Source organism: Shewanella pneumatophori (genome assembly GCF_023283895.1).
Taxonomy (GTDB): Bacteria; Pseudomonadota; Gammaproteobacteria; order Enterobacterales; family Shewanellaceae; genus Shewanella; species Shewanella pneumatophori.
On the sequence record NZ_JAKILB010000003.1, the window covers coordinates 57,672 to 115,342 of the forward strand.

The 57,671-nt window shown below is 45.0% G+C and carries 56 protein-coding genes (2 of these 56 cut by a window edge); 40 read left to right on the top strand and 16 right to left on the bottom strand.

Annotation, left to right across the window (positions count from 1 at the left end; all coding sequences use genetic code 11):
- From L2740_RS05590 to L2740_RS05600, 3 genes are all read right to left on the bottom strand, one after another.
- Positions 1 to 50: the beginning of a LysR substrate-binding domain-containing protein gene (locus tag L2740_RS05590; protein ID WP_248949121.1), read on the bottom strand. It extends 856 nt beyond the left edge of the window; only the first 50 of its 906 coding nucleotides appear in the window; the start codon lies at positions 48 to 50; its stop codon lies off the left edge, out of view.
- A 106-nt stretch (positions 51 to 156) separates the two neighbouring features.
- Positions 157 to 1,338, bottom strand: a complete 1,182-nt coding sequence (locus L2740_RS05595) for a UxaA family hydrolase (protein WP_248949122.1) — start codon at positions 1,336 to 1,338, stop codon at positions 157 to 159.
- Positions 1,335 to 1,670 (bottom strand): UxaA family hydrolase, encoded by a 336-nt coding sequence (locus L2740_RS05600; RefSeq protein ID WP_248949123.1) that lies wholly within the window; start codon positions 1,668 to 1,670, stop codon positions 1,335 to 1,337. The genes L2740_RS05595 and L2740_RS05600 overlap by 4 nt, the downstream gene beginning before the upstream one ends.
- A 521-nt stretch (positions 1,671 to 2,191) precedes the next feature.
- On the opposite strand from L2740_RS05600, the gene L2740_RS05605 reads away from it, so the two are divergent.
- The 4 genes from L2740_RS05605 to L2740_RS05620 all read left to right on the top strand — a co-directional run bounded on the left by L2740_RS05605 (position 2,192) and on the right by L2740_RS05620 (position 6,107).
- The gene (locus tag L2740_RS05605) at positions 2,192 to 3,799 is read left to right on the top strand and encodes a BCCT family transporter (protein ID WP_248949124.1); all 1,608 of its coding nucleotides are present in this window, start codon (positions 2,192 to 2,194) and stop codon (positions 3,797 to 3,799) included.
- Between the two features lie 3 nt (positions 3,800 to 3,802).
- The gene (locus L2740_RS05610) at positions 3,803 to 4,924 is read left to right on the top strand and encodes a mandelate racemase/muconate lactonizing enzyme family protein (protein WP_248949125.1); all 1,122 of its coding nucleotides are present in this window, start codon (positions 3,803 to 3,805) and stop codon (positions 4,922 to 4,924) included.
- A gap of 209 nt (positions 4,925 to 5,133) precedes the next feature.
- On the top strand, positions 5,134 to 5,769 hold the full coding sequence (locus tag L2740_RS05615) for an ERCC4 domain-containing protein (RefSeq protein WP_248949126.1): 636 nt from the start codon (positions 5,134 to 5,136) through the stop codon (positions 5,767 to 5,769).
- A gap of 128 nt (positions 5,770 to 5,897) precedes the next feature.
- Positions 5,898 to 6,107 carry a hypothetical protein gene (locus L2740_RS05620; RefSeq protein ID WP_248949127.1) on the top strand — a complete coding sequence of 70 codons (210 nt, stop codon included), beginning with the start codon at positions 5,898 to 5,900 and terminating at the stop codon, positions 6,105 to 6,107.
- Between the two features lie 35 nt (positions 6,108 to 6,142).
- Here L2740_RS05620 and L2740_RS05625 read toward each other — a convergent pair whose 3' ends face one another.
- The 3 genes from L2740_RS05625 to L2740_RS05635 all read right to left on the bottom strand — a co-directional run bounded on the left by L2740_RS05625 (position 6,143) and on the right by L2740_RS05635 (position 9,564).
- Positions 6,143 to 7,210: a phosphotransferase enzyme family protein gene (locus L2740_RS05625; RefSeq protein ID WP_248949128.1), complete on the bottom strand. Its 1,068-nt coding sequence runs from the start codon at positions 7,208 to 7,210 to the stop codon at positions 6,143 to 6,145.
- 113 nt (positions 7,211 to 7,323) lie between these two features.
- Positions 7,324 to 8,229 (bottom strand): nucleotidyltransferase family protein, encoded by a 906-nt coding sequence (locus tag L2740_RS05630; RefSeq protein ID WP_248949129.1) that lies wholly within the window; start codon positions 8,227 to 8,229, stop codon positions 7,324 to 7,326.
- A 123-nt stretch (positions 8,230 to 8,352) separates the two neighbouring features.
- Positions 8,353 to 9,564 carry a DUF805 domain-containing protein gene (locus L2740_RS05635; protein ID WP_248949130.1) on the bottom strand — a complete coding sequence of 404 codons (1,212 nt, stop codon included), beginning with the start codon at positions 9,562 to 9,564 and terminating at the stop codon, positions 8,353 to 8,355.
- 349 nt (positions 9,565 to 9,913) lie between these two features.
- Here L2740_RS05635 and gmk point away from each other — a divergent pair, with 349 nt between their 5' ends.
- From gmk to L2740_RS05785, 30 genes are all read left to right on the top strand, one after another.
- Complete coding sequence (gene gmk, locus L2740_RS05640; RefSeq protein ID WP_248471839.1) at positions 9,914 to 10,537, top strand: guanylate kinase; 624 nt, start codon at positions 9,914 to 9,916, stop codon at positions 10,535 to 10,537.
- Positions 10,538 to 10,598: 61 nt separating this feature from the next.
- Positions 10,599 to 10,880 carry a DNA-directed RNA polymerase subunit omega gene (gene rpoZ / locus L2740_RS05645; RefSeq protein ID WP_012275521.1) on the top strand — a complete coding sequence of 94 codons (282 nt, stop codon included), beginning with the start codon at positions 10,599 to 10,601 and terminating at the stop codon, positions 10,878 to 10,880.
- A gap of 13 nt (positions 10,881 to 10,893) precedes the next feature.
- A complete protein-coding gene (spoT, locus tag L2740_RS05650; RefSeq protein ID WP_248949131.1) occupies positions 10,894 to 12,999 on the top strand; it encodes a bifunctional GTP diphosphokinase/guanosine-3',5'-bis pyrophosphate 3'-pyrophosphohydrolase in 2,106 nt (701 codons plus the stop codon).
- A 35-nt stretch (positions 13,000 to 13,034) separates the two neighbouring features.
- On the top strand, positions 13,035 to 13,418 hold the full coding sequence (locus L2740_RS05655; RefSeq protein WP_248949132.1) for a RidA family protein: 384 nt from the start codon (positions 13,035 to 13,037) through the stop codon (positions 13,416 to 13,418).
- Between the two features lie 89 nt (positions 13,419 to 13,507).
- Positions 13,508 to 14,203, top strand: coding sequence for a tRNA (guanosine(18)-2'-O)-methyltransferase TrmH (gene trmH / locus L2740_RS05660; RefSeq protein ID WP_248949133.1), 696 nt, complete (start codon positions 13,508 to 13,510; stop codon positions 14,201 to 14,203).
- Positions 14,204 to 14,461: 258 nt separating this feature from the next.
- On the top strand, positions 14,462 to 16,117 hold the full coding sequence (locus L2740_RS05665; RefSeq protein WP_248949134.1) for an AMP-binding protein: 1,656 nt from the start codon (positions 14,462 to 14,464) through the stop codon (positions 16,115 to 16,117).
- Positions 16,118 to 16,299: 182 nt separating this feature from the next.
- Positions 16,300 to 17,223, top strand: a complete 924-nt coding sequence (locus L2740_RS05670; RefSeq protein WP_248949135.1) for a calcium/sodium antiporter — start codon at positions 16,300 to 16,302, stop codon at positions 17,221 to 17,223.
- Between the two features lie 217 nt (positions 17,224 to 17,440).
- Positions 17,441 to 18,145: a tetratricopeptide repeat protein gene (locus L2740_RS05675; RefSeq protein WP_248949136.1), complete on the top strand. Its 705-nt coding sequence runs from the start codon at positions 17,441 to 17,443 to the stop codon at positions 18,143 to 18,145.
- An 82-nt stretch (positions 18,146 to 18,227) separates the two neighbouring features.
- Positions 18,228 to 19,310 (top strand): sensor histidine kinase, encoded by a 1,083-nt coding sequence (locus L2740_RS05680; protein WP_248949137.1) that lies wholly within the window; start codon positions 18,228 to 18,230, stop codon positions 19,308 to 19,310.
- Positions 19,311 to 19,318: 8 nt separating this feature from the next.
- Complete coding sequence (locus L2740_RS05685) at positions 19,319 to 19,915, top strand: response regulator transcription factor (RefSeq protein ID WP_248949138.1); 597 nt, start codon at positions 19,319 to 19,321, stop codon at positions 19,913 to 19,915.
- Positions 19,916 to 19,993: 78 nt separating this feature from the next.
- Positions 19,994 to 22,069: an ATP-dependent DNA helicase RecG gene (gene recG / locus L2740_RS05690; protein WP_248949139.1), complete on the top strand. Its 2,076-nt coding sequence runs from the start codon at positions 19,994 to 19,996 to the stop codon at positions 22,067 to 22,069.
- Between the two features lie 142 nt (positions 22,070 to 22,211).
- Positions 22,212 to 23,081 (top strand): DUF3014 domain-containing protein, encoded by an 870-nt coding sequence (locus L2740_RS05695; protein WP_248471825.1) that lies wholly within the window; start codon positions 22,212 to 22,214, stop codon positions 23,079 to 23,081.
- A 254-nt stretch (positions 23,082 to 23,335) separates the two neighbouring features.
- Positions 23,336 to 24,067, top strand: coding sequence for a beta-ketoacyl synthase chain length factor (locus L2740_RS05700; protein ID WP_248949140.1), 732 nt, complete (start codon positions 23,336 to 23,338; stop codon positions 24,065 to 24,067).
- 58 nt (positions 24,068 to 24,125) lie between these two features.
- Positions 24,126 to 24,893, top strand: a complete 768-nt coding sequence (locus L2740_RS05705; protein WP_248949392.1) for a lysophospholipid acyltransferase family protein — start codon at positions 24,126 to 24,128, stop codon at positions 24,891 to 24,893.
- Complete coding sequence (locus L2740_RS05710; RefSeq protein ID WP_248949141.1) at positions 24,890 to 25,144, top strand: phosphopantetheine-binding protein; 255 nt, start codon at positions 24,890 to 24,892, stop codon at positions 25,142 to 25,144. Before L2740_RS05705 ends, L2740_RS05710 begins: the two co-directional genes overlap by 4 nt.
- Positions 25,145 to 25,152: 8 nt before the next feature.
- Positions 25,153 to 25,401 (top strand): acyl carrier protein, encoded by a 249-nt coding sequence (locus L2740_RS05715; RefSeq protein WP_248471821.1) that lies wholly within the window; start codon positions 25,153 to 25,155, stop codon positions 25,399 to 25,401.
- The gene (locus L2740_RS05720) at positions 25,401 to 25,949 is read left to right on the top strand and encodes a COG4648 family protein (RefSeq protein ID WP_248949142.1); all 549 of its coding nucleotides are present in this window, start codon (positions 25,401 to 25,403) and stop codon (positions 25,947 to 25,949) included. Before L2740_RS05715 ends, L2740_RS05720 begins: the two co-directional genes overlap by 1 nt.
- Positions 25,946 to 27,325 (top strand): AMP-binding protein, encoded by a 1,380-nt coding sequence (locus L2740_RS05725; RefSeq protein WP_248949143.1) that lies wholly within the window; start codon positions 25,946 to 25,948, stop codon positions 27,323 to 27,325. Before L2740_RS05720 ends, L2740_RS05725 begins: the two co-directional genes overlap by 4 nt.
- Positions 27,322 to 27,699, top strand: coding sequence for an ApeI family dehydratase (locus tag L2740_RS05730; RefSeq protein ID WP_248949144.1), 378 nt, complete (start codon positions 27,322 to 27,324; stop codon positions 27,697 to 27,699). The genes L2740_RS05725 and L2740_RS05730 overlap by 4 nt, the downstream gene beginning before the upstream one ends.
- Positions 27,699 to 29,453: a glycosyltransferase family 2 protein gene (locus L2740_RS05735; RefSeq protein WP_248949145.1), complete on the top strand. Its 1,755-nt coding sequence runs from the start codon at positions 27,699 to 27,701 to the stop codon at positions 29,451 to 29,453. The genes L2740_RS05730 and L2740_RS05735 overlap by 1 nt, the downstream gene beginning before the upstream one ends.
- The gene (locus L2740_RS05740) at positions 29,450 to 31,009 is read left to right on the top strand and encodes an HAL/PAL/TAL family ammonia-lyase (protein ID WP_248949146.1); all 1,560 of its coding nucleotides are present in this window, start codon (positions 29,450 to 29,452) and stop codon (positions 31,007 to 31,009) included. The genes L2740_RS05735 and L2740_RS05740 overlap by 4 nt, the downstream gene beginning before the upstream one ends.
- A 14-nt stretch (positions 31,010 to 31,023) precedes the next feature.
- The gene (locus L2740_RS05745; RefSeq protein ID WP_248949147.1) at positions 31,024 to 31,464 is read left to right on the top strand and encodes an acyl-CoA thioesterase; all 441 of its coding nucleotides are present in this window, start codon (positions 31,024 to 31,026) and stop codon (positions 31,462 to 31,464) included.
- A 5-nt stretch (positions 31,465 to 31,469) separates the two neighbouring features.
- Positions 31,470 to 32,237: an outer membrane lipoprotein carrier protein LolA gene (locus L2740_RS05750; RefSeq protein WP_248949148.1), complete on the top strand. Its 768-nt coding sequence runs from the start codon at positions 31,470 to 31,472 to the stop codon at positions 32,235 to 32,237.
- A gap of 5 nt (positions 32,238 to 32,242) precedes the next feature.
- A complete protein-coding gene (locus L2740_RS05755) occupies positions 32,243 to 34,756 on the top strand; it encodes an MMPL family transporter (RefSeq protein WP_248949149.1) in 2,514 nt (837 codons plus the stop codon).
- On the top strand, positions 34,746 to 36,017 hold the full coding sequence (locus L2740_RS05760; RefSeq protein ID WP_248949150.1) for an NAD(P)/FAD-dependent oxidoreductase: 1,272 nt from the start codon (positions 34,746 to 34,748) through the stop codon (positions 36,015 to 36,017). The genes L2740_RS05755 and L2740_RS05760 overlap by 11 nt, the downstream gene beginning before the upstream one ends.
- The gene (locus tag L2740_RS05765; protein ID WP_248949151.1) at positions 36,005 to 36,622 is read left to right on the top strand and encodes a DUF3261 domain-containing protein; all 618 of its coding nucleotides are present in this window, start codon (positions 36,005 to 36,007) and stop codon (positions 36,620 to 36,622) included. The genes L2740_RS05760 and L2740_RS05765 overlap by 13 nt, the downstream gene beginning before the upstream one ends.
- A 22-nt stretch (positions 36,623 to 36,644) precedes the next feature.
- Positions 36,645 to 37,892 carry a beta-ketoacyl-[acyl-carrier-protein] synthase family protein gene (locus L2740_RS05770; protein ID WP_248949152.1) on the top strand — a complete coding sequence of 416 codons (1,248 nt, stop codon included), beginning with the start codon at positions 36,645 to 36,647 and terminating at the stop codon, positions 37,890 to 37,892.
- 1 nt (position 37,893) lies between these two features.
- Positions 37,894 to 38,370 (top strand): hotdog family protein, encoded by a 477-nt coding sequence (locus tag L2740_RS05775; RefSeq protein WP_248949153.1) that lies wholly within the window; start codon positions 37,894 to 37,896, stop codon positions 38,368 to 38,370.
- Positions 38,371 to 38,444: 74 nt separating this feature from the next.
- On the top strand, positions 38,445 to 39,170 hold the full coding sequence (locus tag L2740_RS05780; protein WP_248949154.1) for a 3-ketoacyl-ACP reductase FabG2: 726 nt from the start codon (positions 38,445 to 38,447) through the stop codon (positions 39,168 to 39,170).
- On the top strand, positions 39,167 to 40,414 hold the full coding sequence (locus L2740_RS05785; protein WP_248949155.1) for a beta-ketoacyl-ACP synthase: 1,248 nt from the start codon (positions 39,167 to 39,169) through the stop codon (positions 40,412 to 40,414). The genes L2740_RS05780 and L2740_RS05785 overlap by 4 nt, the downstream gene beginning before the upstream one ends.
- Before the next feature lie 65 nt (positions 40,415 to 40,479).
- Here the strand turns inward: L2740_RS05785 and L2740_RS05790 are convergent, their stop codons facing one another.
- From L2740_RS05790 to L2740_RS05810, 5 genes are all read right to left on the bottom strand, one after another.
- A complete protein-coding gene (locus tag L2740_RS05790; RefSeq protein WP_248949156.1) occupies positions 40,480 to 40,932 on the bottom strand; it encodes a thioesterase domain-containing protein in 453 nt (150 codons plus the stop codon).
- A gap of 59 nt (positions 40,933 to 40,991) precedes the next feature.
- Positions 40,992 to 41,429 carry a D-aminoacyl-tRNA deacylase gene (gene dtd, locus L2740_RS05795; protein WP_220780483.1) on the bottom strand — a complete coding sequence of 146 codons (438 nt, stop codon included), beginning with the start codon at positions 41,427 to 41,429 and terminating at the stop codon, positions 40,992 to 40,994.
- Positions 41,430 to 41,522: 93 nt separating this feature from the next.
- Entirely contained in the window at positions 41,523 to 42,092 is a 570-nt protein-coding gene (locus L2740_RS05800; protein WP_248949157.1) for a hypothetical protein, read from the bottom strand.
- 19 nt (positions 42,093 to 42,111) lie between these two features.
- Entirely contained in the window at positions 42,112 to 43,047 is a 936-nt protein-coding gene (locus L2740_RS05805; RefSeq protein ID WP_248949158.1) for an alpha/beta fold hydrolase, read from the bottom strand.
- Positions 43,047 to 44,060: a virulence factor BrkB family protein gene (locus tag L2740_RS05810; RefSeq protein WP_275974069.1), complete on the bottom strand. Its 1,014-nt coding sequence runs from the start codon at positions 44,058 to 44,060 to the stop codon at positions 43,047 to 43,049. Before L2740_RS05810 ends, L2740_RS05805 begins: the two co-directional genes overlap by 1 nt.
- 109 nt (positions 44,061 to 44,169) lie before the next feature.
- Between L2740_RS05810 and L2740_RS05815 the strand changes: the two genes are divergently transcribed.
- The 3 genes from L2740_RS05815 to L2740_RS05825 all read left to right on the top strand — a co-directional run bounded on the left by L2740_RS05815 (position 44,170) and on the right by L2740_RS05825 (position 46,463).
- Positions 44,170 to 44,388, top strand: coding sequence for a hypothetical protein (locus L2740_RS05815; protein ID WP_248471800.1), 219 nt, complete (start codon positions 44,170 to 44,172; stop codon positions 44,386 to 44,388).
- A gap of 30 nt (positions 44,389 to 44,418) precedes the next feature.
- Positions 44,419 to 45,066 carry a DUF2959 domain-containing protein gene (locus L2740_RS05820; protein ID WP_248949160.1) on the top strand — a complete coding sequence of 216 codons (648 nt, stop codon included), beginning with the start codon at positions 44,419 to 44,421 and terminating at the stop codon, positions 45,064 to 45,066.
- Between the two features lie 182 nt (positions 45,067 to 45,248).
- Positions 45,249 to 46,463 carry a 4Fe-4S binding protein gene (locus L2740_RS05825; protein WP_248949161.1) on the top strand — a complete coding sequence of 405 codons (1,215 nt, stop codon included), beginning with the start codon at positions 45,249 to 45,251 and terminating at the stop codon, positions 46,461 to 46,463.
- Positions 46,464 to 46,557: 94 nt separating this feature from the next.
- On the opposite strand, the gene pdxY is transcribed toward L2740_RS05825, so the two are convergent.
- From pdxY to typA, 4 genes are all read right to left on the bottom strand, one after another.
- Complete coding sequence (pdxY, locus tag L2740_RS05830) at positions 46,558 to 47,427, bottom strand: pyridoxal kinase PdxY (protein ID WP_248949162.1); 870 nt, start codon at positions 47,425 to 47,427, stop codon at positions 46,558 to 46,560.
- A 289-nt stretch (positions 47,428 to 47,716) separates the two neighbouring features.
- The gene (locus L2740_RS05835) at positions 47,717 to 49,171 is read right to left on the bottom strand and encodes a disulfide bond formation protein B (RefSeq protein ID WP_248949163.1); all 1,455 of its coding nucleotides are present in this window, start codon (positions 49,169 to 49,171) and stop codon (positions 47,717 to 47,719) included.
- Positions 49,172 to 49,178: 7 nt separating this feature from the next.
- Entirely contained in the window at positions 49,179 to 49,346 is a 168-nt protein-coding gene (locus L2740_RS05840; RefSeq protein WP_248949164.1) for a hypothetical protein, read from the bottom strand.
- Positions 49,347 to 49,821: 475 nt separating this feature from the next.
- Positions 49,822 to 51,633, bottom strand: coding sequence for a translational GTPase TypA (gene typA, locus L2740_RS05845; protein WP_248949165.1), 1,812 nt, complete (start codon positions 51,631 to 51,633; stop codon positions 49,822 to 49,824).
- A 714-nt stretch (positions 51,634 to 52,347) separates the two neighbouring features.
- Between typA and glnA the strand changes: the two genes are divergently transcribed.
- The 3 genes from glnA to L2740_RS05860 all read left to right on the top strand — a co-directional run bounded on the left by glnA (position 52,348) and on the right by L2740_RS05860 (position 57,503).
- Positions 52,348 to 53,757: a glutamate--ammonia ligase gene (glnA, locus tag L2740_RS05850; protein ID WP_248949166.1), complete on the top strand. Its 1,410-nt coding sequence runs from the start codon at positions 52,348 to 52,350 to the stop codon at positions 53,755 to 53,757.
- A 219-nt stretch (positions 53,758 to 53,976) separates the two neighbouring features.
- Positions 53,977 to 56,172, top strand: coding sequence for a carbohydrate-binding family V/XII (locus L2740_RS05855; RefSeq protein WP_248949167.1), 2,196 nt, complete (start codon positions 53,977 to 53,979; stop codon positions 56,170 to 56,172).
- 119 nt (positions 56,173 to 56,291) lie between these two features.
- Positions 56,292 to 57,503, top strand: coding sequence for a dicarboxylate/amino acid:cation symporter (locus L2740_RS05860; protein ID WP_248949168.1), 1,212 nt, complete (start codon positions 56,292 to 56,294; stop codon positions 57,501 to 57,503).
- Positions 57,504 to 57,560: 57 nt separating this feature from the next.
- Here L2740_RS05860 and L2740_RS05865 read toward each other — a convergent pair whose 3' ends face one another.
- On the bottom strand, positions 57,561 to 57,671 hold the 3' end of the coding sequence (locus tag L2740_RS05865; protein ID WP_248949169.1) for a WD40/YVTN/BNR-like repeat-containing protein. Its footprint extends 897 nt past the window's final position; only the last 111 of its 1,008 coding nucleotides appear in the window; its start codon lies beyond the right edge, outside the window; the stop codon is at positions 57,561 to 57,563.

The window sequence follows — 57,671 nt, forward strand, 5'->3', positions numbered from 1 at the left end:
GATAACTGCGGTAAGCGGGCACTTGCTGAACTAACTTGAGTTGTATTCATAACATCCTGCGATGGTAAGCCCCTACCGCAATCTAGTTGGATAAGGGCATTGCACTATTAACGATTAACAGCTAACAATTATTAACTGCTAATACGTTAAAACTGATTAGCAGCCAGGCTTAAAACGTAATACCGTTTCTAAGCGTTGGTCTTTTTGGTACAAGCTGCAATAGCTGTAACCAATCTCTTCAATATTGGTCTGTTGACCTTGGGCAACCTTGCTAACTTTAGCAACGATGCGCTCAGCTACACTTTCTACACCTTCTTCGGCGCGCATGATACCAGAAGCGTCAATATCTATATCTTCATTTAGCAAATATTGGTTACCGCTCACACGGATCACTGGCACGATAGGGTTATTAAAGCCAGCGCCGCCGGTTGTCCATAAAATCAGTTGTGCGCCCAACGCGGCAAAGTGCATACCGGCACTACCACATAAATGGGTGGCTTCAGACAGATAAAAACCCGGCGTGGTTGGTTTTTCATGAACTAGATGGTTAATCTGCAATACGTCTTGAATTGGTCGAGTGCCGGTTTTGCTCAGTGCACCAAACGACTTCTCTTCCAGAGTCGTAAGGCCGCCAACACTGTTACCAATGCTCATGGTTTCGACTTCTGCACCGTCTACGTGCCAGCGCGCCTCTTCTTCATGGATTAAACGTTCTAGTTTATCGGCCACCTCAGGTGTTACCGCGCGTTGGCGTAAAATCGCTTCGCAACCTACAAGCTCAATAAGCTCGCCGGCAATGGCGGTTGCACCTAAATCCACTAAGCTATCGACCGCACGACCAACACTTGGATTTGAAGCTATACCTGAGCTGGTATCTGAACCACCACACTTCACCCCAATCACTAGTTTAGAAATCGGTGATTCTACTCGCGGCGTGGCATTAGCGGCTTGCTGTAGCTCTTGCGCTAATGCTTTACCTTGGTTGATGGTGGCGCGGGTGCCTTGTTGCTTGATGCACACTAATGAAAACGCAGGGCGACCTGTTGCGCGGATAGGCGCGGCAACAATTTCAGGATCAATACTGCCACAACCCATCGCCAGCACTAGTACGCCGGCGACATTGGGGTTATTACCCGTATGCACCATGGTGTTAATCATCTCTTCGTTACCACCATACATACAGGTGTTGTAATTGGTGACCACAATGCCATTGTCAATGCTATCGGCAATCGCACGTGCAATGCCGTCGCAACATTCATCTACTGCCATAATCAATACATGATTACGAATACCCACGCTGCCGTCGGCGCGGCCAAAGCCCATAAAAGTGTTCATCATGCTTGCTCAATGTCCATCTGTTTAATAATTTCTTCAATGATGTTGTCAGGAATATCTAACCGCTGGCTACGCACATTTTGCACATGCACTAGCTCGCCGCGGGGAATTGGCATAATCGCTAACCCAATTGGATAGCTCGCCTTAGTGATTAGTTGCTCGCTAGCAATATCGGTGAGAGCAACTTTATTACCAAAGGTAATAGCTTGCAGGCAGCTAACGCTATCAATCACTTGGTTATTGGCGGAGATGATTTCTACCTTGTCGCCTTTAATGGCATCAACGAGCAAAGTGGCTACGTTGTCGCTTGGGTCGAGTTGAATGGCTTTTTTCATACTGGTTCAGGATAAATTGTAGGACAATCCTACAATTTATCGATTTTTATTGATTACGCAATCTACAAATAAGCATTTTGCGTGTTCACATAGCGCCATATATTATGAAATGTGATGCAGCGTCCATTTTGGGAGTTATCGCTTTTGCTAATAACAGCAGCTAATGAGTTGACTGCTGATATTTGAATTAATCTTGGCAAACTGCTTTAACTCGGTTTTTCGGCCAACAAAAGGCGACATAGACCTCATTATAAACCTGCATACCAAACAAGCTGTTAACAGCTACAACAGCAGCTAAACCTCGTGCGATAAATAACTACATATCGATTAATGCTTCCGCAATCACGCAGCTAAAAAAGCCTAGGTGATCTAGCTCTTAGTATTACGTTTGCTAATAGCTAAATAAGCTTTTATTGTTGTCACTTTCTGCATATCTGGCCGAAAATCCGCCCGAATAAAATTCCCTGTGTGGTTTACCTAATAGTTGTAGGCCGCACTTCTACCTTTGTAAGGATTTAGTCGTGACTGATACAACAGCGACACCGGCTGCAGATAAAACTGCTCCCCAGCAATCCCCTGCTCAAAACAATAAAGGGCAAAACGATAAAGTTCAAAACGACAAACTACTGATCTCAGTTAGTTTAGCGGTTGTATTTGCCGTAGTTATGATGCTGATCTTCAACCCAGATCAAGTACAAGCTAGCGGTAAGGCTGCTTTCGCTGCATTAACCAATACCTTTGGTTCTTTCATTCAGCTATTTGCCTTTGCTTCTGTATGTACCATGCTGTACATCGCTGCAAGCCGTTACGGCACGATCAAACTTGGTGCTGGCGCACCTGAATACAGCAATATGAGCTGGTTGTTCATGTTTATCTGTGCAGGTTTAGGTTCGGCCACTATGTACTGGGCGTTTATGGAATGGGCTTACTACTACAATGGTATTGGTCTGAACATCGACGCGCAAAGTAACGAAGCACTGCGCACTAGCTTATCGTACGTGATGTTCCACTGGGGTATTACTCCTTGGGCTATCTACGGCCTAGCGTCTATCGCAATGGCGTACCACTTCCACGTTAACCGCGCTAAAGGTCTAAACCTATCATCGCTAATGGTATCTATCCTTGGCATGAAAGAAGACAGCACGGCTAGCCGCATCATGGGGCGCTCGCTCGATCTTATCTTCTTATTCGCAACGTTTGGTGGCTTGATCCTAACTACTACAGTTACGGTAAACACAGTATCAACTGGTTTTGCAGAGCTGTTTGGTATGGAAAATACCTTCGCGATGAAGACCATTTTGCTAGCCCTTATTACTCTGACATTCACCCTAAGCTCTTACATTGGTATTGCTGAAGGTCTACAAAAAATCGCTCACGCTGCATGTGGTATGTGCTTTGTGTTCGCAGTGATTGTATTAGTGCTAGGCGACACTGGCTTTATCGTTGACTTCTTTGTTAACTCATTAGGTCTGACATTAACTAACTTCGTTGAGATGAGCCTGTTCACTGACGCAACAAATGGCGGCACCTTCAACAAAGACTGGACAGTGTTCTACTGGTTATACTGGTTCACTTACACCCCAGCAGTGGCAATCTTCGTTACCCGTATTTCTAAAGGTCGTACTATCCGTCAGGTGGTATTAGGTCTGATTGCAGGTGGTTGTGCTGGTTGTTGGTTCTTCTTCGGTGCACTGACAGGTTACTCTGTTGACGCTATGGTTGACGGTGTTGTAAATGCGCCAGCACTACTAAACAGCGCGAGTGGCGACATAGCAGTAGCACAGCTAATTGCTAACCTGCCATTTGGTACCATCTTGTCAGTATTCTACTTCGTTCTAATGATGTTGTTCCTCGCTTCTCACTTAGATGCAACTGCGTTCACCGTAGCTGCAGTAAGCACTAAGAACCTAAAGCAAGGTCAAGATCCAAGCCGTGAACTACGTGTGTTCTGGTGTGTAATGTTAAGTCTATTACCGCTAGCAATGCTCTATATCAATGCGTCACTCGATACCTTGAAAACTGCGGTAACCCTAACAGCTGCGCCATTTGTAATCGTACTGATGCTATGTATGTTCGGCTTAAAGAAATTCCTGTCAAACCACAAGTTTGATGACGCTACAGAGAAATAAAACATGTTGAAAATTACCGATATTGAAGTGATCCACCTACGCGTTCCAGCAATGGATGCCGATTGTGAATGGGGCGAAGACGCCGTCATTGTTAAGGTGCACACTGATAAAGGTATTGTGGGCGTTGGCGAAGCCGATTCTAGCCCGCTAGTGGTTCAAGCTTGTATCGAAGCGCCACAAACTAACTTCTACTGCAACGGCCTTAAGCGTCTGTTGATTGGTGAAAACGCGCTAGAAATTGAACGTCTGTGGAACAAGATGTACTGGGGTTCTAACTACATGGGTCGTCGCGGTGCTGGCATTCATGCAATTAGCGCCATCGATATCGCTCTGTGGGATATCGCCGGTCAGTTCTACGGTGTACCAGTACATACGCTACTAGGTGGTAAGTACCGTGAAAAGATCCGTTGTTACGGTACTTTCATTCCAGCTGACAAGCCAGAAGATAACGTAGCGATTGTACAAGGCCTAAAAGACCAAGGCTTTACTAGCATTAAGTTTGGCGGCGGCGTGATGGGCGATGACCCAGACACTGACTACGCTATTGTTAAAGCGGTACGTGAAGCGGCGGGTCCAGAGATGGAAGTGCAAATCGACTTAGCGTCTAAGTGGCACACTTGTGGTCATTCAGCCATGATGGCAAAACGTCTAGAAGAGTTTAACCTCAACTGGATTGAAGAGCCGGTATTGGCTGACAGCTTGATTAGCTATGAAAAGCTATCACGCCAAGTGTCGCAAAAGATTGCTGGCGGTGAATCTTTGACTACACGTTATGAATTCCAAGAGTTCATTACTAAGTCGAATGCCGATATCGTTCAGCCAGACATCACCCGTTGTGGTGGTATCACTGAAATGAAGAAGATCTACGACATCGCACAAATGAACGGGACTCAGCTGATCCCACATGGCTTCAGCACAGGTATTTTGTTGCACGCTTCTGTGCATTTCTTAGCGGCTTGCGAACAAGGCACGCTAATGGAGTTTTCACAAAGCAGCAGTCCACTATTCACTAGCTTAGTGAAAAACCAGCTGCAGTTCGACAACGGCTATGTAGCTGTGTGTGACAAACCTGGTTTAGGTATCGAGCTAGACGAAGAGTTGATTGCCAAATACCGTGTGAACTAGCACCGTGTAAACTAGCACCGTGTTAGCTAGCGCTGAAAAAATCCGCGCCGAGTGCTGGTTTAACCGAGAAGCTAAAAAGACAATGCCAGTAAGCAAGCTTACTGGCATTTTTTATTCCTAATGGTTTAACCGGCATTCATAAAAGCCTCTATTATTACAATCTCTAAACTAGACTTAATCATAACCAATGGACTGATGGAAAATTCAGGATGAATAAGTCACCAATTGAAATCGCCTATGACGATAGGGAACACGCAGAATTACTAATTCAACGATTATCAAAACAAACAAATTTACGTTTAGTCAGGAAGCGGTTAAAACTTGGCGATTATCAGATAAACGAATGGCTTATTGAAAGAAAAACACTACCAGATCTCGTCACATCTCTTTGTGATGGCAGACTGTTCTCTCAAGTATCTAGGCTATCAAAAAGTCCTAATAACACGGCACTGCTTATTGAGGGGGCATCGCGAGATATCGCAGCTTATGATATTACACGAGAAGCCATAATTGGTGCTCTATGTTCAATTTCAATCACCTTCAACGTGCCTATCTTACGCAGCTTATCTCAGGCTGAATCGGCTAAAATTATCTACTTCTGCGCCACACAATTAAATCGCAGAAAAACAGGAGTCATCTCTCATGGCAGAAAGCCTAAACGCTATAAAAACCAACAATTATTTATACTCCAAAGCCTTCCTAAAGTAGGCCCTAAACTCGCTAAACGTTTACTAATGCATTTCGATAGTATTGAAGCTGTATTCACTGCATCGGAAGCACAATTGAGCGGGGTTGAGGGTATTGGGCGGGAGAAGGCGAGACAAATACGCCAAATACTAGCCTGATAACTAAAAGTTATCAGGCTTTTTCACTCTAACAACTAGAGTGCTAGTATTCCTTAGTCAATTGAACTCATACTTATATCTGACTTAACTTACTTTCTTCAGTTGGAATGCTAATACAGGATCAGCAGATGTGCGGCCGACTCAATATTATTGATGACATGTTTGTACAAGCACTAATGGAAGACTTGCGGATTAAAAATCAGCAAGTAGAGATGTTTGATGATTTGCTCAAACCTGCACTGAGGCATGACTTTACTGTGCAGCAAATAAATAAGCCGAGCCAGTATCAACCTATTGGTCAAACTGCTCGACTTATTCCTAACGACTATTATTCCTAACAATAATTTTGTTTTGGCCGTATTTAGTGCAAGGCCTAGTTCAGATAAGCGCTTAATGTGTCTTGTTGATTCAGTAAACTTTGGTACATGGTGAACTGATTGGCGGCGCGTTCTAAGTTATGGCCTTCATGGTGAATTTGGAAGTACACATCGCCATTTAAGTGGTCAGTTAAGAACCTCACACCAATCATTAGACACATGACCCTTGCACCTAGCCATAAGCTCTTGCGCTCATCATCAGAAAGCGTATCACCCAGTTCACTTAAGTAACCTTTACAGATGGCACCGAAAATAGACTCGCGTACCTGCACTTTATCTAGTGCAGTTGAGTCTTCCTCTTCTGGGCTACAGAAAGTACGTACCATGTCGCCAAAGTCATACATTAGATAACCTTTCATGCAGGTATCTAAATCGATAATGGCTAAGCTCGACATATCACGCTTATCAAAAAGCATATTGTTGATTTTGGTGTCGTTGTGGCAAATACGGTGCGGGAGCTTAGTTTCAACTTGTGCAAGCTCCTGCAATAAGTCCTGCTGAGACAGCACAAAGTCAATCCAGTCACGGCATTGAGCAACTCGATTTTGACTATCTGCACTGATAGCCTGTTGCAGCAACTCAATCCGCCCAGGCAGGTGATGAAAATTAGGGATTACATCTTCAATCAGATCAGCATCAAGCTCTGTAAGTGCACTAGAGAAATGACCAAAAGCTTTGGCAGCCATTTCAGCATCAGCTTCGCAACCAACAACATCAATACTGTGACTATAAGGTAGATAATTCATACCACGCCAAAAGCCAAGTTCGCCCAGATCGATATACAAGTCACCATTTGCCAAAACCTCTGGCGAGACGACTTGTAAACCATAGTCTGCGGCTGCGACCTTTTTATGCAAATGCTGGCTAATTTTATGCGCATTATTTACCAAGGCCGTAGGCGTTTTAAAAACATCGGTATTTATTTTTTGCAGCACAAAATCGCGGTTCAATCCGCGAACTAAAAACGTATAGTTAATATGGCCATTCCCCAAAGGGGTTACTTTGGCGTCATTAGCATCAACACCAAAATGAGACAAAACATGTTGTCTTATAAAATCAATCACCCAACACTCCAGTTATTTTTGTATCACTTTTGCTATCTAGAGTCGCTCTAGAATTTCCCTGCAAAGGTTTAATTAAAAAGTTTTATTTATCTTTAGTTTAACTAAGTTCGAGACTATTTAGTCGTGAGAGTTTGTTGTAGTTTTACTTTAACCCACTCTACATCTTCAGGGTAAGTCACCCCATACCAAGACTCTTGCGCCACACTAACCTTGACCCCCCATGTAGATGTCGCATGGGAGTTATTATCTATGCGGGCTTGTACAACGCTCGGCAAATAACACTCTGTTTTAGGCTGCTTACCATGGAGCTTAATAAACTCGCTAAACTCTTGCTCAATAACCGCAAAAATATCTGGCTTAAAGCCCCAGCACGTCATAGAGACCACTGCATTGTCTGCAATAACTAGTCGCTCCTCATTGAGCAAACCTGTTAAGCCTAATGCGTCTTGACGGATCTCAAGCCACTCAGCCACATCAACAAGTTTACCGTCGACAACTTGGCATAAACCTCGGTTAACCCCACCGTTTTCAGACAAGGTTAGATTGATTGGATAACCAACCATCATCCAGTCATCATTCGCCGCAGACAAACCTTCAGCTAACAAGCTAAATGCACTGTCACCATAGAAGTCATCTGCATTGATAACGGCCATTGGCCCTTGTACATGCTCTCGTGCACTCCAAAGAGCATGAGCTGTGCCCCAAGGCTTTTCTCGCTGTGCTACATCAGCAAAACCCTGAACAGTTGTCGGTAAGTCATCCATCGACTGCACACAGTATTCAACGCTAAAGTTATCAACGAACTTGCCCATTAACGCTTCGTCTAACATCGGTGCTAGCTCAGGTCGAATAATCAATACCGCTTTGGAAAATCCAGCCTTATAAGCACTTTTTAATGAAAGCTCCAACATGGTTTCACCATTAGGACCTAGCTCTGCAAGCTGCTTATCACCGCCAAACCGGCTTCCCAATCCTGCCGCTAAAATCACTAAGGTTAATGCTTGTTCGCTGTTACTCATCAAATTACTTGTCTCTCTAACAGATGCTAAGCAGCATCACAATAAGGCGAAGAAGTTTAAAGACTCTATTTCGCAATATCCAGCCTTATTGGCTAAACGAACTTTTAGCTCTATAGCTTTTTCTTATAAATAATCTCTAAAGGCTGCAACTTTACCCAATGCAGCTTGGCTGCCTTTAAGACTAAAGTTATAACCACAAAGACTCACGTTGCCTCTGCGCGCCATATCAATAACAATTGCTTCGGTATCTAGCGGAGAAAAACGTGCTTCTGTGCCAGTATCTGCAAGTAAATTAACAACCAGTGGTCTATATTCAGTGCCATTGTTAAAGCGCAAGCGCGAACAGGTTCTATCACCTTTAGCTGTAGCTAATGACCATAGATTTTCAGGTGCACCGCTATCCCCTAACCAGCGCATAATTAGTACATCATCTTCCAGCGCTAAACTAAAATCATCAGGCATCGCAGTTGATATTCGCTCAACTTTTGCCTCGGTTATCACTTGGTCATCAGCTACGCTGAGATTGACATCTTCTTGTTCTGAACTTGGTATTAATGTCCAAAGGCTAATCAACAGCATACTGCCGACAATGCCACCTGCACCGATTAAAACGCCTTTCTTGTTTGCTTCAATAAATTGCTGCAATTGCCCTAAAGCTGGTTGTGCTTGTCTGCTGCCACGGTGACGGCGATGCTGAGCAAGCCTATCCTGCTGATAAGTATTGTTTGCTGGCTCAGCATTCGAGCTAGGCTGTGTATCAAACTTAGCTCTGCTCTCTGTTTCAGTACTAGTTGCTGCGCTTCTTTGAACATCTGCAGAATAATCAACGACATCAGCGTTTTCATCGCTGGCGTTAATAGCTGCAGAAAAACTTGGCTCCCCACCACCTAATGTTGGCTCAACTCGGCTACGCTGATTTTCTTTACGCATAGGGCGAGCTGTTTCTTTCATTTCAACAGGCCCCGAATAACCTTGCACGTAGTCAGCATTGCTTATAGCTGGCTGAATTGCCAAATAACCAATAGTGAGCACAGCTAAAAGCAAAAAGGTTAATAACAGCATCATGCTCTGAATATGCACTAAGGTGATGATGACTAATATAAAAGGTAATAGAGTCACTAAAGTAAACAGTGCAGGTTTACCGCTATCTCGCAATCGGCGTAGGCTGGTTAACGCTAGAATAGGAGCCAGCACCAACGCCGGAACGTATAACAAACCGCTTGGACCAATGAGCGCCACAGATATAAATAAAGCTAAATAAATCAAACTACTGATTACAGAGAAACGCTTACTATTATCTAAACCTACAACACAAAAAAGCGATTTTATTTGCATACAACTACCACCCTAAAAATTCCTATAATAAATCTGCATTACAACTCCATATGCGATAACGCAGCCTTTTTATGCTCAGGCGAAAGCACAAAATCGAATGGGTTAGCCTACCGAATTTAACGCTTAATGTCAGTGTTTTCGGACAATAAACTCAAAGATGCTGAATAAGCTAAACCCCGCTGTAGCTCAGAAAAACCAAACTAAGCTTTGTAATAAATTCATCTGTGACTAGCACAAATATCACCCTAGGCTGTATAATGGCTCGCTTAATCTTTTACCCGCACAATTTTAAGTTCGCAGTAGTTATTAATAGTACTTAAACTTGGGCACACATCGGATACAGCAGCTAATGACCGCTCGCGGAAACCTATTTATCGTCTCGGCGCCAAGTGGCGCAGGTAAATCATCGCTTATTTCAGCCCTATTAAGGGATCAACCTGTAGATATGCAAGTTTCAGTTTCGCACACCACAAGACAACCTCGTCCAGGTGAAGAAAACGGTCAACATTATCACTTCGTATCTCAAGATGAGTTCAAGAGCTTAATCGCCGATAACGCATTTTTTGAATGGGCTGAAGTATTCGGTAACTATTATGGCACTTCACGTGTCACGATTGAGCAAACGCTAGCAAAAGGTATCGACGTATTTTTAGATATCGACTGGCAAGGCGCGCAGCAAGTTAAAGAGCTAATGCCTGAATCTATTGGCGTTTTTATTTTACCTCCATCAAAAACAGAATTAGAACGCCGCCTAACCGGCCGCGGACAAGACAGCGCTGAAGTGATTGCAGGCCGTATGGCTCAAGCAGTTTCAGAGATGTCACACTACAATGAATATGACTTCGTTATAGTGAACGATGATTTCGACAAAGCATTGGCCGATCTTTTGGCGATCATTCGCAGCCAAAGATTAACCTCTGCTAGCCAAATTCATACGCAGAATGGTATGATTAAAGATCTGTTGGCAGGCTAACTGTCTTCATGTACAATTTTGCGTCATTTTTTCAATCGATAAAACACTGGAGTTTCCAAACATGGCTCGCGTAACTGTAGAAGATGCCGTAAACCAAATCGGCAACCGTTTTGATATGATTCTGGTTGCAGCGCGTCGTGCTCGCCAAATCGCTGTTCAGGGTAAAGACCCTATGGTTGAAGAAGAGAACGACAAGCCAACGGTTATCGCACTTCGCGAAATCGAATTAGGTTTAGTCACAGCTGATACTTTGGATGCCGATGAGCGCCAAACAGTTCGTGAACGTGAAGCAGCTGAAATCGCTGCTGTTGCTGCCATCGCTGAAGGCCGCAACGCTATATAAGGAGTGTAGTCACTTGTATCTGTTTGAAGGTCTCAAGGAGTCTGCTTCAGGTTATTTAGAATCTGAACAGGTAGAATTACTCAAGCAGGCCTATCAGGTGGCGCGTGATGCCCATGAAGGTCAGATGCGCACGAGTGGCGAACCTTATATTACCCACCCGGTTGCGGTTGCCCGCATCCTGGCCGATATGCGTCTCGATCATGAGACGCTTATGGCCGCACTCTTGCACGACACTATCGAAGACACCCCTGTTACCAAAGAAGAATTAGCCGAGCTATTTGGCGAGTCTATTGCTGAGCTGGTAGAAGGTGTATCTAAGCTAGATAAGCTTAAATTTCGCGACAAGAAAGAAGCTCAAGCTGAAAACTTCCGCAAAATGATGATGGCGATGACCCAAGATATTCGCGTTATCTTAATCAAGCTAGCCGATAGAACCCACAATATGCGTACATTAGGTGCCTTGCGCCCTGATAAACGTCGCCGTATTGCCCGAGAAACGCTCGAGATCTACGCCCCTATCGCCAACCGTCTTGGTATTCATAATATTAAGAGCGAGTTAGAAGATTTAGGTTTCCATGCCTATTATCCAATGCGATATCGCGTACTTAAAGAAGTGGTTAAGGCCGCTCGTGGTAATCGCAAAGAACTGATTCAAAGTATCGAAGCTGCAATTGAAACTCGCCTCGAAGACACTGGCCTACAAGGTGCTGTCAAAGGTCGTGAGAAAAACCTTTATTCCATCTACAACAAGATGCGCAATAAAGAACTGCAATTCCAAGAAGTCATGGATATCTATGCCTTCAGAGTCATCGTTGACTCTATCGATACCTGTTACCGCGTTATGGGTGCCATGCATGGCCTTTACAAGCCGCATCCTGGTCGCTTTAAAGATTATATAGCCATCCCTAAAGCCAACGGCTATCAGTCATTACATACTTCGCTTTTTGGTCCTCACGGCGTACCGGTTGAGATCCAGATCCGTACCGAAGATATGGACCAAATGGCAGATAAAGGGGTCGCGGCTCACTGGCTGTATAAAAAAGGCAGCTCAGCAGAGCAAGGCACGACAACACAAGTACGTGCCCGTAAGTGGATGCAAAGCTTGCTCGAATTGCAGCAAAGCGCCAGCACCTCTTTTGAATTCGTTGAAAACTTTAAGACTGAACTCTTCCCGGAAGAGATTTACGTATTCACCCCTGAAGGCCGCATTTTAGAGCTACCAGTGGGCGCAACACCTGTCGACTTTGCTTACGAAGTCCATACAGACGTAGGTAATACCTGTGTTGGTGCCAAAGTGAATCGCCAAGCTTACCCATTAAGTCAGCCTCTTATCTCCGGCCAAACCGTAGAGATTATTACTGCAAACGGCGCTCGCCCAAATGCGGCATGGCTTAACTTTGTAGTAACCGGTAAAGCTCGCGCAAAAATCCGTCAGTTACTGAAGAGCCTGAAAGAAGACGATGCCATTTTATTAGGTAAGCGTTTACTTAATCATGCTTTAGGTGAAACTAAGCTAGATAGCTTATCAGCAGAACAGATTGAAAAAGTCGTCAAAGATACCAAGCATGAAACTCTTGATGCACTGCTAGCCGATATTGGTTTAGGCAACGCTATGAGTATTGTGATTGCCCAGCGCCTGCGCGGCGATCAAGTTGATACTGAAGAGCACAAAGAAACCCATACCATGCCAATTCGTGGCGCTGAAGGTATGTTGGTCACCTTTGCTAATTGTTGTCGCCCAATTCCAGGCGATGCAGTTATTGCCCATGTAAGCCCAGGTAAAGGCCTAGTGGTACACATGGAAAGCTGTGCCAATATACGCGGTTATCAAGGCGAGCCTGATAAGTATATTCCTGTGCAATGGGACAGCGCTGAAGGCGTTGAATACCAAGCCAATTTGCGAGTGGAAATTGTTAATCACCAAGGCGCGCTTGCAAAAATCACTTCGATTGTGGCTGCAGAAGGCTCAAATATTCATAACTTGACCACAGAAGAACGTGACGGACGAGTATTCCTCATCAACCTGCGTATTTCTGTGCGTGACCGTATCCATTTAGCTAACGTAATGCGCCGTATCAGGGTATTACCTGAAGTATTACGTACATCTAGGAATCGCTAACTCACTATTGTACTCAGTTAAAACAAGGACAGATCATGGCAGAAAAAATCATTATCGCGACCGCTAAAGCGCCACAAGCAATTGGCACATACTCTCAAGCAGTTAAAGTGGGTAGCACGGTTTATTTATCAGGTCAGATCCCCCTTGTTGCAGAAACAATGGAAATCGTTAGCGATGAGTTTGAAGCGCAAGTTGTACAGGTATTTGAAAACCTAACAGCGGTATGTGAAGCTGCAGGTGGTTCACTAAGCGATATCGTAAAGCTGAATATCTTTATGACGGACCTAAGTAACTTCGCTACAGTAAACGAAATTATGGGTCGTTATTTTGAACAGCCTTATCCAGCTCGTGCAGCAATCGGTGTGAAACAATTGCCGAAAGACTCACTTGTGGAAATGGATGGAGTGATGGAGATCTAATCTACTATCACTTTATCAATTGGGCGCTTAGGCGCCCATTTTATTTTTAAAACCGTTTATTTAATACCACACTAATTTAGAAGCCAACCATGAGTCCTGAACGTTTTGCCCGCATCAATCAGATGCTTGATAATCGCCAACCCGACCTTACCGTTTGCTTAGATACAGTGCACAAAGGCAACAATATTGCTGCTGTATTGCGCACCGCTGATGCCGCAGGGATCCACGAAGTTCATGCGGTATGGTCAGATCTTGAAATGCGCGTATCGGGTAACACCGCCTCCGGTAGCCAGCAATGGGTTAAGACTCGCGTGCATCACACCATGGCAGAAGCTGTTGCTGAGTTTCGTGCTAAAGATATGCAAATTCTAGCGACGACGTTTTCAGATACTGCGGTTGATTTCAGAGAAATTGATTACACCAAACCTACAGTTATCATTATGGGTAATGAGCGCGATGGCGTTAGCCCTGAAGGCATAGCGGCTGCAGACCAGCACATCATTATCCCAATGATCGGCATGGTGCAATCGCTAAACGTATCAGTAGCTTCCGCACTGATCATGTATGAAGCTCAGCGACAACGCACTGAAGCGGGTATGTACGGCACTCGTAAGCTTGATGATGCTTACTGCCAAACTAAATTGTTCGAACAGGGCCACCCAATTTATGCTAAAGCCTGTCGCCGTAAAAAACTGCCATACCCAGCAGTTGATGAAAGCGGTCAAATTGTTGCTGATGAAGATTGGTGGCAAAAAATGCGCGCCCCATCAGACGAAGAAGAATAAATCCTTCTAGGCCCAGCGCTCACTCCTGCAGCGCTGGGTTACAATATTTTCAAGCTCACCCACTTATATCTCCCCCCCCTCAGCTCAAACATCTGCTTTTCCCATATAAACAAAAATGTAACACCCGTTTGAAAAAGTTTGTCTTAGATCACGTTTTTCGCCATACTCAAGATAAAACCAGCTTATTAAACGAACGATTAAAACAACTATATAGATATAAGCTGAATTGGAATCAACAATAATCAATATGGAATTGCGATGGAATCTTCTATGAAAACCCCAATTGAGATGCTTGAACATTGGGTTGAAAAACAAGGCGATCAAGTTTATCTAAAGCAACCAATTGATGGTCAATACAAGACGTTCACTTGGCGCGACGTACAAACTAAAATGCAACAGATTGCTGGCGCATTAAGACACCTTGGCCTCAACCCAGGCGACAAAGTTGCCGTTCTTTCTAAAAACTGTGCCGAATGGTTTATTACCGACTTAGCCCTAATGCATGGCGGTTACATTAGCGTACCTATCTATCCAACAGCCAATGCCGATACCATTCGCTACACCCTAGAGCACAGCGAAGCTAAAGCGATTTTTATCGGTAAACTCGACTACTGGGCTGACCAAGAAGCCGGTGTTGGCGGCGACATTCTACGTCTTGCTATGCCTTATGACACCATGCCGTCGCAGTATCATTGGGATAAAATACTCCACATGGGTCAACCATTAATTGATGCGCCGCTACCAACGGCCGAGCAAATCATGACCATTATCTACACCTCAGGCTCAACTGGTAAACCTAAAGGTGCTATTCAAAATTTTGCTAGCTACGCTTGGACTTGTACTGCGGTAGTGCGCGATCTAAAAACGGATGTTGAAGACAGACTACTGTCTTATTTGCCACTGGCGCATATTACCGAGCGTGTCGCGATTCAGGGCTCGTCATTTTATTCAGGCAGCAGTGTCGCATTTGTCGAGAGTCTAGATAGCTTTGTTGCCGATGTGCAGCGCGCTAGGCCAACGGTATTCTTCTCCGTTCCGCGCCTATGGAGCTTATTCCAGAAAAACATCATCGACAAAATCGGCTATAGCAAGCTTAACTTTTTGCTAAAGGTGCCCATTGTTAGTGGCATAGTGAAACGTAAAATCCATCAAGGTTTAGGACTCGAGCATTGCCATTTATTAGGCTCAGGTTCTGCACCTATTCCACCATCACTGGTTGAGTGGTATCACAAAATTGGCCTCAATATCTCAGAGGCTTGGGGCATGACCGAAAACTGTGCTTACTCGATTATCAATCACCCATTTGATGCCAGTAAAATTGGCTCGGTTGGCCGCGCAGTCGAGGGCTGTGAAGCCAAGCAGTCAGATGTTGGTGAGCTGCTAGTTAAAAGCCCTGGGCTTATGCAAGGCTACTACAAGCAGGAAGAAGAGAGTGCTAAGTGCTTTGATGAAGAAGGCTTCTTCCACACTGGTGATTTATGCTCTATTGACGAACAAGGCAACGTTAGCATAACTGGCCGCGTGAAAGACAATTTCAAAACAGCCAAAGGTAAGTATGTTGCGCCAGTGCCAATTGAGCGCAAGCTTGCACAAGATCCCCACGTAGAGATGATTTGTGTTATCGGTTCAGGCTTACCGCACCCAATTGCTTTAGTGCAACTGTCTGAAGGCGCAGCACTGCAACCTAGAGAAGAAGTGCGAGCATCGCTAAAAGACACTGTTGATGCGGTGAATCCACATCTTGAATCACACGAAACCGTTGATGCCATAGTTATTGTGAGCGAGCCATGGGATGTAGAAAATGATGTCCTCACGCCAACACTTAAAATTAAGCGCCATGTACTCGAGAAAAACTTTAGCGAAAAGGTTGATGGGATCCGCGGCGGTAAAGTTTGCTGGGAAGATGAAATCTAAGCATGAGTTAGCGCTACCGAGCAGTTATAACGGCACACTTTAAAGTGTGCCGTATTTATATCTGACAAATAATCACCAATTAACTAAATTTAATGCATTAGAAACCAGTTTTTGATTGCGCAATTTGTGAAAGAAACTATTCTTGCCATCCTTTCAGCGAAATCCAATTTATAGAGTTAACCATGCTAATTTTTATGTCGATACTCGGCGGCTTTTTGATTCTTACGCTAGGCGCAGAAGCCTTAGTAAGAGGAGCAAGCCAAATAGCCCTAAAATTAGGGCTTACACCACTTATTATTGGTTTAACCATTGTTGCCTTTGGTACCAGCGCCCCTGAACTAGCAGTAAGCGTAAAGTCAGCTATTGCAGGTAATAGCGGTATCGCCTTAGGTAACGTGATTGGCTCTAACATTGCCAACATTGGCCTAATCTTAGGTATCACAGCACTTATTCGCCCAATCAAGATTGAATCGCAAATGGTACGTCGCGATATTCCAATCATGATTGCTGCATCACTACTATTCTGGAGTCTGCTACTCGATGGTGGTTTAAGCTTCTGGGATGGTGCGATTCTGTCTGCATTACTTGTGGCTTACTTAACATTCAGCTACTTCACTGCAGAAAAACAAACTGACGATGATGTTGAAGATACCAAGCAAAACCCATTGCTATCAGTGCTATTTATCGTTATTGGTATCAGCATGTTAGTCGGCGGCGGTATCTTATTTGTAGATGGCGCAGTGGCTATGGCTAAGTCATTTGGCATCAGCGAAGTGATTATCGGTCTAACAATCGTAGCAATAGGTACCAGTATGCCAGAGCTAGTGACTTCTATCGTTGCCGCACTTAAAGGTCAAAGTGACATCGCAATTGGTAACGTTGTTGGTTCAAACCTATTCAATATTTTGGGTATTTTAGGTGTGACTGCACTTATTCATCCAATTGTTGGTAGCGAAATTAGCAACCTAGACTGGATTGCGATGATTGCCTTTGCAGTTATCTTGCTGCCGTTTGCTTACACAGGTCTGCGCATTGGTCGCCGTGAAGCAGCACTACTTGTACTGGGTTATGTCGCGTACATCGGCTACTTGGTTGCTCAAGTTTAAGCAATAACCACTGGCTAAAAAGCTAAATAGAAATGGCCTAATGTGCACTGCACCTTAGGCCATTTTTTTATGCTGTAAATCGTAAAAATGACAAATGTCATCCTAAACTGGTGACGTTTGTGTCTGCATTTATCCTTAGCAATCTTCAATACTAGAGCCGTACCCAAACATACCTACCGCAACAAAAGGTAGGCATGACACTCAAATGGAGATTGATATGAAAACTTTATTCTTTACAGCGTCACTGGCTCTTTCATCCGCTCTTAGTAGCCAACTTGCCAATGCTGAAAGCATTGAAAATATTGATGCAGCAGCCAATCAAATGGATGTAAACACGCTCAAAAGCTATAGCCAACAAGGTGCTGACTACCAACAAGCTTATGCAAACTATCGCTTAGCCATTACAGCCAATATTGTAGGCCAGCCAACGTTAGCTGTGAGCGCATTGGAAGATGCTAAAACAACCTTAGAGAACCTCACTAGCACCAGCAGCACCGCCGATAGCCTTGCATTACTTTCATCAGTGTATGGCATGCTTATCGCGTTCGATAACGGCAAAGCCGCTACCTATGGTCCCAAGGCTGGCAAAGCACTAGCTCAAGCCAAACAACTTGAGCCTAATAATCCAAGGATCACGCTAGTTGAAGCTATTTCGGCCTTTAACACACCCACAATGTACGGCGGTAGTATGCAGCGTGCAGCAGACTTAGCCAGTCAAGCTATTGAACTTTATGCCAATCCTTGCGATAACATCTGTTGGGGGCATGCAGAGGCTTATACTTGGCGCGGCCTAGCAAAGCAAAATCTAGGTGATTTAGAGGGCGCTATCGCTGATTGGAATACGGCATTAACGGTTGAATCTGACTACGCTTGGGCACAGTTTCTTTTACAGCAAAACACTCAACAAAACGCTAAAAGATAACCGTATATTTGAGTCAAAAGATGACAAATCGTAAATGGAGAGCGCCGCGAACACAGCGCTCTCCAGCTAAAAGGAATTAATTATGGCGCAAGACATACCAAACCCAGCAAGCAAAACAGAAGACAAGTATGCATGGGTCTATTTAATCAATTTAGTTTTCTACTTTATTCCCTATTTCATTATCGATATGCCACTGTGGCAAATTCTGCTTAGCTTAGCCGCATTAATCCCTTTTGTTTATTGCTACTACTGGGCTTACCGTAGCACTAGCAGCCAAGCACATCTGCCGATATTAGCGATAATAACCATTGCTATTGCTGTAACGCCAATAAACACCGGCTCGTTATCTCTGTTTACTTTTGCCGGATTTTTTATTGGTTTCTTTTACCCGTTACGTAAAGCAGTACTCTGTATCGCAGCGCTTATTGCGACCCTATTTTTGCTCAATATGAGTCTTAACTTCGATCATTACTATTGGGCTATTTATGGCGCAGCGCTGCTCGCAGGTGTCAGCCTTTTTGGAGTAGTTGAGCGTAACCGTATTGAAAATAAATGTAAGCAGCAAAAAAGCCAAGATGAAATCCACCAATTAGCGACTATGTTAGAGCGAGAGAGGATCGCCCGCGATCTGCACGACATCATGGGTCATAGCTTATCGTCTATTTCACTCAAAGCTGAGCTTGCAGAAAAGCTACTTGCAAAAGACGATATTGAACAAGCCAAACTACAACTTGCCGAACTCAATAGCATAGCCCGCGATAGTCTAAGCCAAATTCGTCAAACCGTATCCGGTTATAAACATAAAGGCCTCGTAGCCAGCGTAACCGGCTTATGCCAAACTTTACGTGATAAAGGCTTAAGCGTAACGTTAGAGGGCGAAATACCAAGCCTAAGCCCTGAACTTGAAACTCATTTAATTCTCAGTTTAACCGAGCTGTGCAATAACATTATTCGCCATAGCCAAGCTCAAGAATGTAGTTTGCGGTTCAGCCAGAATAAACAACAAACCATTATTCAAATCACTGACAATGGCCAACCAGACAGTGTTAACCAAGGCAATGGATTAAATGGTATTCGAGAGCGTTTGCAACAGTTTCAAGGTACGCTCACTTGGGACTTAAGCCAGCAATGCCAATTTACCATCACCCTGCCACAGCAAGGATAGCAGTAATAATGAAAATACTATTAGCCGAAGATCAAGCCATGGTAAGGGGAGCTTTAAGTGCACTGCTGGGCTTAAGTGGCGAATTTGATGTGGTACAAGCTCCCGATGGAGACGCTGCATTATCCTTACTAAAACACCACCAATTTGACCTGTTACTCACAGATATTGAGATGCCAGGTCTCACAGGGCTAGAACTAGCAACTTGGTGCCAAACCAATAAGCCTGAATTAAAAATCGTCATCATCACTACTTTTGGCCGTGCCGGTTACATTAAGCGTGCAATAGAATCTGGAGTTGGTGGATTCTTACTAAAAGATGCCCCATCAGATACCTTGATTGCCGCCATCAACCAAGTCATGGCAGGCAAGCGGGTAATCGACCCCGAACTTGCGATTATGGCGATAGGTGAGCAAGATCCACTCAATGATAAAGAGCGCCGTGCACTAAGGTTAGCCGCAGAAGGCAAAAGTACAGCTGATATAGCAAGCACACTGTTTATTGCCGAAGGAACCGTAAGAAATTATCTTAGTGAGGCCATGAGTAAGTTACATGCCACTAACCGCATTGACGCGGCAAGAATTGCCAAACAAAAGGGTTGGTTATAATAAGAAACTATCAAATTTGCGTAAACTTATAACTCTGATAATATATGTATAAATTTACAGTGTTTGAGCACTAACCTTTTGCAAAGACTCGACCTCGTCCCTATTACAGCTCTCAAAGGCGTCGCTAAAAAGATGGCCGAGAGATTAGCAAAGCTGAGTATAACAACAGTGCAAGATCTGTTGTTTCATCTGCCGCTGCGCTATGAGGACCGCACTCAAGTCTACCCTATTGCCTCACTCTATCCCGGCAGCTACGGCACCATTGAAGCCGTTATCCAGTCAAGCCAGATTATTCAAGGCCGCAAACGCATGCTCACATGCACCGTGCGCGATGATAGCGGCAGCCTGACTCTTCGCTTCTTTAATTTCTCTGTTGCTCAGCGTAATGGGCTGCAAATAGGCATGACTATTCGTGCCTATGGTGAAATCCGCCGCAGTAACCATGGCGTTGAAATCATTCATCCAGAATACAAGCTAATTGCCGCTGGTGAAGATCTGCAGTTGAGCGACACACTTACGCCAGTCTACCCAACTACCGAAGGGTTAAAGCAAGCAAGCTGGATAAAACTGACTGAGCAAGCCTTAGCTATGCTAGATGATGGTGGTTTATCTGAGCTACTACCCGCCAACTTGCAACCCAATAATTTAGATTTGAAGCAGGCGCTGCAAATTTTGCATCGCCCTAATAATCAAGTCTCACTATTTGAGTTAGAGCAAGGTACTCACCCTGCTCAGCAACGGCTAATTCAAGAAGAGTTATTGGCCCACAACTTGAGTATGTTACGCCTGCGCCAGCGCAGTAATCGCGACCATGCAGTGAGCATGAATGCCACAGGTCAATTACTGAATCCATTTTTAGCATCGTTGCCATTTAAACCCACTGGTGCGCAGCAAAGAGTGGTTGCCGATATTGGCCGCGATCTAGAAAAAGCCGAACCAATGATGCGCCTAGTACAAGGTGATGTTGGCTCAGGTAAAACCTTAGTTGCCGCACTAGCAGCCCTGCAAGCAATTGAAAGTGGCTATCAAGTTGCCATGATGGCGCCAACCGAACTATTAGCCGAGCAGCATGCGATTAATTTTGCCGCATGGTTTGAACCTTTGGGCTTAAAAGTCGGCTGGCTCGCCGGTAAGTTAAAAGGCAAGGCCAGAGCGCAATCATTGGCTGATATTGAATCTGGTGACGCGCATATTGTGATAGGCACTCATGCTATTTTCCAACAGCAAGTGGTGTTCAATAAGCTCGCCTTAATTATTATCGATGAGCAACACAGGTTTGGTGTACATCAGCGTTTAGGCTTGCGTGAAAAAGGCATTAGCCAAGGCTTTCACCCGCATCAGTTAATTATGACAGCAACGCCCATTCCGCGAACGCTGGCAATGACTGCTTATGCCGATCTCGATACTTCAATTATCGACGAACTACCTCCTGGACGTACTCCTGTCACCACAGTTGCGATTTCAGATCAGCGCCGAGAAGAGATCATCGACCGAGTCAGACAAGCTGCGATTAATGATAAGCGCCAAGCCTACTGGGTTTGTACCTTAATTGAAGAGTCTGAAGTACTGGAATGCCAAGCGGCAGAAGATACCGCAGAAGAGCTAAAGCGTGCACTGCCTGAGCTAAAAATCGGCTTAGTGCATGGTCGGATGAAACCTGCGGAAAAACAGCAGATCATGGCAGATTTTAAAGCCGGTGAACTCAACTTATTGGTTGCCACTACGGTAATTGAAGTCGGTGTGGATGTACCTAACGCCAGCTTAATGATTATTGAAAACCCTGAGCGTTTAGGCCTAGCTCAACTACATCAGCTACGTGGTCGTGTTGGCCGCGGGGCCATTGCCAGCCACTGTGTACTGCTTTATAAAGCGCCGCTGTCTGCAACAGCGACTAAACGGCTTGGGGTACTCAGACAGAGTAATGATGGTTTTGTTATCGCTCAGCAAGATTTAGAGATCCGCGGCCCGGGTGAGGTACTCGGTACTAAACAAACCGGTATTGCCGACATGAAAATCGCTGACTTAATGCGCGATCAAGCACTTATACCACACGTTCAAAAACTGGCTGCCCATGTCATGCAGCAGGCACCAGAGAGCGTAGATGCTATTATTCAACGCTGGCTTGGTGATAGAGAACAATTTGTACAAGCGTAAAGTGCTAATTTTGTAAGCTTTTGAAATTAAATATACTTAATACAGCTTCTGCCTATAGACAATCTGTTGGATTTTTGCAAAATGGATTGAAACTGTATTTTTATTATTAGTCGTATCACTGCGCTGGCGCAGAGGAGTTAACATGCAACTCAGTCAAGAAGATAGAATTTCCCCACAAGAAAAAAGTTCAGGCACCAATGGATTAGCGATTATCGCTATCATTGCGGTTGTGGCGCTATCGGCAGGCGGCTACTACTATCTCAGCGGCAATGAAAAAGCCGAAGAGCCACAAATTATTGCACCTGTAGTGATCCCTGACCCACTTCCAGCAGAGCCGCTTGAAACAGAAGCTGTGCCTGAGCCTGAGGTGGTTGAAGTTATTCCTGAGCCGGTGCAACTTCCAGAAGTAGAGCCAACGCCAGAGCCGGAACCACTGCCAGCACTCGGCGACAGTGATGCTTATGTGCAGCAGCAAGTAACTGCCGTTGCCGACGGCATGGCTATTGAACCACTTCTAATTGAAGACAATGTTATTCGTCAATTTGTGGTATTCGTTGATAACCTAGCTCAAGGTGAACTCGCGCGTAAAGTGAGCCCACTAAAATCACCAAGCACCAGCTTTACCGCATCTGATATTGCCAATAAGACCTATATCAACCCGGACAGCTACCACAGATATGACCTATACGCCGACTTTTTAGCTAGCCTTAACGATGAAGAACTAGCGAAAACATACAAAAAAGTAACGCCACTGCTAAACGAAGCGTTCGCCGAGCTAGGTTACAACCGAACTTCATTTGACGAGCGAATGCAACAGGCCATTGAAGTGATGCTAGATGCACCAATTATCGAACAACCAATCGAACTAGATGGTGTTAGTGTTAACTACCAATTTGTTGATCCAAAGCTTGAAGCACTGCCAAACGCGCAAAAGCTGATGGTCCGCATGGGTCCAGAGAACGCTCGTAAAGTTAAGTCAGCACTTCGTCGCCTGCAAAAGCAGCTGAACTAAAGCCAATCTTAATCCACTCCAATACCTAGGCGCTTAATCTAAAGCGCCTAGGTTAAATCAACAGCATTTAACCTAATCCCTACTTCTTAGTATCAAACGTATCGCAAAAGGGCTTATTACACTCAGCCTATATGATGTAGAATAGCCACTGTTAACGTTATTGTGCCTAGATACGCCAAGCTACAAGCCGTTTCAAAGCCAAATAATTTTTCTACTAGTAGGGGCAATACGAAAGGATATTCGTATCTGGGGCAGTGCATTTGAAGTTCAGCATTCTTTCATGGGGCGCTTGGTCGCCACATTACCAACAAGCCTCTGAATGGCTAAATTGGCCAGACAGAGCCTCTGACGATCCAGCACTAAAGCCTGCTGTGCCTAAACTTGCTCATATACCAGCAATGCAGCGCAGACGCCTTAGCAAGCTCACCAAAATCATTCTTGAAGCCGTACATCAATGCGCACCTAACGAGCAATGTCGTAGCATTTTTGCTTCGCAGCACGGTGAGATTAACCGCACAATCAGCTTGCTAAATGACATTGTTGATGGCGCACCGCTATCCCCTACTGGATTTAGCCAATCAGTCCACAATACTGCGAGTGGCATCTTTAGCATTTTCAGCCATAACCGTGCTGCCTCGACTTCGATTGCTGCTGGCAACAATACTTTTTCTCAGGCCTTTATTGAAGCCTTTGCTCAACTTCACGCCAATCCTGAGCCGTTATTACTGGTGTATGCCGACGAGCCAGTACCGCAAGTTTACAGTCAATTTGCATCTCAACCTGAGTGGCCTATTGCTATCGCGTTTGTGCTAGCGCCAGCGGATTATCAACAAGATGCCTTAGCAACTATCAAGCTAACACCTGCAGCGCTTGCTGGTAACAATGCTGAGCAGCTTAACTATGGTGAATTACTGGCAAGCCTTGCAGCTAAAAAACAACTAACGGGTCTACTTTCAGGTTGGCACTGGGAGCTTAATTGTGACTAAAGCTGCAGTTGAAAAAGCCCCAGAATACAGACAACCTCGAGCGCCAAAGTTAACCGGAATCGCTTATGTTCCACGCTGGGTTGGTGGCACTCTTTGCTATATGTCATTTGGCTTAGGTGGCCTGTTAAGCTCACTGACCATATTGCCTGTTTTAAGATTTTGGCCTGGTACACGCCAGCAACGTATTGAGCGCGTGCAACGCGCGGTGCACATCATGTTTAAAGGCTTTGTCCGCATGATGAGTTGGGTTGGGTTAATCAGCGTCAAATACCAAGATATTAGCCGCTTAAGTAACGCAAAAGGCATGATAGTTACCGCAAATCATCCGACCTTGATTGATGTGGTGGTGCTGATAAGCTTGATGCCTAATGCCGGCTGCATTGTTAAACAAGGGCTATGGCGTAACCCATTTTTACGTGGTGTCGTTTCTTGTGCTGGTTACATACCTAATCGCGGCGCCGAACTGTTACTCGAGGACTGTAAATCGGTATTAGAGCGCGGTACTAACCTGATTATTTTCCCTGAAGGGACTCGCACCGTTATTGGTGAGAAAATTAATCCATTTGCCCGTGGCGCAGCCAATATCACCCTACGTACTCGTAGTGATCTTTTGCCGGTATTTTTAAAAACCAATACTGTTGGCTTTAGTAAACAGCAAAAGTGGTATCAGCTGCCAAGACGCACGATTGGAATTGATATCGAAATTGGCGAAACATTGCCATATTTGCGCTATGATGCTGCGGCAGGTGGCGACGCCAAAATGGCAAGACAGATGACTCGCGACCTAGAAAACTATTATAAACAACAATTAGATAGATACTTATGAGCTTAGATAACGAAATTAAACAACTGATCATCGACTGCCTTGATCTTGAAGACGTCAGTATCGATGATATCGACTCTGCAGCCCCGCTATTTGGTGAAGGCCTTGGGCTCGACTCAATTGACGCACTCGAGCTAGGCTTAGCCATTAAAAAGCAGTTTGATGTCAAAATTGAAGCTAACTCAGAAGCTACAAAACAGCACTTTTACAGTGTGGCTAGCTTAGTTAGCTTTATTGAGTCACAGCGAGCCTAGGAGGAATGATGCAAACTCGTGAACAAATCCTAGACATGCTGACCCAAATTCTTGTGGATGAGTTTGAGATTGATGCAGACGATATCACACTTGAAGCCTCTCTATATGAAGAGCTTGATTTAGACAGCATTGATGCCGTTGATTTAGTGATTAAGCTGCAACAAATGACAGGCAAGAAGATTAAGCCTGAAGAGTTTAAAGCGGTAAGAACCGTCAATGACGTTGTCAGCGCAATTGAAGGTTTAGTGCAAGACTAATGCGACTGTTTTTGCAAATAGTGACATCCATAGTCGTTATCGCTTATCCACTGGCGGTCTACTTTGGGCTGCACTATTTGCCAGCAGGCAGTATCGCCTTAGGCTTATGTGCTGTGTTAATCATTAGGTTGTTACTGCAGCAGCAACAGGTAAAAGCATTATTACTGCCTATTATCGTCGGTATCAGCCTCACAGCAGGCAGCTTTATCGCAAAACAAAATGACTGGCTATTGTATTACCCAGTTGTGATAAATCTGACCATGTTGAGCTTGTTTGGCTATTCACTCAAACATGGGCCGAGCATGATAGAAAGGTTAGCTCGACTCAAAGAGCCAGAGCTACCAGACGCAGCCATAGGCTACTTAAATCGTGTGACATTAATATGGTGTGGCCTGTTCATTTTTAATGGGGCAATGGCGCTTTATACCGCTCTATACACCAGCATCGAAACATGGACACTCTATAACGGCTTAATCGCCTACTTGCTCATTGGGTCGCTACTTGGTGGCGAATGGTTATATCGAACATTTTGGTTAAAAAAGTCATGACGAATTTACTAAAAGCTTGGTTAAGCCAAGGGCCTGTTGCACAGCAGTTGATTAGCTTTAATCACCACGACATTGTTACCGGCTCAGCCTTTTGCGCGCAAGTAAGTCAATTACACCAACAGTTAATTGAATCCGAAGAGCAGCGCTGGTTATTAAGCAGTGACAGCAGTGATCTATTTGCAGTAGGTCTGTGCGCCGGTCTATTAGCGGGTAAACAGGTGATCTTGCCAGCCAATACTCAAGCCGGCACCTTAAGCGAACTCACCCATGAGTACGACGGCGTGATGGCCAATATGCCTATCTGCGAAGGCAAAAGCTTTTTACGTCTCGATAAAGACCAAAACCCACCTGCTGGTAACTGGCCACAAGTGCAAAGTTACGGCAAGCTAGTGTTGTTTACTTCAGGTAGCAGCGGCAAGCCTAAGCGCGTCGTCAAAACCATTGACCAGCTTGATGCAGAGGTCAGTGTGCTTGAGCATACTTTTGCCCAGCACTTACCGCATTGCAGCGTAATATCTACCGTCTCTCACCAACACATCTATGGGTTATTGTTTAAGATCCTTTGGCCACTCGCGGCAAGTCGTCCGTTTTTAAGTGACTTAGTGGAATACCCTGAAACCTTAAGTTATTACGCTAATTTGTTTCCAAACTTATGCTTGATCAGTAGCCCTGCACAGCTGTCTCGACTACCTGATGCTCTAGACAACGAAAAGCAATTGCGCGCGCCAAGTTTAGTGTTTAGTTCTGGCGGGCCATTGAGCTTTGACGCTTCAAAAGCGCTAGCCAATTGCTACGGGCAACCACCTATCGAAGTCTTTGGCAGCACTGAAACCGGTGGTATAGCCTACCGCCGCCAACACCAAGCTAATGCCAGCTGGCAAACTTTTGCATCGATAGAGATCGCTCAAGCAGAATCCGATGGCGCACTTATGCTCAAATCCCCGTATTTGCCAGATAATGCTTGGCTTAAATGTGATGACAAAATTGAATTGCACAGCGATGGCAAATTTAGCCTGCAGGGCCGCTTAGACCGCATTATTAAAGTTGAAGAAAAACGCCTATCACTAGTGCAAATGGAATCTTTATTAGAAAGCCACCCTTGGGTATCTAAAGCGGCGTTAGTTATGCTGCAACAGCCAAGAGTTCAGCTTGGTGCAGCTATCGAGCTTTCTAAAGAGGGGGCGGCTCAGCTAGAAGCTAACGGTAAACTTGCACTAAATAATCAGTTAAAGCGCCACTTACTCAGCCAGTTTGAACGGGTAACTTTACCTAGACGTTGGCGCTACCCAGAAGCCCTACCTTTAGATCAGCAAGGTAAGCGGGTACAAACAAATATGTTAGCCCTATTTGATATCGACAAGTTTAAAAGCAAATGATTACATCAACTCTGCCGACCATTATTAGCTTTGCCAGCGAAGCCGATAGCGCCACTTGGCGACTGGATATTGCTGCCGATCTTAACTATTTCAATGGTCACTTTCCCGAGCACCCCGTATTACCTGGGGTTACTCAACTCGATTGGGCTATCAAGCTTGGCTGCGCTCACTTTGGTTATAACGTTAACGTAGCGACACTTGAAGTGCTTAAGTTCCAACAACTCATGCTACCCAACACTCAGGTTGATCTGATTGTGAGTCATAACGCAGCCAAACAAAAACTCACCTTTGCTTATAGTGATGGTGAAAAACGTTTTGCGTCGGGTCGAATCGCCCTCAATGGCGCTAACGATCCTGTAGCGGTGAGCAACTAATGCGTTTAGCTTTAGTGGTTCCAAACTATAATCATCGTGGCGCCATTGAGCGCACCCTAGAGGCTCTTGCAGCCTTTAATTTACCTTGCTACTTAGTTAACGATGGTAGCGATGACGAAACCCGCTTTTTATTGATCGAGCTGGCAGAAAAATATCCTTGGGTGACGTTACTGCATCACCCATACAATCGTGGTAAAGGGGCAGCGGTAATGACCGGCCTGCGTACTGCCTATGCCGATGGTTTTACCCATGCACTGCAAGTTGACGCAGATGGTCAGCATGACTTAGATGATATTCCGGCGATGATTGAGCGAGCAGAAGCTGCGCCAGAAGCCTTGATTTCAGGTTTACCGCAATACGATGAGTCCGTGCCTAAAGGTCGCTTATATGGCCGCTATATCACCCATTTCTGGGTGTGGATTGAAACCTTAAGCTTTGATATTAAAGACTCCATGTGTGGCTTTAGGATCTACCCACTTGCCGCCACTGAAAAGTTGTTTTTAAGCCATGCCCTGGGTGAGCGCATGGATTTTGATATCGAAGTCTTAGTACGTCTTTACTGGCAAGGGGTGCAGATTATTCACCTGCCTACCCGCGTCATCTACCCCGAAGACGGTGTCAGCCATTTTCAAGGACTTAAAGATAATGTGCGGATCTCTTTAATGCACAGCAAGTTATTTTTCGGCATGTTGTGGCGTCAACCTAAACGGCTTTTACAGTCGATAAAGCAGCTATTCACCGCCTCAAATCAAAATAAGCATTGGTCTAATATGACCGAGCGCGGCAGTTACTGGGGAATCAAGCTGATCGCCGAAAGTTACCGTCTTGGCGGACACTGGTTATGCCGTGCCATTATGTACCCAGTAATAGTGTATTTCTTTATTACTGGTAGCACTGCTAGAGCTGCATCACTGCAGTTTCTAGAGCATGTAAAACAGCAGCAGCCTGATCATCCACAATTAAGTGACCCCCTAAGTTGGCGTGACAGCCTAAAACACTTCTTCGCTTTTGGTAACGCAGCCCTCGATAGAATCGACGCATGGTGCGACCGCATTAAGCTAGAACAGGTGGACTTTCCAAACCGTGAAATGCTCGCAAACGAGCTTGCAGCCGGAAATGGTGCAGTGTTGCTAGTATCGCACTTAGGTAATTTGGAGCTGTGCCGCGCAATTTCAATCCACCAGCGCAAAGTAAAAGTTAACGTGATGGTGCTGACTGAAAATGCTGAAAACTTTAACCGAGTACTAAAGCAACTTAATCCAGACAGTGCACTCAACCTTATCCAAGTCACCGAACTTGGGCCCAGCACCTCAATGTTACTGCAGCAAAAAATTGAGAATGGAGAACTGGTGGTAATAGCCGGCGATCGCACCTCATCGCAAACAGCGGGTCGGGTAATTTACCAAGACTTTTTAGGCGAGCAAGCGCCGTTTCCCCAAGGGCCTTTTATATTAGCCGGCCTATTAGACTGCCCGGTGTATACCATGTTCTGCCTGCGCCAAAATGGTCGTTACCATGTGCATTTAGAGCATTTTGCCGACAGCTTAAAAGGCACAAGGGCAGGCCGTGCAGAACGTATCGATCAAGCAGTAAATGAATTTAGCACTCGCTTAGCGCGTCATGCATTAAGTGAACCGCTGCAATGGTTTAATTTTTATGATTTTTGGCGTAAAGATGAGCAAGCACAACGAACCCACGCCAATAGTAGTGATTGCAGTAATGACTGCAATAGCAAAGGACAAGCAAGCAAATGACCCAAGATACAACACCTCAGCCACAGTCGGTAGAATTTGGCTATAACAGCCTATCGCTTGAAGACGTGGTCGCCATAGCTAAAGGCGCAAAGTCTAAGCTTAATCAAACAGCTGAGTATCGCGCCTACATTCAAAAAGGCGCGCAGTTTATTGATAGCCTCTTAAAAGAGGAAGGTGTGGTCTACGGCGTTACTACTGGTTACGGCGATTCTTGTACCGTGACTGTTGGCCTAGATCTAGTGCATGAGTTACCGCTGCATCTAACCCGTTTTCACGGCTGTGGTATGGGCGAAATACTGTCGCCAATGCAAGCTCGTGCAGTTATGGCTTGCCGTTTAAGTTCTTTAGCTGTTGGCAAGTCAGGGGTGACTTATGAGCTGCTACAGCGCATTGAAACCTTGCTAAACCTAAATATCACACCGGTAATCCCAGAAGAAGGTTCAGTTGGTGCCAGCGGCGATTTAACACCACTGTCTTACCTAGCTGCAGTGCTAGTTGGCGAGCGCGATGTGATCTACCAAGGTCAACGTCGCCCAACAAGCGAAGTGTACCAAGAGCTAAATATTATCCCGTTAAAGCTGCGCCCAAAAGAAGGTTTGGCCTTAATGAACGGCACTGCGGTAATGACCGCCCTAGCCTGCCTAGCCTATGACAGAGCGCAATATATGGCGCGCCTTGCTAGCCGTATAACGGCTATGGCCTCGTTAACCTTAAAAGGTAACTCAAACCATTTTGACGACATTTTATTTGCCGCCAAGCCTCATCCAGGTCAAAACCAAATTGCAGCGTGGATCCGTGAAGACTTAAATCATCACATCCACCCACGTAACTCCGACAGACTGCAAGACAGATATTCAATTCGCTGCGCGCCGCATGTTATCGGCGTGCTGCAAGATGCACTACCATTTATGCGCCAGTTTATTGAAACAGAATTAAACAGCGCTAACGACAACCCAATTGTTGATGGTGAAGGCGAGCATATTCTGCATGGCGGCCACTTCTATGGCGGCCATATTGCCTTTGCGATGGACGCAATGAAAAACGCGGTGGCCAATATTGCCGATCTGATTGATCGCCAAATGGCGTTGGTAATGGATCAAAAATTCAATAACGGTTTACCAGCCAACCTCTCTGGCGCAACTGGCAAGCGCAAGGCAATTAACCATGGCTTTAAAGCGGTGCAAATTGGCGTGTCAGCTTGGACTGCTGAAGCATTAAAAAACACTATGCCAGCCAGTGTATTCTCGCGCTCTACCGAATGCCATAACCAAGACAAAGTCAGCATGGGCACTATCTCTGCCCGCGATTGTATGCGCGTATTACAGCTTACTGAGCAAGTTGCAGCTGCAGCACTATTAGCTATGTCGCAAGGTATTCGTCTGCGCATCGCCCAAGAAGAGCTCGTTGCCAGCTCAATCACGCCATCTTTAGCTAATACCCTTGCGCAAGTTGAAGCCGATTTTGAGCTGTTAACTGAAGATAGACCGCTAGAACAAACGCTGCGCTCAACCGTGGATAAGATCCAACACGGTTATTGGGAAGTGTGCGGAAAATAATAAGGACATTACTAATGAAAGGCATTTTACAAACAGAAATGGAAGTCGAAATTCCGTTTCATGATGTCGATTCGATGGGCATCACTTGGCATGGTAACTACCTACGCTATTTTGAGTTAGTCCGCTGTAAACTGCTGGATAAAATTGGCTACGGCTACCGCGCTATGCAAGATTCTGGCTTTAGCTGGCCAATTGTTGATGTGCAGATCAAGTACGTGCAATCAAGCACCTTTGAGCAAAAGGTGCTGGTAAAGGCATCGTTAGTTGAGTGGGAAAACCGCCTAAAGATCAACTACCAAGTACTTGATGCTCAAACAGGTAAACGCATCACCAAAGGCTACACCATTCAAGCTGCAGTCGATATGCAAACCCAAGAGCTCTGCTTTGTTGCGCCAGAAGTATTCTTACAGAAAATAGCTCATCTGCTACCAGAAAACGCCCAAGGCATGGAGTAACTCGCATGAAGCTCTTGCTGTTGGTGGTATTCAACCTTTTCATTATCGCCGCTGTAGCGCTGACAAGTGGTAGCTTAAATAAAAGCTACGCAGCGCAGGTACCAGCCATCGGCGATGCTGCAATAAGTGCTTCTGCTACTGACTACTCTGCGCTATTTGCCAAGCCAGCAACTAACGCAGAGTTACTTAAGTTAAGCCAAAGCTTATCACCAAGCGAACAAGCAAAAGGAAACTTCACTCAGGCTCGCTATCTTAAAGTACTGAAAAAGCCATTAATCAGTCATGGTGAATTTGTATTTGCTAACAATATCGGAGTTATTTGGCAGCAAAATAAGCCTTTTGCCAGCACCTTAATCCTTAAGAATAAACAGCTCATTCAAATCGACAGTCAAGGCCGCGTCAGCGTTAACCACGCCGAGCAAGCTAGCGCTAACATGATGAGTGATATCATGCCTAAACTGCTGAATGCTCTGCTTAGCGGCGATATAACCGCACTAAAGCAACATTTTGAGCTTAGCCTTATTATGTCACCAGCCAAGACTAACAATGCTAGCTCGTCACCAACTTCTGCCCAGTGGCAACTTGGGCTAAAGCCACTTGATGCCATGGTGCAAAAAGCTATGCCGAAATTGGTACTGACAGGCGCACAGCAGATCCAATCTTTAGTGATGTTCAGTGATAATGGCGATCGTAGCCACATTGAATTTTCTGCTGTTGATGAGTCTCCACTTAGTGATGCAGATAAGGCTCGCTACTCTCCTGAGGCCAAGTAACTCACATGCAGCCCACTTTGCACTGCTGGTTAAGTCCTAAAACCGCCAAATTAAGGTTTGCTATTTGGCTAACCTTACTGGTGGTGACTGCGCTATCGGGTTGGCTCGCATGGCAAAGCGGTGCAAGAATTCAAAGCGACATTCTGGCGATGCTCCCCAAAGTTAGCGAAAGCCCATTAACTCAACGGGCTATGGCACAGGTTGAGCAGCAACTCGCTAACCGTATTTACCTTGGATTTATAAGTGATAATGAGCAAGCGGCCATTGATGCAGCTAAGCTCGCTATGGCTAAGCTGCAACAGGGCAATAGCAATTCAAGTTCTGAGCCTTACTTAGGCTCAGGAGCTGGCTCTGGCTCAGCATCTAACTCTAGCCCTTTTATCGACATCTCTAGCGCCGATATGGCTCAAGCTGGTGCGCTAAATAGTTATTATTTTAAACATAGATTTCAGCTTCTCACTGAGGAGCAGCGCCAACAATTACAGCAAGGAAATTGGCAGCAACTAACTCAATCAGCGTTAGAGAAACTCTATAACGCCTTTAGCTATGCCAATAGCGAGCTAATTAGCCGCGACCCTCTGCTACTGTATCCTGACTCATTACTCAGCCTTGCTCCATCCCAGCAACTAAGCGTTAAACAAGGCATATTGATAGCCAATATTGCGCCATCCGCTGCCAGCCCAAAGCCACAGTATGCGGCAATCGTTATGGCAAAAGGTCGCGACAGCGCTTTTAATCCGAATGCACAACATGCTCAATTAACCGCACTCGACAACGCTCTTAACGCAGTGACTTCTCAACATTCTGCAACGAGTTCGCAAGCTAACAGCATTGAAATCATTAAAGCTGGTGCACTCTTTCATGCCGCTGCTGCGACTGAAAATGCTAAGCGAGAGGTGTCGACTATTGGCCTGTTGTCGCTAGTTGGCGTGATTACTCTGGTCTGGTTGGCGTTCCGCTCGATAATGCCGCTGACCATAGCGGTAGTCACTGTCAGTAGCAGCATGTTATTAGCCGTGGTTGCCACGAGTGTTATTTTTGGTGAGCTGCACTTACTCACCTTAGTGTTTGGTACGAGTTTAATAGGGATCTCTATCGACTACTGTTTTCACTATTATTGTGAACGGCTCAATAACCCACAAGACAGCAGCGATAACATCATTAAGCATATTTTCACTGCGGTAAGTCTGGCGTTATTAACTAGCATTATCGCCTATAGCGCGCTGGGGTTAGCACCGTTCCCAGGAATGCAGCAGGTGGCAGTATTTTGCGCGGCAGGCTTGCTCGGCGCGTACCTTACTTTGTTACTTGCCTACCCAGTAATTGCCGCTAGCCCTTTAAAAGATGCGAGCCGCGCACTTAACCTTGCTCAGCATTACCAAGCATTTATGCTTATGCGCTTTACCCCATCAAGCCAAGCTGCCAAATTGCTACTCGCACTAAGTTCAAGCTTGTTTATTGCAGCTGGATTATGGCTACTCAGCGCCAATGATGATATTCGGCAGCTGCAGCACACTCCGATAGAGATTCAAACAGAAGAAGACCAACTGCGACGCTTATTAAGCGGCGGCACTGACAACCAATTTCTATTGGTCAGCGGCGCAACTGAGGAGCAAGTTAAGCAGCAACTGGAAAAACTAGAGCCAGTTCTGCAGCAAGCTGAGCAAGAGCAGCTAATAGGTAACCACTTAAGCCTAACTCGCTTTTTGCCAAGCCAAGCGAGTCAGCAAATGAATTATCATCTGCAGGCTGATATTTACCTGCATCACTTAGATTCGATTGTGGCGCAACTCAGCTTAGATGACAGCGTAAAAGCCAAGCTAGTAGCCGATTATCAGGCTGGTAACAGGCAGTTTATAAACGCTGATAGCTTTTTTAGTCATCAGGCTGGCTTAAGCTTTAAGCCGCTATGGTTGCCAGCAATAAATGCTGATAACTCACGCGATCAAGCAAACACAGAATATGGCGCAATAGTGCTACTTGGCGGTATTAAGCAGCTCGATACTTTTGCCGCTCTTTTTGATGGTAATGCGCATATCAAACTGATTGATAAGGTCGGTGATATTTCTAAAGTAATGGGCCATTACCGTCAGCTCACATTAGCCTTTCTTGCCATTGCACTGATTGTTGCCGGGCTTATTTTTACCATGCGATTTGGTAACAAACTCGCCGCGGTAGTCATTGCTGTGCCAGCGCTTTCGGCACTGTTAACCTTAGCGAGTTTAGGCATATTGCAAAATCCATTAACCTTGTTCCACGCATTAGCGTTAATTTTGGTGTTTGGAATTGGCGTTGATTACAGCCTGTTTTTTGCCGAATCTAAGCAGCAAACTCGTGGAGTGATGTTAGCAGTATCTATGTCAGCCATTTCTACTTTATTAGCTTTTGGCTTGCTGGCGTTTAGCAAAACACCAGCCATCAACGCCTTTGGCTTAACCTTACTATTGGGTATTAGTTTTACCTTTTTGCTTTCGCCTTTTATTCAAAACTTTACAAGGAAGTCTGCTAATGTCGACTGATAACGCTGTTCAGTACGAATCTGCCCCAAGCCTCAATGTTGACGTTGCCATTATTGGTGCGGGCCCTTCCGGCAGTATTGCGGCTAGCTTATTACATGCCCAAGGTAAGCGTGTTGTGGTATTTGAAAAGCAGCACTTTCCACGTTTTTCTATCGGCGAAAGCTTATTGCCGTGCTGCATGACCGTCATTGAACAAGCCAATATGCAAAACGCGGTTGAACAAGCTGGTTTTCAATTTAAAAATGGCGCTGCGTTTAAGTATCAAGACAAATACACCCAGTTTGATTTTACCGATAAGTTTTCCCCAGGCCCCGGCACCACCTTTCAAGTTGAGCGCGCTACATTCGATAAGTTACTGGCCGATGAAGCGGTAAAGCAAGGCGTAGATATTCGCTATGGCCACAGCGTTGAGTCTATCGATATAGATACTGAACCATGCTTGAGCGTAACTAACGAAAACAATCAAACCCTGAGAGTTAATGCTAAATTTATTCTCGATGCCAGTGGCTTTGGCCGTGTGCTGCCAAGACTGTTAGATCTGGAAAAACCTTCAACACTACCTAGTCGTAGCGCGGTGTTTAATCATATTAGAGACAACATCTCAGATGCTAATTTCGATCGCAATAAGATCCTTATCAGCGTGCACCCAGACAATCAAGATATCTGGTACTGGCTCATTCCGTTTAGCGACGGCCGTTGCTCTGTCGGTGTTGTTGGCAAAGAGCAACAATTGCAAGGCTTAACATCTGATGCTAACTGCGATCTAAATAACGTGCTCACCACCATGATTAATCAAGAGCCGGGATTAGAAAAACTCTTAGCCAACGCCGAGCTTATTAATGAGTCAGCCTTACTTAAAGGATACTCAGCTAATGTCACAACATTGGCCACCGACAAATTTGCTCTGCTTGGTAATGCCGGCGAGTTTTTAGATCCTGTATTTTCATCAGGTGTAACCATTGCCATGCAGTCAGCCGCTATGGCAACTAAAGCACTGGTAAAACAACTCGATGGCCAACATATTGATTGGCAAAAAGAATACTCAGTGCCACTAATGAAAGGTGTGGATACTTTTAGAACTTACGTTGAAGCTTGGTACGACTGTCGCTTTCAAGATGCGATCTTCTTTGACGATCCCGACCCTAAAGTAAAACAGATGATTTGCTCTATCCTTGCTGGCTACGCTTGGGATGAGAACAATCCCTTTGTTAGCGAGTCCAAGCGCCGCTTAGATATGGTTGTAGAATTATGCCGAAGCTAAGCTGCTACCTGCCTATCTTGCTCCTAGCCCTGTTATCAGGCTGCAGTCAAACATTTGAACGGCAAACCTGTGTTGCGCTTGCAGCTGGAGTGAACTATTGTTTGGCGCCAATAAACCAACAAGTATTGGGGAATGATCAACAAGCTCTTAGCGCGATGCAAAAAGCCAGCATTCAAACTGAAAATAGCCAACATGAGCTACTCAGTCAGTTAGAGCTTAGCCAGCAGCAACTGACCTTGGTTGGCTTAGCACCACTTGGGCAGGCCTTGTTCACCCTTAACTATGATGGCCAAAGCCTTATTAGCGAGCAGAGTCAATTGCTCGGCGAGCAGTTTAAAGCTGAGTACTTACTTGCGATAATGCAATTAATATACTGGCCGGATAATAGTATTAATCAGCATCTCGAGGGCGCTACAATTAGTCATTACTCATGCGATGCTGCTTTGTGTCGCGGGTTATTTTTTGCTAAAAAAGACTTAAATGAGATAGCCACTAGCCAGCAACCTTTTGTCAGCATTCGCTATAGTAATCTAGCGCAATGGCAAGCAGAGGTTAAGCTTAAGATCCCAGCGGCCGATTTTCAGCTAAATATTAGCCCTCTTTAACCCTAATTTGGTGGTATTAAAAGTGAATCCAGCAACAGCTATCGCAATAACCCATCTTGGTTTATGCACCCCATTAGGGCAAACACCGCAAACCGTGCGCGACAACCTTATCGCAGGCAATATCGACGGCATGAAATGGCGCGATGACCTGCTATTTGAACGCTCAGTGCTTGTGGGGCAAGTCGATACTAAATTGCCAAGTATAGCCAGCGAACTTAAACGCTTTGATACCCGCAATAACCAGTTAACCTTGTTGATAGCCAAACAAATCGAGTCCGCCGTGATTGCTGCGAAAACGCAATATGGTAGTCATCGCATCGGTATTATTCTTGGCACTAGCACCTCAGGTATCGCCACTGGCGAAAGTGCACTGGCACAGTTGCAAAAAGATGGTCAGTTTCCGCTAGACTACGATTACGCTAAGCAAGAACTCGGCGATACCAGTCAATTCCTGCAAGCCTATTTGGGCTTAGAAGGTCCTTGCTATACCGTATCAACCGCATGTTCATCTAGCGCTAAGGTTTTTGCCAGTGGTCAGCGCTTAATTGATGCAGGTGTATGCGACATGGTCATTGTTGGCGGCATTGATACCCTATGTAAGCTCACTCTCAACGGTTTTTATTCACTGGAATCGATTTCTAGCGGTCACTGCCAACCGTTTAGCATTAATCGCGACGGTATTAATATTGGCGAAGGTGGCGCACTGTTTACCCTAGAGAAAGTTAATCTAGATAAGCCGGCTCAACAGCCAGCAAGCCATATCATTTTAAGTGGCATAGGCGAGTCTAGCGACGCCCATCATATTTCCGCTCCGCATCCAGAGGGGCAAGGCGCAGTAGCCGCCATGCAAGCGGCATTAACAATGGCAAAACTGCGCCCAGAACAAATTGACTACCTGAACTTACACGGCACTGCGACACCGAAAAATGACGCTATGGAAAGTCGCGCAGTACAGCAAGTCTTTCAATCAAACTTACCCGCTTGCAGCTCAACTAAACCCTTAACCGGACACACATTGGGCGCAGCGGGCGCCGTTGAAGCAGCATTTTGCTATCTGCTATTGAGTGATTACAATATGCCGCAATATTTGCCGCCACAAGTATGGGACGAACAGGCGGATCCGAATGATCCTGACTTACCCTTAGTTAGCGCCAATATGCAAGCTGAAATTCAGCATGTGATGAGCAATTCATTTGCCTTTGGTGGCAGTAATGCCAGCGTGATCTTTAGTCGGTTAACCGCCCCTTGTGACTCAAAAGAGAGATCTTAAGATGTTTGATGCCACAAAACTTGCAGAGCAAGATGTAGCTAACTTTATCCCTCATCGTGATCCGATGATTTTAATCAGTAAGTTGTTAGCCCATGAGTCCGATACCTTGCTTACTCAAACTGATATTAATGCCAGCAGCCCCTATTTTGACAGCAAGTTAAATGGTGTGCCCAATTACGTTGGCATTGAATACATGGCACAAAGCATTGCCGCATTAGCTGGGGTCGAAGCGCACCTGCGTAACGACATTATTCGGGTAGGTTTTTTACTCGGCAGTCGCAAGCTAAAAATGCATATATCACAGTTTAATTTAGGCCAAAGCTATCAAACTCGCGTAACACGCTTATATCAAGAAGACAGCGGCCTAGCGGTATTTGACTGCCAGATTTTGCATAACCAACAAGTTGTTGCTGAAGCGAATGTAAACGTGTTTCAACCGCAAGACACTCAAGCCTATATTGCTGGCGCAAACCAATAATTTGAATAATAGATATCGACCGTAGTCCGGCCAATATAACAACCACAGCCAATGACTACGCAGGGAGCAACAAGATGACTAAAAGAGTATTAATTACTGGTTCAAGCCGCGGCATAGGTAAGGCGATTGCTTTAAAGCTTGCCGCATCGGGCCATGACATTGCCATGCACTTTCATAGCAACCAAGATGCTGCAAACACAACTCGAGCTGAGCTAGAGCAACTTGGTGTTAACGTTACCTGTTTACAGTTTGATATCGCCGACAGAGCCGCCGTAAAGCAAGCCATTGAGCAAGATATCGAGCAACATGGCGCTTACTATGGCGTGGTACTAAACGCAGGTATTAATGCTGATACCGCTTTTCCAGCGATGACAGAAACTGAGTGGGATAGCGTTGTCCACACCAATCTTGATGGCTTTTATAATGTTATCCATCCAACCGTAATGCCCATGGTGCAATCTCGCCAAGGCGGCCGCATTATTACGCTTGCGTCAGTATCTGGCATTGCGGGTAACCGCGGTCAAGTTAACTACAGCGCCTCAAAAGCAGGCATTATAGGTGCAACCAAAGCACTGTCGTTAGAGCTGGCAAAACGTAAGATCACCGTTAACTGTATCGCTCCTGGGCTAATTGAAACTGACATGGTTAGCGATATCCCTAAAGATATGGTCAACACTTTAGTGCCTATGCGACGCATGGGTAAACCAGCAGAAATTGCCAGCTTGGCCAACTATTTAATGTCTGAAGATGCAGCTTATATCACTCGCCAAGTGATCTCTGTTAACGGAGGCATGGTATGAGCCAGGCGTCTTTCCCTCGCCGCGTAGTGATCACAGGTATCGGCGGCATTTCAGCCCTTGGCCATGACTGGCCAACTATTGCTGCCAATTTAAAAGCCAAGAAAAACTGCGTTGTACGCATGGATGAGTGGGATAGATTTACTGACTTACACACTCGTTTGGCAGCCCCCGTGACTGACTTTGAAGTTCCAAGTCACTACAAACGTAAGAAAATTCGCTCCATGGGCCGAGTATCTATTATGGCGACTCGCGCCAGTGAGCTTGCGCTAATGGACGCAAACTTACTTGATGAGCCTGTTGTTACTTCAGGTGCCATGGGGATTGCTTACGGCTCATCCACCGGCAGTACCGACCCGATTGTCGCCTTTGGCGACATGCTTAAAGACGGTGATATGTCTGGCGTAACCGCTACCAGCTATATCCGTATGATGGCGCACACGACTGCAGTTAATGTTGGTGTTTTCTTTGGCCTTAAAGGTCGCGTACACACCACTAGCAGTGCTTGCACCTCTGGCAGCCAAGGTATTGGCTATGCTTATGAAGCCATTAAATATGGCCAGCAAGATTTGATGCTTGCCGGTGGCGGCGAAGAGCTCTGTCCAACCGAAGCGGTAGTTTTCGATACCCTATTTGCCACCAGCACCAAAAATGAGACACCGAGTGAAACGCCACGCCCATTTGATAAAGGCCGTGACGGATTAGTGATAGGTGAAGGTGCTTGCACATTAGTGCTTGAGGAGCTTGAACATGCTCAAGCTCGCGGCGCAAAAATCTATGCCGAAATAGTAGGCTTTGGCACTAATGCTGATGGTCTGCATGTGACACAACCAAATAGCGAAACCATGGAAACCGCGATTCGTTTAGCCCTAAAAGATGCCGCTATTGATGCCGATAAAATCGGTTATGTAAATGCTCACGGCACAGCAACCGACCGCGGCGATATTGCAGAAACTCAGGCAACTAATGCAGTATTTGGTGCCAAGCAAGCTATCTCGTCGCTTAAGAGCTACACTGGCCACACCTTAGGTGCCTGCGGCGCTTTAGAGGCATGGGTCAGCATTGAGATGATGAATGCAGGCTGGTTTGCCCCAACACTGAACCTTGACGAAGTTGACTCAGAGTGTGGCGAGCTTGATTACATCAAAGATGATATTCGTCTGCTTGAAACTGATTACGTGATGAGTAATAACTTCGCCTTTGGCGGTATCAATACTTCGCTGATCTTCAAACGCTGGCAAGACTAATCCAGAGTTACCTCAAAATAAAAAAAGCCTCCAGTTTGGAGGCTTTTAACATTTGCAGCTAAAAGTTAGCTTTTAGGCATGCTGACATATAAACCAGAAAACGTAGCGCATAGCTTATCTTGGCAATAAAGCTCGACTTCTAAACGTACTTTCACTCGACGACCTTGAGCTAACTTAGCCAACTCAGTTTCTGGCCACCAAACCTTAGCTACAGGCTTACTATCAATAGGTGCAAGATAGCGCACGTTAGCATCGGCCAATACTATCTCACCATCTACCTCTGCCAGCTGTTGCTGTAACCAAAGCATCCCCCAGCCAGTTAAGGTCATCAGGGTAGAAATGCTGCCGGCAAACATGGTCTGGTGCAGATTGATGTTAGGAGCAAGCGGCGCTGTTACGCTAAATTCAGCATCATCAAATGCCAACGGCGTGATCTGCATAAACTCACTAACAGGTATGGTTTGATGCCATGTCTGCTGCAACTGCTCGAGTAAGTTTTGCCGATCCAATGTTGCCATGCTCACTTCCTTTTACTGGTAACCAACTTTAATGTCACTGCCGACGATAGTAACCCGCACTACACCTGTAGATTAAAGGTTACTGGGCCGTCATTTAATAAAGAGACTTTCATATCTGCGGCAAACTGCCCAGTTTGGGTATTCACGCCTTTTGACTTACAAAAATCGACAAATGCGTTATACAGCTCGCGCGCTTGATCTGGCGTGCCTGCGCCAGAAAAACTTGGGCGCAAACCGCGACTAGTGTCCGCTGCAAGAGTAAATTGCGATACCACTAATAGACTACCACCCGCCTGCTCAAGGTTAAGGTTCATCTTGCCATTTTCATCGGAAAAGACTCTATAGCTCATCACCTTAGTGGCTAGCTTCTGCATTTTTTCGATATCGTCGCCTTGCTCTACACCAAGCAGGACTAACAAGCCTTTGCCGATCTCGCCGATAGTCTCACCATCAACAACAACCTTTGCCTCACTCACACGCTGAATTAAGCCAATCACGTACTCTTATCTCCGATAAAATATGTCATGCAAAGATGAAAAAAGCGAAGCTAAACGCTTCGCTTTTTATCGCTGCTTTTGCCTAATAGTAAACTAAATAGACTGAATATTCTGCATTACTGGAATAGGCTTGATCACATCTTCAGCGCCTTCTGGTAACGACTTACCCACTTGGCGTAGACCTTCGTCTGTCCACAAAATAAAGCGGCGGAGCTCTTCCATTGTAATGGTATCAACAAAGGTTGCTGCGCCTTGCACTTGGATCACTGCGCCATTGTCACGAATAACAAACTTGGCAAAGTTGAGCTTTTGATTAAGAGTGCCAATCATAAACAGCATCTCTTTGCTGCCAACATACTTAGGATGAATCGCATAAAAACGATTCATCATAATGCGGTCTATACCGTCAGGATTGATACTAGGCTGGAGGATAAATTGATTGTTATCAAAGTTGACAGCAACGCCATTAGGGCCAGCTCTTGAGGCTAAATAGCTTTTACTTAAAAGGGCCTCTAATAATTTACTTGTGGCATCTTCATTAGATAATCCACCTAGATCAACACTATCGGGTGCCAACGTAGCTGCTGCAGTCGTTTCAGTTTTATCAGTTGAAGCACAAGCACCTAGACTCATTATTAAGCCAGCAAGAATAAGTTTTTTCATAGAATCTATGTTTCCTTGTTTATTGTTTGGCCATTTCCCGTATGGCGTTTATTACTGCTTTTGCCATCTTAGCATCGGCTAAAGCATGATACCCACCTTTAATCTCAGTCATTGTTAGCAACTGATTTTGCCGCCCTTGCAAAAAACGATGCAACTCATCGGCAGGGCAAACCCAATCAAACTCACCTTGTAGTATGTGAGTTTTGCATTGAAATAATGGTAATTTCTGAGATAGCTTTTCAAATGCACCAAAGTAATTGTTAGCTACATAATAAAGCTCAATGCTTGCTAAAGACTGACTGAACAGGACATTTCCCCGATCCAGCATCTGGCTTGGGTAGGCAAGTGTCATCTCCCAGCTTTGCCAACGCATAGTAAAATCTCGCCTAACATCTACGCTCTGGTGCGTTAGCCCAGTGCGATAGTCTGTAAACAATTCCGCTAAGCTAGCTTGAGGCTTAGAGCGTGCAACAAATTGTTGGTACTCTTGTTTAAAAACACTCGCTGCACCAGTTGTGCCATACAAGGCGGCAATGCCCTGTGGACTTGGAATAAACAAGCCCCAGAGCACTTGCGCTATCACCCGGCTAGGATAATAAGCTGCATAAATAAGGGCTAGCGTTGCACCAAATGAACCTCCGGCAAGCATCCAACGTGAAATATTGAGCCAATTTCTTACCGCCTCAATATCACTTAGCAAATGCTGCAATGTATTGTGCTGTAGCTCACCACGTGGGCGCGATCTACCTGCACCGCGCTGATCTAACAAAATAACCTGATATACAGATAGATCAAATAACGCTAAATCTTCAACAGCGCAGCCCGCGCCAGGGCCACCATGTAAGTACAATATTGGTATGCCCTCTGGGTTTCCATATTGCGCTACATAAACTTGGTGCCCCTGCCCGACACTTAGCCAAATACGGCGAATGGCTTTGCGTTGATGATCTGGCACTAGCCTTTGCCACCCTCGCTTGCTTCTGCTTTATGTGTATCCTCTATTTCAGCTTTTGCTTGCTCTACGACTTTGGCTTTGGCTTCGGCAGCAGATTCAGGGTTTTCAGCAGCTCGCGAGACTGCGTCTACTTCAATTTGGGCGTCATCAGCGGCTAAGCGTTTATCGCGCATTAACTGGCACTCATGCAAATACTCAGGCAAGCCAGCAGTAATTTCTGCACCGACCAATACAATCACCCAAGACACATAAACCCAAACAAATAAGATTGGGATAGTGGCTAATGCACCATAAATCGCCTCATAGCTAGGAAACTGCGTCACATAAAAGGCAAAGCCTTTTTTGCCGAGCTCGAACAACATCGCAGCAACCAAAGCGCCAAGCAAAGCATGTAAGAACTTGACCTTTTTAATTGGCACAACCATGTAAAGCAGTAAGAAAGCGGCCACAGAAAACAGCATTGGCAGACGCTCAATCAATAAAGGCACTACACCTGACAGCTCGCTATCACTAAATAGCTTTAACGACACGAGATATGAAGTAGCAACTAAGCTTGCGCCGACTAATACAGGCCCTAGGGTTAGTACCATCCAGTACATAGAAAATGACACCGCTGCTTGGCGCTTTTCTTTAGTGCGCCAAATGCTATTGAGCGCTTTATCAATAGCTGAGATTAGCATTAATGCAACCACCATTAATGCTGCTATACCCACGCTGGTGCCCTTGGAAGCATTAGCTACAAACTCATTAATGTAAATCTGTACCGTATCGCCTGCGGCAGGTAGAAAGTTGTCATATACAAAAGCTTCTAGCTTTTCGCGAATACCAGAAAACACCGGAAAAGCTGACAGCATAGAAAACATCACGGCAACAATAGGCACCAAAGACAACAAGGTCACGTATGCCAAATGCCCGGCCTTTATATTGACTTGATCCTCTTTAAAGCGGCTGAGTAGATGTAAGGCAAATGCCCAAATGCCCAACAAAAAAGAACGAAGCTGATTTATCACCATGTTATTTTTCACTTGTTACTCTTGATTCTGTTAAAGTTAGTCTTATAAATGCCTATCTTGGTACAATAAAGCTTATAACCTTCTATTTACAAGCATAAGGATTGAATTGATGTCACAACAAGGATCTGCCGGCAATGTTATTGCTGCTATTGCGAGCTTTTTCTTTCCAGGCCTTGGACAATTAGTTCAAGGGCGTATTCTAGCCGCACTCATTTTCTGTATTATTGCTGTGGTTGGTTACGCACTCTGGTGGCTAATCGTTCCAGCAATTATTGGCGGTATTGCCCACCTATGGAGCATTATCGACGCAGCTAAGTATCGCTCATAGTAGCTCACTAATTTTCAGGGATAAAAGAAGATGAAGAAATTGATCACCACCGCAGTATTAGGCACCAGCTTACTACTTGGCGGCTGTCAAAGCGCCTATTACGGTGCAATGGAAAAAGTGGGTTATCACAAGCGCGATATCATGGTTGATCGCGTTGAAGATGCCAAAGAGTCACAAGAAGATGCTCAAGAGCAATTTAGCTCTGCGCTAGAAGAAATGCAGGCGCTGCTCAACCATGACGGCGGTGATCTAGAAAGCGCTTACAACAAAGCCAAAGATGAGTACGAGTCTGCCCAAGATGCTGCTGACGATGTTACTAATCGCATTGATAAAGTTGAAGATGTTGCCGAGGCACTATTTGACGAATGGCAAACTGAAATTGGCGAGATCAGCAAAGCCAGTCTACGTCGCAACAGCGAGTCAAAACTAAAAGAGACTCGTCGTTCATACTCTCAGTTAGTTAAAAGTATGCGCCGCGCAGAAAGTAAGATGGAGCCAGTGCTAACAGCAATGAAAGATAATATGCTGTATTTAAAGCATAACCTTAATGCTCAAGCCATTGGCGCAATTAAAGGTGAGTTCGCTAGCTTGCAGACGGACATTTCAGGTCTGATTAAAGAGATGAACAAATCTATTGATGAATCAAATAAGTTTATTGCTTCATTAGAGGGCAAATAAGCCCTCACTAAAGTGTGGTTCCTAGGTCATCTAACTTAGGAACCAAACTTGTGAACTAGCGCTCTATTTTCTCCATCACAATGTCAATTTTCTGATCTCCTGCACAGCCTCAACAGCATTTAAGAACTTCTGCTTAAAAAAGGTTTCACAATAGTATCAATCGACTACCAACAGATACTGTTATGAGCTTTATAGAATCGTTAACCCTCGCTCTCGCGCTAACATACAGCGTAAGCCTGATCTATTGGAGCGGCAAAAAGTGGGGGGCCTTAGTCTCGGGAGGGCTGGTCTCTGCGGCCATAATATCCAGCCTCTATTGGCCACTCATTGTTGCATTAGCTATTGCAGCAATCGGCGCAGGCTTAGCCGCTAAGTTCAAACCTGAACTGATTCAAGGTGAGAGCCGAGCCAACAATATGCGTGAAGGCGTACAGCATTTACTTGCTTTGTCGATGCTTATCGTTGGTGTGCAGTTTGCGGTCAACACCGCCTTACTAAAGTCGGGGATCACTCCTTGGTTAATGCGTCCCGATGTCGGCGATGCCTTTTTACCTATTGCTGGCGGCATTGAATTAAAGGCAATCATTAACTTAGGCATATGGGATAAAAACCATCCTGCGGCTGCTGTAATGCTCACAGTTGTACTACTAACTGGTTTACTGTGTAAACGCGCCTTCTGTGGTTGGGCTTGTCCACTGGGATTAGCTGGAGAGTACCTCTATAAACTTCGTACACGCTTTATTAAGCAAGAATTACTGCCACCAGCATGGATAGACTGGCCGCTGCGTATGCTCAAATACTTGCTATTGCTGGCCTTGCTATACATTGTCATCGGTATGCCGACCATGAGTATTCCCGGCTATTTAAACAGTAATTATCATAAAATTGCTGACCTAAAAATGGCACTGTTTTTCATTACTCCAGGTTTAGTCACGCTAGTTTGCTTTGGTATTATTCTCAGCCTAGCGGCATGGCGTAGACAGGGCTTTTGTCGCTACATCTGTCCTTATGGCGCACTACTGGGAATACTCAGTTTTTTAAGCCCGCTAAAAATACGACGTAATACCGAGCACTGTTTAATTGATGCTAAAGGTATGAACTGCGATAAGTGCAGCCGCTCTTGCCCAGCCAATATTTCAGTGCACAAGCAAATCAATATCCGCTCAGATGAATGCCAAGCCTGTATGCGCTGTGTATCGGCTTGTCCTAAGAAAGAGGCACTGAGTTTTAGTACTCGCAACGGTTGGAAACTCTCTGCTCGTGGACTAACCATTATGCTACTAACTATCATGTTCTTATTGCCATTAGTCGCTTACTTAGGAGGCTTCTGGCATAGCGAAACGCCCGTTGAAGCAAGAATGTACCTGATCCAGCATTTAGATAAGATAGGCCACTAAGCAAAACGCCAGCCGTATTCATATGAACACGGCTGGCGTTAGAAACTCTATGCAGTTATCAATCTAAAGCTAAATAAACCCTGCTCTACTCAGCTTAGATAGCAGCAACTGGCTTAGCATGCTCTTTAATCACAGGTGCTGCAATTGCATCTTGCGCACGAATAAGCTGTAGCTCATAAGCGCCTTGCTTAAAGGTTTCTAGCAATACTGCATCAACTGAGGCATTGGTACGCTCAAAGGCCTCTACAGGACTATAACCTGCTTGTAGGTTCGCTAACATCAAGCCGCTGATCAAATCCCCAACACCCACTGGTTGCTTTTCAAATTCATATAATGGACGCGAGATTAAATAGCTGCCATCTTGAGTGACGAGCAACATCTCAAACTGCTCTTTGCTGGTTGCCGCTTTTGCAAGGTGCTTAACCACAACCATCTGCAGCCCTTGTGCTAACAAACTCTGACAAGCCTTAATCACTTCATCTAGGTTATGTAGTTCAGTGTCTGTTAGGGTTTCTAACTCTAATAGATTTGGTGCAATAATGTCTGCTACCGCTAAAGCTTGAGTCTTTAAAAATTCCTGCACACCCGGTGAAACAATACAGCCCTTTTCAGGATGGCCCATAACAGGATCACAAAAGTAGATAGCATTAGGATTAAGCGCTTTCATTTTTTGCACTGCAGCAGCAATTTCAGCGCCTTGCTCTGCACTGCCTAAATAACCACTCAATAATGCATCACAGTGTTGCAACTCACCGATATTATCCAAGCCTTGCACCAACTCAGTGATTTGACCTGCCGGCATGATCATTCCAGCCCAACCTTGTGCATACTGGGTATGGTTTGAGAACTGCACAGTATTAATAGGCCAAACTTCCATTCCTAGACGACGCATTGGAAATACAGCGCTACTGTTACCAGCACAGCCAAATACCACGTGGGATTGAATGGATAAAATCCGCTTCATTGGTCACTACCTTTAATGTTATTAGCGATATTAATTGAGGGCACTCTATTGTCGTTTAATGACGACTAGCAGAGATTTTTAACGATTATACCAATTCGCCTATATTAGTAATCTCAAACTTAATCAAGCTGTGAGCTATTGCACTAGGATTTGCATTCTGGATAGCCAATCACCAGCATATAGTGCCTCCTTACACACCATATACGCTAGCTTAAAGTATTAAAAAGCCCTTAACGATTAATTAAGGGCTTAGTATTATCAAAGCAATTTATTAGATCGCTTTAAATGATTAGTGCTGAACTTGGTAGAAGTTAACGCGGTTGTTAGCTTCAGTCGCATCCAGTACTGCAAATTCACCATTCACTACGGTCAGTGCTTGTGGGTTATTTAGCCCTGTCATATCACTCGCTGTAACAACGGTATTTGAAGCTAAATCCATGGTTAACATTTGCTGACCTGAATGGCTCAGTAAATAAGCTTTATCATTTGCAACGCTAATACCGGTTACATTTGGGTAAGCCTTAGCGTCAATGCTAATAATCGCTTCACTGTTTAGCTCATAATCTTTACCGCTTAAACGTGACACCACAAAGTTATTACGCTTCAGATCGGGCAAAGCCACCATTAAGTACTCTTGAGTGTTCGCGTCCCAACCCACGTTAGCAACGTAATTGTACTTAGCTCGCACTGTCGCAAAACGGCTGCGCTTCAATTCACGCACGCCATCTGTACCTTCGATAAAGCGGCCATATGTATCGCCAAACTTGACGCTTGGATCGTACTCGACTCGCACAAAACTCTTATGATCTGCTGTAACTAATACAGAGGTTTCACCATCAAAAGTCACACCGGCAAGGTTAGATATTTCAGCAGAGAAAGCCGCATCAATCTGCACTTTAGCCAAAACAGTGGTTAGCGTGTCATCCAAGAAGTAAACCCAATTATTGCTAGTTACGACAACGTATAACTTGCTTTGAGGGTTATAGCTCATGCCCGTAGCTAAACCGAATATATCACTTGGCAGTTCAACACTTTTAAGCATTGGTAGCGTATTACTTGTGGCAACTTTAGTGGCATCATTTTGCGTCATAGCTGCAAAGTCAGGCTTCTCGATCGAGTAAGCACCACGCGCAGAGAGCTTAGAAAACTCGGGCCAGTTAGCCGTTGACCAAATCGTTTTCTCTGAATCGAATGTCATACGCACAGGGTCGCTTTGACCTATATAAGGGAATGGTCCGGTTTGCGTAAAGGCTTGTACTATGTTGAAGCCAATGATGACTAAGAACACATTTACAGTGATCTTATTCAGTAGGCTCCATTCACTGCTATCACTCTTCTCTACTAGCTTATCGCCCTGTAGCAGCATTAATACGCCAGCAAACAATAAAATAATCGCAAAGACCACAATCACCCACACATAAGTGTGTACGCCAAAAATAGCCGGACCAAAGCCTTGGCCAATATCACGCAGAATATGTGCGGAGCTATGGCGGTAACCTGCCCATAAGCCGTATACGGCGGTGATAATCAGTGCACCGATATACTTTGGCTTCAAGCCGTAACGCATGATAAAAATAGCGATCAGCGATACCAGCACCATAGCCGTGCGCTCTTGCCAGCAAAGAATGCAAGGAGTATCACCCATAGCAAAACCTAAGATGATACAAGCAATACCGACCGGCAGCGCAATTAGCGCCAAGGCCGCTAATGATATAATTCTGTTTACTGTTAATTCATTCATCATAGTGTTCTCACAGGTTACCGGCAGGCACTAACATGCCCCAAGTAGCAATCAACCAAATCCCCATACTCATTAAAATGCTCAGAGCTAAAAAAATATGCGCCAGTTTCTGTTTATGAGGTTTGAAAGCCACCAAGAAACAAGCAATAAAAATGAGGCAAAAAAGTAGAAATTCCACAACTTTCTCCAATAGAGTCCATCTGAACTCATTCAAAAAATGCGCTTAGCAAGCCAGATAGTGGCTCAAAAATGTCTGCATTATTCGCAGCAATGCTTTGTAAATTTGCAATGCAAGTTACTCAAGCAGTGACTAAATTACGGCAAATCTAAATTTAAAAATGTGCCACAACCGTCATACCTCCAAATGAGTATTAGTGTATTCTGATTTTTGCTAAGCGGGTTCATTTATTACTAAATTAGTGACAGCTAGCGCTTGAGCGGAATTGATAGGTAAGCGGAGCTTCACACTCTAGAACACGCTGTGATCTAAGACTTAAAGCATTGATTAATGAGGGTTCTCCCCCAACTAGGGAGAAAAAGTGAGCCTTGCCACTGAAGAGATAAATGACAAGTAACAAAAAAGCCCCCAACATTTGCATGTTAAGGGCTTTTAAATACTTAACCTGATTACAGGTTGAAGCTAAACGCGGTCATTACTTACGGTTATGACGCTTACGCTCGTTTTCAGTCAAGTAACGCTTACGAACACGAATGCTCAGCGGAGTTACTTCTACTAATTCGTCATCATCGATGAACTCAAGAGCTTGTTCTAGAGTCATTTCGATATGCGGAGTTAGTACTTGAGCTTCGTCAGTACCAGATGCACGCATGTTAGTTAGCTGCTTACCTTTCAAACAGTTAACTGTAAGGTCGTTAGCACGTGCGTGAAGACCAACTACTTGACCTTCGTATACTTCTGCAGCGTGACCAATAAACAGACGACCACGCTCTTGCAGACCGAATAGTGCGAATGTAAGTGCCTTACCCGTTGCGTTAGAGATCAATACACCACGTGCACGTTGACCAATGTCACCGCCTTTTTGTGGGCCGTAGTGATCGAATGAGTGGTAAATTAGACCAGTACCAGAAGTCGCTGTCATGAATTCAGTTTGGAAACCGATTAGACCACGGCTAGGGATAACGAAGTCGATACGTACACGACCCTTACCGTCTAACTGCATGTCCTTCATGTCACCCTTACGAGTACCAAGCTTCTCAATTACAGCACCTTGATGTTCTTCTTGAACGTCAACAGTTAGCGTTTCGAACGGCTCACACATCTCGCCATCGATCTCTTTCATGATAACTTCTGGACGAGAAACAGCTAGCTCGTAACCTTCACGACGCATGTTTTCGATCAAGATAGATAGGTGAAGTTCACCACGGCCTGATACGCGGAAACGATCTGGGCTGTCAGTTTCTTCAACGCGAAGTGCTACGTTGTGTACTAGTTCCTGCTCTAGACGCTCAAGGATGTTACGTGAAGTTACGTACTTACCTTCTTTACCAGCGAATGGAGAAGTGTTTACCTGGAAAGTCATTGTTAGTGTTGGTTCATCAACAGACAATGGAGGTAGCGCTTCAACAGTAGAAGTTGCACAAACTGTGTCAGAAATCTTTAGCTGACCAAGACCAGTAATAGCTACGATGTCACCAGCGTTAGCTTCAGTAACTTCGTGACGCTCTAGACCCATGTAACCTAATACTTGGCCTACTTTACCGTTACGCTTGTTACCTTCAGCATCGATGATAGTAACTTGCTGGTTTGTCTTAACGCTACCGCGCTTAACACGACCAACACCAATAACACCAACGTATGAGTTGTAGTCCAGCTGCGAAATCTGCATCTGGAAATCACCTTCAGCGTCAGCATCTGGTGAAGAAACTTTTTCAACGATCGTTTCAAATAGCGGAGTCATATCTGCGCTAACTTCGTCTGGATCTAATGAAGCAAAACCGTTTAGTGCAGAAGCATAAACGATTGGGAAATCTAGTTGCTCATCGGTAGCGCCTAGGTTGTCGAACAAGTCAAATACTTGGTCAATAACCCAATCTGGGCGCGCGCCTGGACGGTCAATCTTGTTAATAACAACGATTGGCTTTAGGCCTTGAGCGAAAGCTTTCTTAGTTACGAAGCGAGTTTGTGGCATTGGGCCATCAACTGCGTCAACTAGTAGCAATACTGAGTCAACCATAGATAGAACACGCTCAACCTCACCACCGAAATCGGCGTGACCTGGGGTGTCTACGATGTTGATGCGGTAATCGTTCCACTTGATGGCAGTGTTCTTGGCCAGAATCGTGATACCACGTTCCTTTTCAAGATCATTTGAATCCATCACCCGCTCAGTGGCTTCTCCTCGAGACTCAAGGGTTCCTGACTGCGCCAGCATCTTATCAACCAAGGTAGTCTTACCATGGTCAACGTGTGCAATAATGGCGATGTTACGTAAATTCTCTAACACGGCTAAACCTCTTACCATCGGTATAAAATATAGGGGGGTTACTGACAACAACTAAAACCAATCTAGTATAGTAGTTGCAATAAAAAGCGTGACATTCTACTCTAGCTCGGCGCTATCTCACAGGATTATTTTTAACCAATCGTTAAAAATAACTCTTTCGCATTGATTTTTTTCGCTCTAACGCCCGCTTTTTATACACTTTTTTATACTTTCGCTGTGTGAGACTATTACTATCACTCCCTTTGCTAAATTCCATTTTTAGCTAGTTTTAAGCAAAATCCAGACTATTTCCCTATAGATCAGACGCTAAATTTTAGCTAAATCGACACTGTCTTTATTGCCAATAACACTTATTTAAATACAGATGCTATTTCCTTGATTTACACCCTATAAAAATCACTATCTGTTAGTTATTGTACTCGCTGCAGTTTAGAGAAATGTAGCTGGCTAAAATTGAGCTTTATCAATAGCTGCACTGTTATGGCGCGTGCACCATTAGGCTCTTTATTAGTGCACCACAAAGATCCACACCACGCACCAAAACAGTGCAAAACGTTTTATTTAATTGCAGCCACAAAACATCAAACTGCTACTATTCAATAAGTTACAAGTTTGGCACGACTCTCGCTATATGAATATCAGATTCGCGTTAAGCGCTAAATATTTAAAGATAAAACAAAGGGACAACCCTTTACCCTACTCGGAGATTTGAGAATGTCTGCAGAATCAGTTTTACAACAACTAAAAGAACTAGAAGTTAAATTTGTTGATTTGCGTTTTACCGATACCATAGGTAAAGAGCAACACGTTTCAATTCCTACTCACCAAGTTGACGCTGACTTCTTCGAAGACGGTAAAATGTTCGATGGTTCTTCAATCCAAGGTTGGAAAGGCATTAACGAATCAGACATGGTATTGATGCCAGATCCAGCAAGTTTCGTACTTGACCCTTTCACAGCTGAAACCACAGCTAACATTCGTTGTGACATTCTAAACCCAGGCACAATGACTGGTTACAACCGTGACCCACGCTCGATTGCAAAGAAAGCTGAAGATTACCTACGTTCAACAGGTATCGCTGACACTGTACTAATTGGTCCAGAGCCAGAATTCTTCCTATTTGACGATGTTAAGTTCAGTGCTGACATGTCAGGTTGTTTCTACAAAGTTGACGCAGAAGAAGCGGCTTGGAACTCAGGTACTAGCTACGAAGATGGCAACAAAGGTCACCGTCCAGGCGTTAAAGGTGGTTACTTCCCAGTAGCACCAGTTGACTCTTCACAAGACATCCGTAGTGCTATGTGTTTGGTACTAGAAGAGATGGGTCAAGTTGTTGAAGCGCATCACCATGAAGTTGCAACAGCTGGTCAGAACGAAATTGCTACACGTTTCAACACGCTAACCCTTAAGGCTGACGAAGTTCAGGTGCTTAAGTATGTTGTTCATAACGTTGCTCACGCTTACAACAAGACTGCGACATTTATGCCTAAGCCAATCGTTGGTGACAACGGTAGCGGTATGCACGTGCATCAGTCTCTAGCTAAAGACGGCGTTAACCTATTTGCTGGTGACAAGTACGGCGGATTGAGCGAAACAGCTCTATTCTACATCGGTGGTGTAATTAAGCATGCTCGCGCAATTAACGCATTTGCTAACCCATCAACTAACTCTTACAAGCGTCTTGTACCGCACTTTGAAGCACCAGTAATGCTAGCTTACTCAGCAGCTAACCGCTCTGCTTCTATCCGTATCCCAGTGGTACCAAGCGCTAAAGCACGTCGTATCGAAGTTCGTTTTGGTGACCCAGTTGCTAACCCATACTTAGCGTTCTCTGCAATGCTAATGGCTGGTCTTGACGGTATTCAAAACAAGATCCACCCAGGTGAAGCAATGGATAAAGATCTATATGATCTTCCAGCTGAAGAAGCAGCAGAAATCCCAACAGTTGCGACTTCACTAGAAAACGCACTTGAGTGCCTAGATGCTGACCGTGAGTTCCTAACTCGTGGCGACGTATTCACTAACGACTTTATCGATTCTTACATCGCACTTAAGTCTGCAGACGTTGAACGCATCAACCAAACAACTCACCCAGTAGAATTCGAGCTTTACTACAGCTTGTAATCCTTTGAGTTGCCCCACTAGCCGCTTAGGCTAGCTAAAGCCCTAAACAGCAATGTTTAGGGCTTTTTTATTGGCTAAAAATTTTTCTTACATCAACCAGCCACTATAGTTATATCAGCGACATACAAAACTGAATATACCTAATATCGATTGGTATAAGGCGCTGCAAAAACAAGCAACTATGTTAGCTTGTACTTAACAGTTATAGAGGGAGCTATCATGCCAGCACTCATTTCAATCAACGCCAAAGCAGTCTTATGGTTTCCATTGCTATTTGTTCTCAGTATTTTACCGGCTAAGGCCATTGAATGGCCGCAAGATGTCACTGCTGAAGAGGGCACGATTGTGGTGTATCAGCCGCAGCCAGAATCGTTAAAAGGCAATATCTTGCAAGGCCGTGCTGCGATGTCGCTGGAGCTAATTGACCGCGACGAGCTCATATTTGGTGCCTTTTGGTTCAGCGCTCGCATCGATACCAGCAACGATGTTGCAACCGTACGTAATGTTGAGGTCACTAAAGTACGCTGGCCAGACTCACAGCCCAGCGATGAGCAACGATTTACCGAGGTGGTTGAAAAAGAGCTAGAGAATAGTCAGTTCGAGATCTCTATGGAGCGTTTATCAGCAAGCCTTGCTAATGCCGAACAAGAAAAACAAAGCCTCAAAGAGCTCAAAAGCGATGCCCCCGATATCCTATTTCGCCAACAACTCGCTGTATTACTCTCTTTTGATGGCTCGCCGCAGTTTAGAGATATTGAAAATAGCCCCTTTGAGCGCGCACTCAATACGCCTTTTGCCGTAGCCCGTAATAAAAACAGCCAAAAACTTTACCTCAGCAGTGGTACCTATTGGTACACAGCAGATAAACCATTAGGACCTTGGCAAGTCACTGAATATCCACCGCAAGACTTAGTAAAAATGCTACCTGAACAATCTAATAGCCCTGCATCTAGTGCAGATGCTCCAGCGATTATCGCGGTAGATCAGCCTACGGAACTGGTATCGACAGACGGTAGGCCGCAATGGCAAAGCTTAATTGAAGGTAAACTACTATATGTTAGCAATACCGAAACCGCTTGGATCCGCGAAACATCGAGCGGGGATATGTATCTACTGCTTTCTGGCCGTTGGTTTAAATCTAAAAAAGAGGCTGGTCCGTGGAGCTTTGTTCGCCCAGATAAATTACCCGCAAGTTTTAGTGAAATCCCCCCCGAGTCCGATATAGGCGGCCTCAGAGTATCTGTTGCAGGTACCACTGAAGCTGACCAAGCAGTACTCGATGCACAAATTCCGCAAACTGCAGCGATTAAACGAGATTCAGCTAAGCTCAGCGTAGAGTATGATGGCGAGCCCAAGTTTAACGCTATCCCCGGCACCAAAGTCGCCTATGCCGTAAATACCAACACCCAAGTATTAAAGATAAACAACCAATATTATGCCGTTGATAATGGTGTGTGGTTTAGCGCATCTAACGCTAAAGGCCCTTGGCAAGTGGCTGACAATATTCCAAATGATGAAATAGCTAAGATTCCGCCAAGTTCGCCAGTGTACAACACCACCTACGTTGAAATTTATGACTCAACTCCAGAAGTCGTTTATGTGGGTTATACGCCTGGTTATATGTGGTCTTATCCTTACTATGGCGTGCCAGTTTATGGCACTGGTTGGTATTATCCACCTTATTGGGGCCGCTACTACTATCCACGCCCACCAACTTGGGGCTTGCACGTGGGCTACAATCCTTGGACGGGTTGGAACGTAGGTGTTAGCTGGAGTAACGGATTCTTTAGCGCTGGCATAGGCTGGAGCGCGGGTTGGGGCAATCATTATTATCCGGGTCGTTGCTGTGGCGGCTACTATGGTGGTGGTTATCGCAGACCTGTGGTGATCAACACAGGCGATGTCAATATTGGCAACAGTGTCAGCATAGGCAACCGCACCAATATCTCTAATAAGCTGGCTAAAAACACTGGCATTTCAGGCAATAAACGAACGGGCAATCGAGTCGGTAAAAACAATCTTTATAACCGCCCAGAAACCCGTAATCGCAATGCTGATCCGGCAAAGGTAAACAATAAGTTTAAACCTGCCAATCATAACAAGGCGCGCACTAACAATGTTTTTGCTGATAAAAATGGCAACGTGGCTAGAGACTTAGACGGCAAGTGGCAAAGCCGTGATAAAGGAAGCTGGACACCAGCCCCCGAAACAAGACAGAAAATTGAAACTGGGATAAATAATCGTGAAATATCTCAGCCTAAATCCCTGTCTAATCCTCTAGTGACAAGGCCCAACAACCAAATAAACCGCAGTAACAACATCAATCGGCAACATAATTTTGATCGTGAAGGCCTAAACCGAGCCCGAAATGCCCGTCAGCATGGCGCAATGCGTGAAGGAAGGCGCGGCCGTTAACTGTTATTGCATTTAAATACGCTAGAATTAGGCCTGCCATAGCAGGCCTATTTACTTGCTGAACTATGTCTTAACCCATGCCTTGAATACCATCAGGCATCATTCAGGGAATAATAATCATGTGGCACAAACTCGCGCCTTATCGCAGCTCAATCATCTTACTTTCAGCGCTTATGCTAGGTGGAATAATTGGCATTTTAGCCCCTGATTTTGCGCTAAAGCTAAAACCATTAGGCCAGATATTTTTAAACCTGTTGTTTATGATTATCGTGCCATTAGTAGCAATCAGCGTAACCTCATCCATTGCCCGAATGACAGATTTAAAACGCCTAGGTGCAATACTTATCACCATTTTTGCAGTCTCAATAATCATGGCCATTATCCCAACCTTGGGGATTATTGGCTTAGCATCAATTTACGATCCGGCCCAAGGCGTGACATTAGACCTACAGCAACAAGTCAACACTGGCTCTGGTGACATGGATTTTGTGAGTTTACTGACCACCAATGACTTTGTCGGCCTGTTATCGAAATCTAATATTCTGGCGCTGATAATTATGTCGGTGATCAGCGGTATCGCTATCGGCCAATCAGGTAGAGACGGCGAAAAAGTCTCAGCCATGCTCGACAGTTTGAATACTGTGATTATGAAAATCGTGTCTATTTTAATGGTCGCCGCACCTGTCGGCCTTGGGGCTTACTTTGCCTCAACGATGGCGAGCCAAGATCCTGAGTTGTTAAGTACCTTTGCTCGCGCTATTGGCTTGTTCTTTATCGCTGCAGCAATCTATTACAGTCTTGGTAGTACTTTCTATGCTTGGCTTGGTGGCGGCATAAATGGCGTTAAGCAGTTTTGGCGTAATGCCATTGAGCCTTCAGCAACAGCCTTAGGCACGAGTTCTTCTTTAGCATCTCTGCCTGTGAATATTCGCGCCGCAAATAAAATGGGGCTACGTGAAGATATCGCCGATATTAGCCTCCCCTTGCTGGTCAATCTGAATAAGGGCGGCGCAGCCATGACAACGGCGCTTAAGATTGTGTTTATCTATTCGATTTTAGGCTTAGATTTTACTGCCGATGTGTTTGCGCTAACGGTATTGATTTCAGTGCTGTCAGCCTTTGTGATTGGTGGCGTTCCCGGCGGCGCTTTTCTTGGTGAGATCTTCATTGTCACAACTTTAGGCTTACCGCTAGAAGTGATCCCGATCCTAGTGATTATCGGTGCAGTTACCGATGCTCCTGCAACAGTAATCAACGTGATCCATGACTTAAATGCCACTCAAATCATCGAAAGAATTAGTGGTAAACATTATCAACAGCAAACCAAATAAAAAGCCAAAATAATCACTTGGGCTTGTGCTGTTACAACAAGCATGTCGTTATCGGCACTAAAACTGATGCACCGCGACTCGGCCGTTATGTCCTGCGGCCACTAAGGTATTCCCCTCAATAGCTAAGGTGAAGAAGCCTTGTGACTCACCGTTTATCTGCAGCGGCTG

What these genes read in the sequence shown, in the direction of transcription:
- L2740_RS05780 (WP_248949154.1), top strand. Translation starts at nt 38,445, where the DNA reads ATGACTAAAAGAGTATTAATTACTGGTTCAAGCCGCGGCATAGGTAAG.
- L2740_RS05785 (WP_248949155.1), top strand. Translation starts at nt 39,167, where the DNA reads ATGAGCCAGGCGTCTTTCCCTCGCCGCGTAGTGATCACAGGTATCGGC.
- L2740_RS05825 (WP_248949161.1), top strand. Translation starts at nt 45,249, where the DNA reads ATGAGCTTTATAGAATCGTTAACCCTCGCTCTCGCGCTAACATACAGC.
- L2740_RS05710 (WP_248949141.1), top strand. Translation starts at nt 24,890, where the DNA reads ATGAGCTTAGATAACGAAATTAAACAACTGATCATCGACTGCCTTGAT.
- L2740_RS05620 (WP_248949127.1), top strand. Translation starts at nt 5,898, where the DNA reads ATGTGCGGCCGACTCAATATTATTGATGACATGTTTGTACAAGCACTA.
- L2740_RS05735 (WP_248949145.1), top strand. Translation starts at nt 27,699, where the DNA reads ATGCGTTTAGCTTTAGTGGTTCCAAACTATAATCATCGTGGCGCCATT.
- L2740_RS05790 (WP_248949156.1), bottom strand. Translation starts at nt 40,932, where the DNA reads ATGGCAACATTGGATCGGCAAAACTTACTCGAGCAGTTGCAGCAGACA.
- L2740_RS05635 (WP_248949130.1), bottom strand. Translation starts at nt 9,564, where the DNA reads ATGCAAATAAAATCGCTTTTTTGTGTTGTAGGTTTAGATAATAGTAAG.
- L2740_RS05800 (WP_248949157.1), bottom strand. Translation starts at nt 42,092, where the DNA reads ATGAAAAAACTTATTCTTGCTGGCTTAATAATGAGTCTAGGTGCTTGT.
- L2740_RS05600 (WP_248949123.1), bottom strand. Translation starts at nt 1,670, where the DNA reads ATGAAAAAAGCCATTCAACTCGACCCAAGCGACAACGTAGCCACTTTG.
- L2740_RS05765 (WP_248949151.1), top strand. Translation starts at nt 36,005, where the DNA reads ATGCCGAAGCTAAGCTGCTACCTGCCTATCTTGCTCCTAGCCCTGTTA.
- L2740_RS05820 (WP_248949160.1), top strand. Translation starts at nt 44,419, where the DNA reads ATGAAGAAATTGATCACCACCGCAGTATTAGGCACCAGCTTACTACTT.
- L2740_RS05835 (WP_248949163.1), bottom strand. Translation starts at nt 49,171, where the DNA reads ATGATGAATGAATTAACAGTAAACAGAATTATATCATTAGCGGCCTTG.
- L2740_RS05685 (WP_248949138.1), top strand. Translation starts at nt 19,319, where the DNA reads ATGAAAATACTATTAGCCGAAGATCAAGCCATGGTAAGGGGAGCTTTA.
- gmk (WP_248471839.1), top strand. Translation starts at nt 9,914, where the DNA reads ATGACCGCTCGCGGAAACCTATTTATCGTCTCGGCGCCAAGTGGCGCA.
- L2740_RS05755 (WP_248949149.1), top strand. Translation starts at nt 32,243, where the DNA reads ATGCAGCCCACTTTGCACTGCTGGTTAAGTCCTAAAACCGCCAAATTA.
- L2740_RS05615 (WP_248949126.1), top strand. Translation starts at nt 5,134, where the DNA reads ATGAATAAGTCACCAATTGAAATCGCCTATGACGATAGGGAACACGCA.
- L2740_RS05720 (WP_248949142.1), top strand. Translation starts at nt 25,401, where the DNA reads ATGCGACTGTTTTTGCAAATAGTGACATCCATAGTCGTTATCGCTTAT.
- L2740_RS05695 (WP_248471825.1), top strand. Translation starts at nt 22,212, where the DNA reads ATGCAACTCAGTCAAGAAGATAGAATTTCCCCACAAGAAAAAAGTTCA.
- L2740_RS05725 (WP_248949143.1), top strand. Translation starts at nt 25,946, where the DNA reads ATGACGAATTTACTAAAAGCTTGGTTAAGCCAAGGGCCTGTTGCACAG.
- L2740_RS05760 (WP_248949150.1), top strand. Translation starts at nt 34,746, where the DNA reads ATGTCGACTGATAACGCTGTTCAGTACGAATCTGCCCCAAGCCTCAAT.
- L2740_RS05595 (WP_248949122.1), bottom strand. Translation starts at nt 1,338, where the DNA reads ATGATGAACACTTTTATGGGCTTTGGCCGCGCCGACGGCAGCGTGGGT.
- rpoZ (WP_012275521.1), top strand. Translation starts at nt 10,599, where the DNA reads ATGGCTCGCGTAACTGTAGAAGATGCCGTAAACCAAATCGGCAACCGT.
- glnA (WP_248949166.1), top strand. Translation starts at nt 52,348, where the DNA reads ATGTCTGCAGAATCAGTTTTACAACAACTAAAAGAACTAGAAGTTAAA.
- L2740_RS05610 (WP_248949125.1), top strand. Translation starts at nt 3,803, where the DNA reads ATGTTGAAAATTACCGATATTGAAGTGATCCACCTACGCGTTCCAGCA.
- L2740_RS05680 (WP_248949137.1), top strand. Translation starts at nt 18,228, where the DNA reads ATGGCGCAAGACATACCAAACCCAGCAAGCAAAACAGAAGACAAGTAT.
- L2740_RS05740 (WP_248949146.1), top strand. Translation starts at nt 29,450, where the DNA reads ATGACCCAAGATACAACACCTCAGCCACAGTCGGTAGAATTTGGCTAT.
- L2740_RS05730 (WP_248949144.1), top strand. Translation starts at nt 27,322, where the DNA reads ATGATTACATCAACTCTGCCGACCATTATTAGCTTTGCCAGCGAAGCC.
- L2740_RS05675 (WP_248949136.1), top strand. Translation starts at nt 17,441, where the DNA reads ATGAAAACTTTATTCTTTACAGCGTCACTGGCTCTTTCATCCGCTCTT.
- L2740_RS05855 (WP_248949167.1), top strand. Translation starts at nt 53,977, where the DNA reads ATGCCAGCACTCATTTCAATCAACGCCAAAGCAGTCTTATGGTTTCCA.
- L2740_RS05810 (WP_275974069.1), bottom strand. Translation starts at nt 44,060, where the DNA reads ATGGTGATAAATCAGCTTCGTTCTTTTTTGTTGGGCATTTGGGCATTT.
- pdxY (WP_248949162.1), bottom strand. Translation starts at nt 47,427, where the DNA reads ATGAAGCGGATTTTATCCATTCAATCCCACGTGGTATTTGGCTGTGCT.
- L2740_RS05665 (WP_248949134.1), top strand. Translation starts at nt 14,462, where the DNA reads ATGGAATCTTCTATGAAAACCCCAATTGAGATGCTTGAACATTGGGTT.
- L2740_RS05860 (WP_248949168.1), top strand. Translation starts at nt 56,292, where the DNA reads ATGTGGCACAAACTCGCGCCTTATCGCAGCTCAATCATCTTACTTTCA.
- L2740_RS05630 (WP_248949129.1), bottom strand. Translation starts at nt 8,229, where the DNA reads ATGAGTAACAGCGAACAAGCATTAACCTTAGTGATTTTAGCGGCAGGA.
- L2740_RS05775 (WP_248949153.1), top strand. Translation starts at nt 37,894, where the DNA reads ATGTTTGATGCCACAAAACTTGCAGAGCAAGATGTAGCTAACTTTATC.
- L2740_RS05815 (WP_248471800.1), top strand. Translation starts at nt 44,170, where the DNA reads ATGTCACAACAAGGATCTGCCGGCAATGTTATTGCTGCTATTGCGAGC.
- L2740_RS05745 (WP_248949147.1), top strand. Translation starts at nt 31,024, where the DNA reads ATGAAAGGCATTTTACAAACAGAAATGGAAGTCGAAATTCCGTTTCAT.
- L2740_RS05715 (WP_248471821.1), top strand. Translation starts at nt 25,153, where the DNA reads ATGCAAACTCGTGAACAAATCCTAGACATGCTGACCCAAATTCTTGTG.
- L2740_RS05655 (WP_248949132.1), top strand. Translation starts at nt 13,035, where the DNA reads ATGGCAGAAAAAATCATTATCGCGACCGCTAAAGCGCCACAAGCAATT.
- trmH (WP_248949133.1), top strand. Translation starts at nt 13,508, where the DNA reads ATGAGTCCTGAACGTTTTGCCCGCATCAATCAGATGCTTGATAATCGC.
- L2740_RS05750 (WP_248949148.1), top strand. Translation starts at nt 31,470, where the DNA reads ATGAAGCTCTTGCTGTTGGTGGTATTCAACCTTTTCATTATCGCCGCT.
- L2740_RS05670 (WP_248949135.1), top strand. Translation starts at nt 16,300, where the DNA reads ATGCTAATTTTTATGTCGATACTCGGCGGCTTTTTGATTCTTACGCTA.